At 38.9% G+C, this 51,925-nt stretch carries 41 protein-coding genes and 2 pseudogenes (1 of these 43 cut by a window edge); 10 read left to right on the top strand and 33 right to left on the bottom strand.

Annotation, left to right across the window (positions count from 1 at the left end):
• Positions 1-276, bottom strand: partial view of a hypothetical protein gene (locus FZC41_RS06145; RefSeq protein WP_148566519.1) — the beginning only. The gene continues 783 nt to the left of window position 1, outside the view; only the first 276 of its 1,059 coding nucleotides appear in the window; its start codon is at positions 274-276; its stop codon lies beyond the left edge, outside the window.
• 408 nt (positions 277-684) lie between these two features.
• Positions 685-1,584, bottom strand: coding sequence for a PHP domain-containing protein (locus FZC41_RS06150; protein ID WP_148566520.1), 900 nt, complete (start codon positions 1,582-1,584; stop codon positions 685-687).
• Between the two features lie 312 nt (positions 1,585-1,896).
• On the opposite strand from FZC41_RS06150, the gene FZC41_RS06155 reads away from it, so the two are divergent.
• On the top strand, positions 1,897-2,148 hold the full coding sequence (locus FZC41_RS06155; protein ID WP_148566521.1) for a hypothetical protein: 252 nt from the start codon (positions 1,897-1,899) through the stop codon (positions 2,146-2,148).
• 71 nt (positions 2,149-2,219) lie between these two features.
• Positions 2,220-2,441 (top strand): hypothetical protein, encoded by a 222-nt coding sequence (locus FZC41_RS06160; protein WP_148566522.1) that lies wholly within the window; start codon positions 2,220-2,222, stop codon positions 2,439-2,441.
• A 649-nt stretch (positions 2,442-3,090) separates the two neighbouring features.
• Here FZC41_RS06160 and FZC41_RS06165 read toward each other — a convergent pair.
• Positions 3,091-6,186, bottom strand: a complete 3,096-nt coding sequence (locus FZC41_RS06165; protein ID WP_148566523.1) for an EAL domain-containing protein — start codon at positions 6,184-6,186, stop codon at positions 3,091-3,093.
• A gap of 77 nt (positions 6,187-6,263) precedes the next feature.
• Positions 6,264-8,330, bottom strand: a complete 2,067-nt coding sequence (locus FZC41_RS06170; protein ID WP_148566524.1) for a diguanylate cyclase — start codon at positions 8,328-8,330, stop codon at positions 6,264-6,266.
• A gap of 416 nt (positions 8,331-8,746) precedes the next feature.
• Here FZC41_RS06170 and FZC41_RS06175 point away from each other — a divergent pair, with 416 nt between their 5' ends.
• Positions 8,747-9,472: a LytR/AlgR family response regulator transcription factor gene (locus FZC41_RS06175; RefSeq protein WP_148566525.1), complete on the top strand. Its 726-nt coding sequence runs from the start codon at positions 8,747-8,749 to the stop codon at positions 9,470-9,472.
• Positions 9,473-9,500: 28 nt separating this feature from the next.
• Positions 9,501-10,838: a sensor histidine kinase gene (locus tag FZC41_RS06180; protein ID WP_148566526.1), complete on the top strand. Its 1,338-nt coding sequence runs from the start codon at positions 9,501-9,503 to the stop codon at positions 10,836-10,838.
• Positions 10,839-11,060: 222 nt separating this feature from the next.
• Here FZC41_RS06180 and FZC41_RS06185 read toward each other — a convergent pair whose 3' ends face one another.
• Positions 11,061-13,796, bottom strand: a complete 2,736-nt coding sequence (locus FZC41_RS06185) for a methyl-accepting chemotaxis protein (protein WP_148566527.1) — start codon at positions 13,794-13,796, stop codon at positions 11,061-11,063.
• Between the two features lie 342 nt (positions 13,797-14,138).
• Between FZC41_RS06185 and FZC41_RS06190 the strand changes: the two genes are divergently transcribed.
• Entirely contained in the window at positions 14,139-14,807 is a 669-nt protein-coding gene (locus FZC41_RS06190; protein ID WP_148566528.1) for an HD-GYP domain-containing protein, read from the top strand.
• A 183-nt stretch (positions 14,808-14,990) separates the two neighbouring features.
• Positions 14,991-15,740, top strand: coding sequence for a GGDEF domain-containing protein (locus tag FZC41_RS06195; protein ID WP_148566529.1), 750 nt, complete (start codon positions 14,991-14,993; stop codon positions 15,738-15,740).
• Positions 15,741-15,912: 172 nt separating this feature from the next.
• On the opposite strand, the gene FZC41_RS06200 is transcribed toward FZC41_RS06195, so the two are convergent.
• Positions 15,913-17,373, bottom strand: a complete 1,461-nt coding sequence (locus tag FZC41_RS06200; RefSeq protein ID WP_148566530.1) for an AcpB/EbpR/MafR family transcriptional regulator — start codon at positions 17,371-17,373, stop codon at positions 15,913-15,915.
• 660 nt (positions 17,374-18,033) lie between these two features.
• Here FZC41_RS06200 and FZC41_RS06205 point away from each other — a divergent pair.
• From FZC41_RS06205 to FZC41_RS06220, 4 genes are all read left to right on the top strand, one after another.
• The gene (locus tag FZC41_RS06205; RefSeq protein ID WP_148566531.1) at positions 18,034-22,293 is read left to right on the top strand and encodes a SpaA isopeptide-forming pilin-related protein; all 4,260 of its coding nucleotides are present in this window, start codon (positions 18,034-18,036) and stop codon (positions 22,291-22,293) included.
• 34 nt (positions 22,294-22,327) lie between these two features.
• Positions 22,328-22,987 carry a class D sortase gene (locus tag FZC41_RS06210; protein ID WP_186855123.1) on the top strand — a complete coding sequence of 220 codons (660 nt, stop codon included), beginning with the start codon at positions 22,328-22,330 and terminating at the stop codon, positions 22,985-22,987.
• A gap of 183 nt (positions 22,988-23,170) precedes the next feature.
• Positions 23,171-23,371 carry an IS3 family transposase gene (locus tag FZC41_RS17720; RefSeq protein ID WP_148566533.1) on the top strand — a complete coding sequence of 67 codons (201 nt, stop codon included), beginning with the start codon at positions 23,171-23,173 and terminating at the stop codon, positions 23,369-23,371.
• A 69-nt stretch (positions 23,372-23,440) separates the two neighbouring features.
• Positions 23,441-24,097 (top strand): CPBP family intramembrane glutamic endopeptidase, encoded by a 657-nt coding sequence (locus tag FZC41_RS06220; protein ID WP_170253874.1) that lies wholly within the window; start codon positions 23,441-23,443, stop codon positions 24,095-24,097.
• 564 nt (positions 24,098-24,661) lie between these two features.
• Here the strand turns inward: FZC41_RS06220 and FZC41_RS06225 are convergent.
• The 27 genes and pseudogenes from FZC41_RS06225 to FZC41_RS06360 all read right to left on the bottom strand — a co-directional run bounded on the left by FZC41_RS06225 (position 24,662) and on the right by FZC41_RS06360 (position 51,835).
• Entirely contained in the window at positions 24,662-25,606 is a 945-nt protein-coding gene (locus FZC41_RS06225; RefSeq protein ID WP_170253875.1) for a TRM11 family SAM-dependent methyltransferase, read from the bottom strand.
• 107 nt (positions 25,607-25,713) lie between these two features.
• A complete protein-coding gene (gene lplA / locus FZC41_RS06230) occupies positions 25,714-26,709 on the bottom strand; it encodes a lipoate--protein ligase (protein ID WP_207725021.1) in 996 nt (331 codons plus the stop codon).
• Complete coding sequence (gene lipA / locus FZC41_RS06235; protein ID WP_148566536.1) at positions 26,681-27,589, bottom strand: lipoyl synthase; 909 nt, start codon at positions 27,587-27,589, stop codon at positions 26,681-26,683. The genes lplA (FZC41_RS06230) and lipA overlap by 29 nt, the downstream gene beginning before the upstream one ends.
• 13 nt (positions 27,590-27,602) lie before the next feature.
• Positions 27,603-27,842, bottom strand: a complete 240-nt coding sequence (locus FZC41_RS06240; RefSeq protein WP_148566537.1) for a biotin/lipoyl-containing protein — start codon at positions 27,840-27,842, stop codon at positions 27,603-27,605.
• A gap of 74 nt (positions 27,843-27,916) precedes the next feature.
• Complete coding sequence (gene lplA, locus FZC41_RS06245) at positions 27,917-28,864, bottom strand: lipoate--protein ligase (RefSeq protein ID WP_148566538.1); 948 nt, start codon at positions 28,862-28,864, stop codon at positions 27,917-27,919.
• 86 nt (positions 28,865-28,950) lie between these two features.
• Positions 28,951-30,336 (bottom strand): dihydrolipoyl dehydrogenase, encoded by a 1,386-nt coding sequence (gene lpdA / locus FZC41_RS06250; RefSeq protein WP_148566539.1) that lies wholly within the window; start codon positions 30,334-30,336, stop codon positions 28,951-28,953.
• Positions 30,337-30,360: 24 nt separating this feature from the next.
• Positions 30,361-30,462, bottom strand: a pseudogene (locus FZC41_RS06255) (ABC transporter permease); the annotation flags it as partial.
• A gap of 63 nt (positions 30,463-30,525) precedes the next feature.
• Positions 30,526-30,930 carry a putative zinc-binding protein gene (locus tag FZC41_RS06260; RefSeq protein ID WP_148566540.1) on the bottom strand — a complete coding sequence of 135 codons (405 nt, stop codon included), beginning with the start codon at positions 30,928-30,930 and terminating at the stop codon, positions 30,526-30,528.
• A complete protein-coding gene (locus tag FZC41_RS06265) occupies positions 30,923-31,333 on the bottom strand; it encodes a putative zinc-binding protein (protein WP_148566541.1) in 411 nt (136 codons plus the stop codon). Before FZC41_RS06265 ends, FZC41_RS06260 begins: the two co-directional genes overlap by 8 nt.
• Positions 31,326-32,174, bottom strand: a complete 849-nt coding sequence (gene gcvH, locus FZC41_RS06270; RefSeq protein WP_148566542.1) for a glycine cleavage system protein GcvH — start codon at positions 32,172-32,174, stop codon at positions 31,326-31,328. The genes FZC41_RS06265 and gcvH overlap by 8 nt, the downstream gene beginning before the upstream one ends.
• On the bottom strand, positions 32,167-32,469 hold the full coding sequence (locus FZC41_RS06275) for a 4Fe-4S dicluster domain-containing protein (protein WP_148566543.1): 303 nt from the start codon (positions 32,467-32,469) through the stop codon (positions 32,167-32,169). Before FZC41_RS06275 ends, gcvH begins: the two co-directional genes overlap by 8 nt.
• Before the next feature lie 2 nt (positions 32,470-32,471).
• Positions 32,472-32,843 carry a hypothetical protein gene (locus FZC41_RS06280; protein WP_148566544.1) on the bottom strand — a complete coding sequence of 124 codons (372 nt, stop codon included), beginning with the start codon at positions 32,841-32,843 and terminating at the stop codon, positions 32,472-32,474.
• A 219-nt stretch (positions 32,844-33,062) separates the two neighbouring features.
• Positions 33,063-33,425: pseudogene (locus FZC41_RS06285) on the bottom strand (nucleotidyl transferase AbiEii/AbiGii toxin family protein); the annotation flags it as partial.
• The gene (locus FZC41_RS06290; RefSeq protein ID WP_148566545.1) at positions 33,422-34,015 is read right to left on the bottom strand and encodes a type IV toxin-antitoxin system AbiEi family antitoxin domain-containing protein; all 594 of its coding nucleotides are present in this window, start codon (positions 34,013-34,015) and stop codon (positions 33,422-33,424) included. The pseudogene FZC41_RS06285 and the gene FZC41_RS06290, both read right to left, overlap by 4 nt.
• Positions 34,016-34,418: 403 nt before the next feature.
• Positions 34,419-35,615: a molybdopterin molybdotransferase MoeA gene (locus FZC41_RS06295; protein WP_243136660.1), complete on the bottom strand. Its 1,197-nt coding sequence runs from the start codon at positions 35,613-35,615 to the stop codon at positions 34,419-34,421.
• Positions 35,616-35,674: 59 nt separating this feature from the next.
• Complete coding sequence (locus tag FZC41_RS06300) at positions 35,675-36,448, bottom strand: DUF364 domain-containing protein (RefSeq protein ID WP_148566547.1); 774 nt, start codon at positions 36,446-36,448, stop codon at positions 35,675-35,677.
• A gap of 85 nt (positions 36,449-36,533) precedes the next feature.
• Positions 36,534-37,358, bottom strand: coding sequence for a nitrogenase iron protein (gene nifH / locus FZC41_RS06305; RefSeq protein ID WP_148566548.1), 825 nt, complete (start codon positions 37,356-37,358; stop codon positions 36,534-36,536).
• A gap of 84 nt (positions 37,359-37,442) precedes the next feature.
• Complete coding sequence (locus FZC41_RS06310) at positions 37,443-38,795, bottom strand: nitrogenase component 1 (RefSeq protein WP_148566549.1); 1,353 nt, start codon at positions 38,793-38,795, stop codon at positions 37,443-37,445.
• The gene (locus tag FZC41_RS06315) at positions 38,792-40,222 is read right to left on the bottom strand and encodes a nitrogenase component 1 (RefSeq protein ID WP_148566550.1); all 1,431 of its coding nucleotides are present in this window, start codon (positions 40,220-40,222) and stop codon (positions 38,792-38,794) included. The genes FZC41_RS06310 and FZC41_RS06315 overlap by 4 nt, the downstream gene beginning before the upstream one ends.
• An 87-nt stretch (positions 40,223-40,309) precedes the next feature.
• A complete protein-coding gene (locus FZC41_RS06320) occupies positions 40,310-40,942 on the bottom strand; it encodes a class I SAM-dependent methyltransferase (protein WP_170253876.1) in 633 nt (210 codons plus the stop codon).
• A gap of 11 nt (positions 40,943-40,953) precedes the next feature.
• Positions 40,954-42,051: an ABC transporter substrate-binding protein gene (locus tag FZC41_RS06325; RefSeq protein ID WP_148566552.1), complete on the bottom strand. Its 1,098-nt coding sequence runs from the start codon at positions 42,049-42,051 to the stop codon at positions 40,954-40,956.
• A gap of 55 nt (positions 42,052-42,106) precedes the next feature.
• Positions 42,107-42,889, bottom strand: coding sequence for an ABC transporter ATP-binding protein (locus FZC41_RS06330; RefSeq protein WP_148566553.1), 783 nt, complete (start codon positions 42,887-42,889; stop codon positions 42,107-42,109).
• Positions 42,886-43,926, bottom strand: a complete 1,041-nt coding sequence (locus FZC41_RS06335; RefSeq protein WP_148566554.1) for a FecCD family ABC transporter permease — start codon at positions 43,924-43,926, stop codon at positions 42,886-42,888. The genes FZC41_RS06330 and FZC41_RS06335 overlap by 4 nt, the downstream gene beginning before the upstream one ends.
• Before the next feature lie 997 nt (positions 43,927-44,923).
• Positions 44,924-45,682 (bottom strand): TOTE conflict system archaeo-eukaryotic primase domain-containing protein, encoded by a 759-nt coding sequence (locus FZC41_RS06340; protein ID WP_148566555.1) that lies wholly within the window; start codon positions 45,680-45,682, stop codon positions 44,924-44,926.
• A gap of 240 nt (positions 45,683-45,922) precedes the next feature.
• Complete coding sequence (locus FZC41_RS06345) at positions 45,923-47,224, bottom strand: ATP-binding protein (RefSeq protein WP_148566556.1); 1,302 nt, start codon at positions 47,222-47,224, stop codon at positions 45,923-45,925.
• Between the two features lie 1,044 nt (positions 47,225-48,268).
• The gene (locus FZC41_RS06355; protein ID WP_148566557.1) at positions 48,269-51,394 is read right to left on the bottom strand and encodes a tetratricopeptide repeat protein; all 3,126 of its coding nucleotides are present in this window, start codon (positions 51,392-51,394) and stop codon (positions 48,269-48,271) included.
• 198 nt (positions 51,395-51,592) lie between these two features.
• A complete protein-coding gene (locus tag FZC41_RS06360; RefSeq protein ID WP_148566558.1) occupies positions 51,593-51,835 on the bottom strand; it encodes a metallophosphoesterase in 243 nt (80 codons plus the stop codon).
• Positions 51,836-51,925 lie beyond the last annotated feature (90 nt).

The raw sequence follows: 51,925 nt of genomic DNA on the forward strand, positions 1-51,925 counted from the left end.
TCTCTCTTGAATTTTTCTTGCTTCTTCTGTTTTTTCTATCAGTTCCCGTTCTTCTTTTTCTTTTAGTTCTTGTTCTTCCTTAATTTTTATGACCTTATTAACTTTTATGGAAATAACAGAATCCTGGAGATTTAAGAAATCTCTAAATGCCTCTGGATAGACAAATTTCTTTTCAAAAGTGTCAAATGAAACAGTAATATAACCATTGGTCAAATCCGTAATCGTACCATCACCAAAAATTTTATGTGAAACTGCTGCATTTAATAGTTCAGTCATATTTTCACTCCTTGCTATTTTTATTTTCTAAATCATCTTCTTAATCACCCGGTACAAATCAGTTAATAGAAGTATTTTGAGCAATCTTAAAGAGCTTCTTTATTAATAATTCTGATTGAGCGTTGACTTAAAGTGTTTATAATCTTAATTATACGCCAAAAAAGAATAAATTTCAAATAAACTTCTTTTCTTTTCTTTGATATTGGAGTATTATAGAAAGTTACAATTGTTTATCGAATTAAGCCGTGCAATCTTTATTAACCGCAAGACCTACGTTTTTCGTGTTTTTCTGTGGTTTACAGGCAATCCTGACTCATTGACTTCCTACACAAAAAAAAACACATGGCGGTATTAAAACCTGCATATGTTTCTTTGAAAAAATAGTAAACATTTAAGATTTGCACAAAATCATCCCTGCTCTCGGATCTTATCACTTTCTTTTTTTAAATTTTCAACAATTTTATAATCAGTCATATTTAATTGTCCTAATATAATAGATGGTTTGAATTTTCCATGGAAATCACTCCCCGAAGTTACAATTAAATTGTGTTTATTACAATACTCTACGTACTTTTTTGTTTCCTCTTCAGTATGCGTTGTATAGTAAGCTTCTACCCCTGAAATTCCCTGTTTTACCAAATCATCAATAAATTCGGTATTATTAAAATCCACTTCCATTTGCTTGTATCCGGGATGCGCCAAAATCGCAACTCCGCCGCTCTGATGAACAGCATCAATAAACTCTTTGGTTTCTGGTATATAATTAGGCGAAAAGAATGGTTTTCCACAAACTAATAATTGGCTGACAAATTCAAGCACCGGATTTTCACATTTTTCTTTATACTCAATCACAAAAGGGTTTCTACTATTTCGGTCATCTTTAAAAATCGCGTATGACACAGCAGATGGCAAAGGCGGATTATCTTTGCAAAATTCATAAGCATTTTTTTCGTCAATATAGAATCCATGCTCTTCCAATAATTCAATTTGAGCTTTCAACCACCTTTTCCGGTCTCCTTGAACTTTGCCGATAATTTTTGACACGGCAGAATTGTCCAGCTCTATATAGTACGCCAGCATATGTACCGGTTTATCTTTATTTCTACAAAAAACCTCTGTTCCAGAAATTACTTCCACACCCAGCCGTTTTCCCCAGAACATTGCATTTTTCACTTCTCCGATTGAATCGTGATCCGTAATTGCCAACGTCGTAACATTTTCTTTGACTGCAAGCCTGATTATTTCTTCTCCAGACAGCTCTCCGTCACCACTTGCCCGTGAATGAACATGCAGATCTAACTTTCCCATAATTCCCTCCTCTTTCGATTTTTTCTTTATTATCCAGAATGGCACTTCTCAAAATTTATTTATTATTATTTTAAACATATTATTGTTTTAATATCATGTCAATACTGAAATTTTTTTCATTGGATATAAAATAAGAATACCTTCAATTCATTCTTATGGTATTTCTTACAGAAACAACTTATTATTTTATAGATGTCTCTCAATAAAAATAAATTCTCTTTTTAAAAATAAAATTAATTTTGGAAAGCCTTGACATATACCGATATGATATAATAGATATAGTTAAGAAATAAATGTTAGGAGGTTTTAAAAATGGCCTTAAGATACTCTAGTAAAGTGATTGATGGGAAACTGAATATACGACATGATTATATTCAAACTGAAGGTGGAGATTTTCAAAAGCTGACCAAAAATTGGGTGATAAAAGCTTATGAAAAAGCTCAAGAATTAAACGATACTGAGTCAATGGAAAAACTGAAGAATTTGGAACTCGACGTTTGGATTCCTGGGGAAAATCATCAACCGGGAAAACACGTAAACTGGAGTTTGAAAGAAGAACTGTAAAATAGCAAACTTCATCAATCCGTAACTCAACCATGACGCCTGGTTGAAATAACTCGAAAGGAGCTAAAATAATGACTAAAGAAGAATTAATAACTATATTCAATACTGTTCAAAAAAAATTTGAAGATGAAATCAATGAAGACTATTTTCTTCAGCGACTAAAGCCTTATACAGATAGTGACGGATTTATTGAATACCATAAATTGGCAATGTTTGCCTACAATGAATCTTTGGCATCTTCAAAAGGTTTTCTCTTTGAAGTTCTGTCCGAAGTATTGGTCGATAAAGAATAAAACAGTGCCGCGATATTTTTAAATTTTGCATCCATTATATGCACTCTTTGTCGGCTAATAAACTAATTTCTGAATATTCTTACGGTACTTCTTTTCATCTATAACACCTCAATTCGACTTAATAATAAAATGCTTAAAAAAAAGCGGCGAACCCTTCACTGGCTCGCCGCCTTTTCACATTAGGAATGAAAAGAAAAAGAGATTTTTTTGTTGTGTACTGGTTGTGTACATCTACTATGATAATCATTGAAACTTTATGAAACCTTTTAATTATGTTAACAGTGGGTTAATTAAGGAACTGCTAAGATTGCCCAAAAGCGCTCTGCTACTAATCTAGATAGGTGTATATCATCACTTTCACCTGTATGTATTTACCTGAATATCAGCAATAATTCAACATCAGTATTGGGTTATGCAATTTTCTACGAGAAAGCGTCTCAAGTCAATTTTTTCTTCAAAATGAACATCACCATCACCGTCATTCTTGCCTCAGGCCTCTACGCAGTGATCTGGTTCTTGTCGGATCAGAGAGCCCGGGCGATGGCAAACCACAATAAATATGGCCGTGATGGTCAAACATTCAAATAATAATAATATCATGAAAACCTTTTTCATTAACTGTAACTACATATTAAATAGTATAGCAGTCTTATTTTATCAGCAGATCTAAAATACCCCTGTTAATCTCATTTGCAGACAGAGGTTTATAGTAATAATATCCCTGGATTTCATCACAGCCCTCATCCTTCAGAAAGGCAAGCTGGACTTCTGTCTCAACGCCTTCTGCAATAATTTTAAGTCCCAGTCTTTTGGCCAGATAAATCATTACTGCAATAACGGCTTCATCTTTAGAATTCACAGCGATTTCCTGAATAAACTTCATATCAATCTTAATTCGATCCACAGGCAAATCTTTTAACCGGCTCAGGGATGAAAACTCGGTTCCGAAATCATCGATGCTGATGGATACCCCCAGGTCTTTTAAGGCATGGAGAGATTTAATCACATATTTGGATTCTTTCATGACAATGCCTTCCGTGATTTCCAGTTCCAGATATCGGGGTGTCAGTCCGGTTTTTTCCAGAGCTGACTTAACGATGCTGTCAAGATAACCGCTTTGAAATTGTTTCACTGACAGATTAACCGCCATTTGCACCGGTTTGAACCCTCGATCCTGCCATTCTTTATTCTGGGCACAAGCGGTCAAAAGTACCCATTCTCCGATGCGGTTAATCAGTCCGCTTTCTTCAGCAATGGGGATGAACACTGCCGGGGAAATGATTCCAAATTCCGGGTGCTTCCACCGGATCAGGGCTTCAAAACCAATAATCTCCTGGCTGGAGACACGGACCTGGGGTTGATATTGAAGAAACAACTCGTTTCTTTCCAGAGCCTGATGCAGAGCGTTTGAAAGCAGCATTCGCTTCTGAACATCTTCTTTCATATCCTCTGAACAGAAAATAGCCTGATTTTTTCCATTTTTCTTGGCATCATACATGGCCAGATCTGCATTTTTAATGAGCTCCTGCACCGTTTCTCCATCTTCCGGATAAACCGCTATCCCGGCACTGGCAGTGATATAAAAATCCTGCTCTTCCATGGTAACCGGTTGATGAAAAACTTCCATCATTATATTGGCCACATCCACCAGATCTTTCCGCTGGGATATCCGGGGAACCATGATCAGAAATTCATCTCCGCCAAACCGAGCTACTGTGTCGCATTTTCGTTTACAGACTGACAGACGATTTCCGATTTTGTTCAACAAATGATCCCCCCAATCATGACCCAGTGAATCATTGATTTCCTTAAATCCGTCAATATCAATAAAGACTACCCCCAGCGATTCCTCACTCCGTTTTGCCATGAGAATTGCCTGTTCCAGAAGCTTAACAAACAGAACACGATTGGGTAAATCAGTGAGGGGATCGTAATAAGCCAGCATCGACATTTTCTTCTCCGTTTCCACCTTAAATATTGCACTTGCCAGAATGTTGGCCAGTACTCTCAATGATTCAGAGTCATTGATATTCCAGTTCTTTTTCTGGCTGATCTGGTCAAATCTAAGAAATCCGATGACTCGGTCCTTACTCTGGATAGGAATACAAATCATAGCCTCCATGTTTTGTTTCCGAAATATTTCCTTTGCTGATGGCGGTAATGTATCCTTACTTCCTACATAAACGATGTTATTACTGATCAGCTGTTTTGTACTCCATGGAACAGTTGAAGTCTCATAGCTTTTTTCTTTGCCAACTATTGACCAACTCGGTTGACTGATGTCTCCCAGCCACTCATGGGTGTATCGTACGATTTTAAAATCACTTGTATACATACCCACAAAGGCGCGATCAGCTTTGATACATATTCCACTTCGCTTTAATAGATCGTCAACATATTTATTAAAATCTAAAGCAGTCACTAACAAAAACTTTGTTGATACTCCCGAAACTATTTTTTGAAATTCTTCCTGACTTTTGGTTTCTTCGAGTCGACTATCATAGATTTTAGTAACAAATAATGTTAAAATAATTCCGATAAAGTAACATACCAACCTCAGGATCTGAAAGTCCATTCCTATCTGAACCTTAAAAACAGGAATGCTTATCCAGTAAACAATCCCCATTAACAGACTTGTCACCGAAATACCAACAAATATTTTTTTACTATTTAAAACAATCGTTAATAAAATAATGAATATGGGTGCCGTCCAACTGATATTACTGTACCGACTATTGATATAAGTGAGCATCATACATGGTAATAAAATCATCATCAAAACTGCCAGTAGGGTGTCCTGAGTTGATAAAGACTTAACCAAATACGGGATTAAATAAATACCAGCTGATATCATTACCATTAGAAAGCTTAAACTAATTCCGACTGTTTGTATCGTTGAATCGTTGATCTGAACTATAAAGTTAATAATACTGATTATTGCAATTAACATGCTGAAATGCTTAAAAAAATCAATTCGTGTTTGTACACTGAGAACGACCCCTTTATAATATTCATTCAAATTTTCTTTTGAATGCATTAATCCAAGTTTGTAAATGCTATAAAAAATAGTTCCTACTGGGATCGCACTTGCAATTGGTGCCAGAGAGGGAATTTGAAAAGGAAAGAAGCAATTTGCTATAGCATCCGTAAAGGACCCCAAAAGCAATGCTGCACTAAAGGAAACTAATAAATTCCGCGCCATTTTTTTATTTGTCAGACTCCTTGTATTTCGATACCAGCGGATGAGTAAACTACATGTTGCCAATGAAAAACTCAGGTAGTAGATATAAAAAAAGATATCCAGTCCATTATTGACCGTAGTTATTGTCCAGCCTACTACTTCCGAATGAATCCATTGAATTCGCAACATTTCTGTTGGCGTGCAAAAACCAAAGAAAATCACATTTAGAACTGCTGGCATATAAAGGACAAGTATCAGGAGCGGTTGTTTCTTTTTTTGACTCCAACTTGATTCGGTTAAAACAATGATAAAATGCAAAACCAGACTATAAGCCACACCCCAACCCAATACCGATATTTTACGAAAGAGCAATGCTTCTTCATAGAACCTGGCTGAATTGCTTGCCGCATATGCAAATCCCCACCAGGCTAAACTAAGACAAAGCAACGCAAACACATGATTGAGCCTCGTCTTCTTGTTTATGGCAAGCGTATGCGCCCCAACCATAAAATTGAAAACAAATGAGACATAAAGTAATACTGAAATCAAATTTTTTAGTATCATTTTTGCTCCTTTAAAGATGTAGATTCATCAGCAGAATTCTTTCTCATCAATTGGCATGCTATGTCTTGAAAATGTTTTTATAGATATTTATAATAGCTGATATCTTCAGATATCATATGTCCCATGATCACTTTACCAATTAGAAACTCAATAATTTCTGACATATGTTTACCTCGTGTTATCAGTAAATTTTTAGCTTCAATCGCTTCATTCACAATTGATTCATGGATATGTTTATGATTTCCCAAATCTGGATATTCAATTCTCGATAGTATCTTTTCCTCATTTGAAAAGTGTGATACTGTATGTTCCAATATTTGATCATATAAAATAATAAACTCTTTCTCATTATTACTCATAAAGTATTCTTCGATAAGTCTATTCATCAGAAGAATCAGTTCCCTATGTTCGCTGTTTATTTGGGGATTTCTAGATTCAAAAACATTGCTCCATTCAATCTTGATTGGTGACAGGTTCAAAAATGAAACAACGACTCTGTTCCTTCCGTCTCTTTTTGCTTTGTATAAAGCATCATCGGCATTTTTAATCCAGCACTCAATATTTTCATTTGTATTTTTTTCAGCAACACCAATACTTACGGTGATTTTTTTGACATTTTCAAACTCATGTGTTTCAATAATTTTTCTGACTTTTTCAGCAATGACTATCGCTGTATTTAAATCCGCATCGAATAGTACAACTAAAAATTCTTCGCCGCCCCATCTGATTACTTTGTCTTGTTGCCTGACACTATTGGAAATTACTTGTGCTAGTTCAACCAGCAATACATCTCCAATGTTATGGCCGAACGTATCATTCACATGCTTAAAATGATCAATATCAACCATTAATATAGATATCTTTCCCTTTTTCTGTTCAGTTTCAACTATTTTTGGAATCACTACCTTTTCAAAATAACATCTGTTGAACAATTTTGTTAATCTGTCGGTTGAGGCTTCAATTTCAAGACTCTTTACTTTCATCTTATCCGACTTAATCAGACTCATAATTCCAACTGTGAATAATGATGCTTCAATTGATGATGCTAGAAATAAAACATCTGGCAAAAAGTCACGCCAATCCCATACTCCAAAAATAGATAGTGTGAAAATCCCAGCACTAATTATAAACAGTAACAGCCCAATAACATAAAGCCTGGATAACTGTTTATAATACAGGTATGTAGAAATCGAAACAGACCCTCCCAATCCACAAATTAATACAACAAAAAGCAACACCACTGTTGTGAATGCCAACAATTTAAAAATCAAAATCAATGATAAGCATAAAACAATACTTATTAATAAAAACTGGTACCATCTGCTGAGTTTTGGTGTTACTTTCCTGATCTCGAAATAATGATAACTAAAGTATGTTGCCGTCATACTCGTGATAAAAACCCAAATATAGGCTAGACTTATGTCATTAAATCCAAGTGCTATTTTGGGAATTCCAGAAATTTGAAACAACGTATTCACCAGCGAAAATAAAAAAAGAAAATGCAATATATATTTTTTTTCCTTCACAATTACATACAGTATAAGGTTAATAATTGACAGGAAAAATATCACTCCAATATTTAATAAGCGAAATATCAGTTTTTGATTTTGCGACAGATAAAAACAGTTTTCTGTATCCAATCGTAAATTGAAATTTAAATTCGTGTTCAAATTTTCAAGTTTCATATAAATATATTGGTTTGCATCAAAACCATCTGGTAATTTTATGTATGAATAAATAAAATTTTGACTGTCCTTCAATTTCACCCACTTTCCATCAACACTGACATAAGCAGAATCAATATTTATAAAGGGATAATCTAAAAATATAATATTCTCATCATCATCACTTCGACTTAATTTTAATTTTATCCATGTATTCTCGTTTAGCGTTTGTATTTGATTTTTTTCATATGAAAAATCATTATCTGTCGTTTCGATAATCTGGTCTAAATCGACTTCTTTAGAATTTTTCGTATAATACATAATGTCATTTAATTTGGAACTGTTAAATTCGGCAATTGTTGATAAGTCTTTACTTTGAATATAACGAAAATAATTCAAGCTTTGAAACAAAAATACTGTTATAATCATGGTTACACTCAAGAATAAAATAAATTTATTGAAATTGATCGTTCGTTTCATCGCAGTAACACCGCCTTTTTAAATTCTGTTTCTTTATTACCCTTCCTCTCCATATCACCACAATATCTTGGGGTAAGGAACACTAATTCAAGTCATTCCGTTCTACATAAAAGTTTACAGTACATGTTCACTTAATAATCTGACTTTCACACATTCTTGTAAATATCACTTATCACAGCTAAGATTTTTCATAAAATGGTGTTTGTCTTTATTCAATCAAGATTGAAAATATTTCTTAATTTGGCTTAATATTATACTATTTTTCGTATTAAGTATTAATTTTTGTTCTAAATTGCCGATAAATAGTATCGAATTCATTTTTTTATAATAAATCAATGATTTAATTATATAAATATGGATAAATATATAAATATGATTGAATACAATCAAAAAAATAGAATTCCTCGGGTGAAACAATGATAACTATATTTATTTGTGATGATAATAATAAGGCTTTATTAGCTTATTCAAAAACAATTTTGCAAATAGCAAAAAAGCATCGTCTTATTATAAAAATATTTGAATTTATGAGCGGAGAAGAGCTTTTATTTAAAATGGAGGATTTGAAAATCGTACCGGATATTATCTATTTAGATATTATTATGTATTCAGTAAATGGAATAGAAACTGCAAATAAATTAAGAGAGCTCGATTGTTATGCCGAGATTATTTTTCTTACTGATAGTGAAGACTATGTCTTTGAATCATTTGATGTTAATCCAACACAATATCTTTTGAAAAATGATACTTCAAATGAAAAATTTGAACGGGTTTTCCTACAAACCGTCCAATTAATCCAGAGAAAATCCACTGGGAAATTTCTTGTTGAATCAAATACCGGCCTAATTGCCATACCAATTAAGAATATTCTTTATTTTGAAATTTTCAAAAGAAAAGTAACAGTTCATCATGACCGAGACAAAACCATCGACTATTATACAACAATGAAAAAGATCGAAAATCAGCTGATTGATAAACATTTTATTCGTGTGCATCGCTCATATGTAGTAAATCTTCAATACATCGCTAAATTTCGACCGAATGGTCTGACCCTGATTGATGATACATTCATTCCAATTGGGATTACCTATTCAGAAAAAATAAAAAAATCTTTTATGGAGTACATATATTACTCCTCATAATCAAATTCAAGAGGAGACTAAATGTTCTATGACAACTTATTCAATATCACTTATATTAGCAGTATTAGCAGCAAGTATCTTTATTTTTATATCGTTTTTTTATTTTCAGAAGCTTTTTCTAATAAATACACGTTTTTTTTTATTTATTAGTCTTTGTTCAATTTGTAATATCACTATTTTCGCAATTTTCACATATCTAAAGCTCTCTCAAGCCGGTACTTTAGTTCTCTTGATCTCTATTTTTATTTGGCTTAAGTTGCTTTACCGTATCAACACACTCACATCCCTTTTATGTGCAACCTTGATTATTTTATTGGTTTATATTTCTAAGGGAATTGGTTTGTTCGTTCTTTCCTTAATTTTTAATGTTTCAATATCAGCAGTTTTTGAAAATTCTATTTTGTTTAATGTATCCAGTATTATTTCTATATGTTTTGCTTTATTCCTTGCCTATTTTTCGACAATTTCATATGCAAAGCCAGATAAAGTCAAATTGTTTTTCAATAACAGACTGCAAGAGAAATTTGTGCTGTTACTTAGTTTTGCTTTGCTCATCTACTTAATGTTAGTACATGACGGTCAAAATTTACAACTACCTCAATTATGGTTTGAGATCCTATATATCGAGTCTTATTTTGGAAGCTTATTATTATTGTTTTTAATAACTAATAATGCACTGGAAGTTAGTTATCTAATTGAAAGTGATCTAAAAGCCTTTTTTCTCCAAAATCAACTTGAACGACAACTTCATCACTATCGATCTCACCAGAAATGTAATGAAAATTTCAAAATCTTTAGACATGACTATAACAATATAATGAATTCAATCAGACTGCTCTTAGATACTAATGAAATAGAACGTGCCAAGCTATTGTTCGATGATGTTCAAAATTTATTTCAAAATACCGTAAAAACAAACAAAGATTATTCAAACAATTTATTAGTTGATGCAATACTATTTGATACTGCTAATATTTGCGAATATAAATCCATCAATTTTTCCGCTAATGTATATTTGAGCAAATCTGTTCGACTTGAAGATTTAGATTTGGTACGTATTTTTTCCAACTTAATTGATAACGCTATTGACTCCACTTCAAAGATAAATAATCCCAGCAATCGATTTATTAATATCATGAGTAGCTCTTCCTCAAATAATTGGCTATTAATTGAATTTTTGAATTCATATGAAGGTGATTTGAAATCAAATAATAACAATCGATTACTTACAACAAAAGAAAATGTCAATTTACATGGTCTTGGTATCAATATTGTTACAAATATCATCGAAAAAAATGGAGGAATAATTGAAATTCTCTCTAAAGAAAGCGTTTTCTCAGTAAAAGTCCTTTTTCCGCTAGAATAAATCCATTTTAAAATGTGTAGATAGTGTAGATTTCTTCCCTCTCTATATGTACGATCTTGATATGGGAAATACTATCTTTTTACTTCCTTTTTTTCAATAAGAATTAAGTCAATCGGTTAATGTGAAACAGGTGCCTTTGGCGGATTTATTTTCCAGAAGCACCTGTCACAATCCCTTTCGTTGGATGGTGTGGGTTTATAATTGATTGCTTTTTTTAATTTACTAATACTTATCCAACTCCGTATTATCTAACAGGATTTTTAGTTCAGTAGCAGGAATGCTGTCATTTTTTTTCTTGATTTCATGAATGTTTTTCTGTATTGATCCATCTGTCTTTAGTTTAAAAGCGCCCACCATTTGTTTAAGTATTTCTGCCTGACCGGAAAGTTCTTCGCTGGCTGCGGCACTTTCTTCTGCAGTGGCGGAATTGGTTTGTACGACCTGGGAAACCTGTTCAATCCCTTGGTTAATTTGGGCGATTTCTGAGGCTTGATCATTAGACGCTCGTGCAATGTCCTCAACCAGACTGGTTACTTTTTCAATTTCATCAAGAATCGCTTTCAGACTTTCTGCAGTTTGATCAACAATTTTTGTTCCAACTTCTACTTTATCAATAGACCCTTCAATGAGGCCGGTTGTTTCTTTTGCGGCTTCAGCACTTCTGGCTGCCAGGCTTCGAACTTCCTCTGCAACCACAGCAAAGCCTTTTCCCTGTTGTCCAGCTCTTGCTGCTTCAACAGCGGCATTCAGGGCCAAAATATTGGTTTGGAAGGCAATATCGTCAATGACTTTTATAATCTTGGAAATGCTCTTTGATGAGTCATTAATTTCAAGCATGGCTGTCACCATTTCCTTCATTTGATCATTTCCAATAACCGCATTGGTTCGCACAGCAGTTGCCAGCTCACTCGTTTCATTAGCATGGACAGCATTTTGTTTCGTTTCTTGTGCGACTTCTTGAATCGAAGCGGTTAGTTCCTGAATGGAACTGGCCTGTTCGGTGGTACCCTGTGATAATGCCTGGCCCCCATCGGAAATTTGTGTCGCCCCAGCCTCCACCTGACCCGCAGCTTCATTGATATCACCCATGATAGTGCTTAAGGTTGCAGTAATACCATTAAGGGCATTTTTAATGGCCAAGAAGTCGCCAAGATACTCAGTTGTGATATGCTGATCCAGATTTCCCTGCCCCAGTTCTTCCAATGAGAAGGTAATTTCATCAACATAGCGTTTCAGGAATGCAACGGTTTGGTTCATATTGTCTTTGATGAGGGTATAATCCCCATTATAATTGCCAACCATTGCAGTGTTCAGGTTTCCCTGAGCAAGTTCTTTTAAAGTGGCTGAGGCTTCCTGGACTGGTGCTACCACTGCATCCAGGGTAGCATTGACCCCATCTACGATACGGGCGAAATCTCCTTGGTGTTTGCTGACATCCGCCCGAGTATTTAGGTTTCCATCAATTCCAGCTTGTGCCAATATGGTGGCGTCTTCAACTAGAGCATTTACTGCATCAATACAGATATTAAGGTTGTTTTTAATTGTGTTAAATTCCCCATTATAATTATCTGTAATCTTTGTCGGGATTTCACCTTTACTAATGTGAGCCACGTATTCTGCAGCAACATTTAATGGTCCGACCACTGCATCCAGAGTATTGTTCACACCATCCACGATTTTTGCAAAATCTCCGCCATGTTTACTTGCGTCAGCTCTGGTATTCAATCGGCCTTCAACCCCTGCTTTTTCCAACATTCCAGCATCGGCAACCAAAGCATTCACTGCATCGATGCAGGTATTGAGGTTATTTTTGATTGAATTAAAATCGCCGTTATAGGAATCGGTAATTTTTGCTGGAATATCACCTTTGCTGATACGTTCCATATATTCAGCAGCTACATTAAGTGGTCCTACTACAGCATCCAGTGTCTGGTTCACCCCCTGCACAATCTCTTTATATCCACCATTAAAGGCTTCAGCATTTCCTCGGGTATCCAATCGTCCTTCTATAGCTGCCTGGGACAGCATGGTAGCTTCAATAATAAGCGTCCGAATCGTTTCAATGGTTTTTTTCAGAGCAGGTGAGATTTCATCCTGAGCGTCCTTTATTTCTACATAAGCAGAAACATCCCCTTCAGAAATCTGGTTCATCGTACCAATGACCACATTTTGAAGATCATCTGCGAAATAGTCCATAGCCACAGCCATCAGACCGATTTCGTCCTTAGTGTCCATATTCAAACGCTCTCCCAGATGACCCTTGCTCATTTCCTGTAACATATGTGATGCTCTTATGAGCGGTTTGCTGATGACAGTACCAATAAAAATTTCTAATGCAATTGCCAAAAGCACACCCAGAAGAATAAATATAATCATTGTGGTTATCACATTATTAGCCAGAAGAGCATTTGCATCAGCTTTTGCTTTACCACCTTCTAATTTCATTGTCTGTAACTTATCAATAGCATTTTGTTCTGCGACAGCTGCTTTAACAGCAAGTCCATCAGCACTTGCTAACGCATTTGCTTCCTCATCCTGATTCTGTATTGCAAGAGCCATTATTGGATCAACTTGATATATATATTCTTTTTGCGAATCAACAAATTCTTGAGAAGCTGCTTTTTCTTCATCAGATTGGAGCGATTTTTTTAATTCCTCTGAAACTGTATCAATTTCTTTTCTCATTTCAGCAATTTTGTCTGCTTTTTCTTTTATCACTTGAGAATCATTGGAAAGAATCATCTCCCTTAAACTGATCCGCATTTGCATAAAATCAATTTCTATCTGACTTACTTGTTCAACTGGAACCATCATGTTTTCATAAAGTTCAAAATCTGATTGCTGTAATTTTTCAATACTGGTTACCCCAATAATTCCAACAATTACGATCACAAATGCAACTATACTAAATCCTACTAAAAGCTTTCTTCTGATTTTCATGTTATAAAACCATTTCATAAATAAAACCTCTTTTCTTTTATATTTAGTTTTGCTCAATCTGAACCTTTCTCTAATATTAAATAATTTATACACTAAATTCTAATTTTTGCTCTGAATTGCTTGAATTAGGTATCGAATTTATCATTCTGCCTTACAACAAAGTCATTTTTCATGCATTAGAGTAAAATAAAACTTTAATGCTCTTTTTTATTTGTGAATAAGTATTACTTAATAATATGCCTTATTAACGAATAAGTCATAAATTGAATACAAAAATTACTCAATTCATGACAAATTTTCCCAAAGTATTAAAAAACACTTATAATAAAAAGTAATGCTAATCGAGAAAAGGAGATCAATTTGTCAATTTATTTATCTAATATGGAAAGAACCATATTAGCAATTCTAAATAATGTTTTCATAAATTTACCAGTTGAAATACAAAAGCATAGTATTCTGGTCTCTCACTATTCAATGGAGCTATATCGCAAGGCTTTATTTCTTAATTATACAGATGGAATAGCACCTTTGAAAGCTGAAAGGATCCCATATATCGGATGGGCTACACTTTATCATGACATTGGGAAACTGACATCTTCTTATCAATTATCCAATAGAACATTTTCATTTTATAATGCAAACTTTTCTATTCATGATAACCACCAGATAAAAGGTTTCCATCTTCTTTTAGAAATTTTAATCAATCAAAATTTAGAGTTTGAAACAACGCCTCTTTTTATATTTTTAAAAGATGTGATACTAAATCATCACGAATGGTGGGATGGTTCAGGTCAACCACAAGCAAAAAAAAGGAATGAAATACCGTTAATCGCAAGAATATGTTCCATTGCTGATGTCTATGAATATATAAATAATATGCAAACGAATGATTTTAACATATCATGCAATAAATCTTGCGATATCATAGAAAATGAATCTGGCAAGCGTTTTGATCCAGCGCTGGTTGATATTTTTTTAGATTTTTCGATAAATCCTGATGCTTTGAATGCACTAACAAAAGAAGAGTAATTCATTTCTTAGTACATCTTACCAAGCATCTAAAATGATTTAATATTAACTGCGTATTGGCATAGACTAAAAAATAATTATTGCGTATTCTTTTCATATTGGTTGCGAATAATGACAGTTTTAGTTGACTAAACGTATTATAAGAAGGTTCACATTTATAAATTCGCATTTAAGGAGAGCTTTATGAGACAGTTAATTGATAAATTAGGTTTGAAAAAAACTACTTTAGCTGTCATGACAATTTCAATTATATTTTCCTTAGCAGTAACACTTATGATTTGGCTATTATTTTCTCTTTTAGGAATTAATCTAAACTTGTTCATTACTTTGCTAATGGGAATAATTGTACCATTATTTGCAGCCCCATTTATATTGATTCCGATCATTTACCTAATCATGCAAATCAACCAATTGGAGATGGAGATGCGTTTATTGGCCACCTATGATGAACTGACGGGATGCCTAAACCGTCGCGCATTTTTTGAGCAATCAGAATCTCTAATTAATCTAGGAGATAGAAATTCAATCGACTCATGTTTGATGATGATCGATATTGACAAATTCAAACTGATTAACGATCGCTATGGTCATTCCAGTGGCGACAAAGTCATAGCATCCTTAGGATCAATATTTATAGATGTTATGAGAAAAAGTGATATCGTTGGAAGAATTGGGGGCGAAGAATTTGCCTTATTTCTACATCAGACTTCAATTGAAGGTGCATCTAGATTCGCAGAACGATTACATGAATCTATTTCTCTTTCAGTCATAAAAGACAATGGTCATAGTATTAACTATACAATCAGTATTGGTTTAACACAACTGAGGTCTGGGACTTCGTTGGAAGATGCTTTGAAACAAGCTGACAAAGCACTTTATTGTGCGAAAAACAATGGTCGTAATCAGACAATATTTTACAATCAAAGTATGTAATTCAGATTGTAAATAGTGTTAGGATTTTTAGCGAATGACTGTTACCTTCATTATTGATTTTACCAGAAATCGATATACCGTTAGAGAATCAACCATGGGGTAATAACTACTTTTGACAACACTCTAATCCTTTTTAAAATGATAAAATTTTTTGGTTATAAAAAGGACGGTTCTATCGCACACTATGGCTGGCTCGATATAAGTCAAACATATTTGCTTCAGTGGGATAATCATTGATGAGAACAATATTATTATGATCAATGGACAAATGTGAAATGGTTGTAACTATGATGTGATAATGATCGAAACTTCCTTCTCTCAATACTTCCGGATAATCACCCACATCCACAGTCAAGTCGGAAACATCATTCTTAAAATAGTTCTCCATGTACCTTGCAATAAAATGAGCGTGATTGACACCAAAATCGCTGATAACCAGTAGGCGCATTGGCTTTCTGTTATGATTGATTTCGGGTAAAATGAGACTGCTCCAATATAACAAATCATAGATTCTGCCTGACATATCCATTTCAGTTTTTTTCGAGAAAATATTTAGATTTGTTTCAAACAATTGATATAGTGAAAAATTATATTGTTTAAGGGTCATTGAAAAATAGTAAATCCGATCAAATAAAGTTGAGTTACTAAAGGGTCTAAATTTTTGTGCCAAATACAAAGAACGTAACATGAATTCAAGTTTTTCATGCATTTCTTCATTGAGCAACAAACGCATGCCGTTAAATATACGTTGATAAAACAAACCTGTTTCATTCTCTACCAACCATTTTTCGTCTATGTTATCCCATCCGATGTATTGGCTCAGAATAAATCCAGAAATCGGTTGAATGCTATCTGACGTAATGTTAGGGAAAAACACCTTTAAGCGTCCCAATTCATCATCCTCAATTACAGTGTCGGCGTAGCTGCTGCTATTATTGTAACGCAAATCGCTAAAGCCCTGATTTTCCCTAACCAGCGAAACGAGGTAATACATACTATAGTAAACCACAAAGAGCTCATTGTTGAAAATAAAGCTTGTTTCTTCCGGCTCAAGGTTTTTCATTAGGGTTTGATGCAAGATTTTTTTTAATAAACTTAAATCCACATCGAGCTCTCGTTTTTTCAGGTTAAGTCCATGAAGTTCCAGCAAAAATCCGGAAAATAACTGTCTTAGATGCATTTCGCTGTTTCCAATCACATTGTACTGGTTATTGATGCGCTTAATTTCCATTCCAATGGTATTGAGATACTTGTTCAGATCCGGTAAGGTTCGAATAAGGGTTGACCGACTTACAAAAAGTCGGTCTTCATAAAATTCAATTCTTTTACCAGGGAAAAAGAAGATTTCTTCTAACCATTTCAATGCAATTGACTCATTAAAGATCTGCTTAAAAACATTACCGATCGTCGCAACATTCTGGTTGTGCAACTTAATTCCCCATTTTGTGGACACCTCTATGTTGAGTTCTGCTCCCCACCTTTTTTTGATTATTCCAACATCATTGCTGATGGTTCTTACCCCGGCATCAACTAATTCTGACAATTCTCCAATTGTTATCCAACCTTCCTGAGTAACAAAAACATCCAAAATATTTATGATCCGTTGAGAAGAACGTTCTAATAATTTACGCATGACAAACCTCCCTAAATATCAATGTTTGCGAATAATTCGAGTTTAGCTTAATACTATATTATTTTTTGTATTAAATATTCGATTATGTTCTGAATTGCCAATCTATAGTATCGAATTCATTTTTTATTAATTAACTAATCGAATTAGCCCGTATTATTCATAAAAATAATACGGGTTGACGATTTTTTTTTAATTTTTTGAGTATGTTTCAAACCGTAATTTAGAATCCTTAATTGCTTATCAAATATTGCATATGTCCCAGCAAAACAAGAACGGATTTTTTACTTCCTTACGTAGTAAAATAGCATAATTATATTCATGTTTGTTTGTTATTATTTATTTGTTCGTTTCAATTCTATTTTAAAAGAGAATTGCCTACGTTTGCTTAGTGGTAGCTGTGTCTGTCTAATTTACCTAAATTAATTTATAACAACATTTTTATATTACATCACGCTTTGTGTAAACGACCACAATCAAATGCGAAAGAAATCTAGACGCTCTCAAAAATTCTTATGTTCCATCCGTTTCTATAATACAGTTCTGTACAATGCGGTGAACATCGTACCAAACTGTTTAATATATGCAAAAAAATAACTTATTAAGCATAACTTAACAAGCTGGCAAAATATAAAATTTTTTTATACTGAAGTGAGGTAACTTATGAAAATTTACACAAATAAAATTATTGGATTATTATATTTCGTGGTTTTTTTGTTGGCGGCTTCAGCCGCATTAACCGCGTTAGCTGAAGGAGTAACTACTATTCCCAACGATCTCACTGGTCAAAGCCAGTATTTGGTCATCCATGAAGCAACTGGTGATTACACAAATACCGGAGGTAATTCTTCCATAACAGTGACGAAACCTGATGGAACTGCTGAAATCGCACCAACCGTAACGAATGGCAATCTTACCTATTCAAATATCCCGGCAGGTGACAAAATCGCAATTAATTACGCCTTTCATTTAGTGGATGGCGATGAGAGTAGTGGTAATGCCTATACTTATAGCGGTTCAAACTTTTTCACTGTTACCCTGCCGGAAGGCATTACTTTTATCGATCCTGGTACAGACAATAAAATCATGGCTAGCGATAATACCGATCCCAATAATCCTGTCGTGTGGCAGATGGGAACCTGGTCCATATCAGGTAATATCGTAAGAGTGGATTTTGACGAAACCGTCGCTAACCACAACAATATGTGGTTAGCAATACGCATTGATGGAACCTTTGATGCCCTTTCTGATGGTGACACTGGTACAACCAGTATGAACCTGGGTGATCAGACCATTACCTTTACAAGAGAACAACCGTCGACAGCAACCTTCACTCTGGAAAAATCCGGTGTTTATGATGCTGCTACCAACCAAATCACCTGGACGGTTACAGCCGGTCCTGACACAATTGATTTAAGCGGCTATACCTTGTTGGACACTTTCAGTAACAATCAGACCTATGTGTCCAATTCTTTTACAGCTGGAAACATAGGAAACCAGGGTCATGGAAACAATGGAAACAGTGGAAGCAACAATGTGAATGACAATGCTTTGATCATTGATTCTACTGCTCCCTCAATAAGCTATACTTTCCCCAATAGTACCACCGGCACCCAGACCATTACCTATAAAACGTCGCCAACCTCCTTTGCCAATGAAGATGGAACTGATGATGGCAATGAATCTTCAACCTTTACGAATACTGCCAATCTAACAAAAGATGGAAACAAGGTAACTGAACCAGCCCATGCAGCGGTGGAGGTTAACTGGATTGATAAATCAGCTGACAATTCGGCACCGTATGGTGCTACGGATGGTACTATCAGAAAGTGGACGGTCACGGTTACTGTTCCCGAAAATGGCACCATAACCGGAGCTCAAATTGTCGATACGCTTCCGGATGGGTTAACATTGTTTGCTGACGACACTACCTATCCAGTTCAAATTCAATTCAATGACGATACTGTTGCCACTGTATCGCAAGGCACAGACCCCGGAACCTATACATACAGTGACAGCAACAGGAAACTCACTTATCGGTTCCCGACTGAGCAACTAAACGGAACCGCAACCCTGACCTACTACACCAGGCTCCCTGTCCGCGATGGATACCTAAACAGTAATGATCCCATTCTCTTTACCAACAATGCCCAGTTGATCTGGAACGAGAATCCCAATAAGTCGACGCCTCCATCAGATAAGGCCGCCGTTGGTGCCGGTGTCGGCGGACTGATCTTTAAATATTCTGATGGCGAACCAACCTATGACCACACCAAAACCAACTTTATCCACTGGATAATTAGGGTCAATACAAATAATGTGACCATGCCTGCTGAAAGCTCTGTCACTGACACCATTCCTGTTGGACAGAAGCTGGTCATTGATGGCACTCATCCCTTCACCGTGAAAAAAGGTTATAGCCAGAATTTTCAAGCAACAAGTACTTTAAGCGGAAGCGGAAGCTCATCCGATACTGGTTTTACCTATACTTTAAGTGCTAATGAATTCACCGATACCTATACCATTGACTATTACACACAAATCACCGATCCCAATTCACTCTATCAAAACGCATTCGTAGCCTTTGAAAACAGCGTAGCGTTGAATCGAGGTGAAACTTCCACTGCAATAACCGGGAATAAAATCTTTGACAGCCAGCTTTTAGCAAAAACACCGCTTGGCGACTATAACTATGCAGACCACACTGCCAAATGGCAAATTGTGGTTAATCGCAATCAACTGCCGCTGACCAATACTTTATTAACAGACACCCTTCCTGAAGGTATGGAACTGCAGATTGATGACGCTCATCCCTTCCAGATTCTAAAATTGAGAGATACAACTCCAACTACTGGTATTCCAACAATCAGTTCGGACAAAAAAACATTTACCTATGACTTTGCTGGCATTAAAGATGCAGACGGAAAAATTGACACCCAGTACACCATTACCTTCTATACAAAGCTTTTGGACTCAGCATTAATTAGTCAATGGACAACTGCTAAGCCTTTCCAAAATAACGCCAAACTTGAAGCTAACGAAATATTAACTCCAGTGTCGGCTTCTGCCAATGTGATGATTAATAATCCTATTCTGACAAAGTCCCATTCCTACGATGTGAACAACCCTTCAAACCATATTGATTGGACAGCGGTTCTAAACAAAGCTGGTCTCGATCTGAAAGATGCGGTGGTCACCGATGTGCTCGACCCCGGTCTCCAGCTTGATACCAATTCGCTCAAGCTTTATGAGGCAACCATCAATTCAGATGGAACGGTGACGAAGTCTGACCAACTCGTTGACAGCCAAAGTTATACGGTTGACTGGCCAACAGCTGATAACAATAATACCCTTAAGGTTAATTTGCCAGCCGGTAAACATGCCTACTATTTAGATTTTACCACCAATATTCTAACCGATGATCTCAGCTTTGCGAACAAAATCACCTTGACTGGTGCTGCAAATAGTCCAACCGGGGACGCCACTGCTGGTAAAATTGTGATTACAGATCTATTCTCCAAAGGCGGCAGCAACAGCAACAAACTCACGGTCTATAAAGATGATGGCAACGGAAAAGCGGTGGCAGGTGCCACCTACCAGCTGTTGAATGTGAACCAACAGCCAATTATGAAGTCCGGTAACATCGTCACCACTGTCACCGATAAAGATGGTAACGCAGTTTTTGATCAATTACCATCCTGGGTATTTTATATAAAAGAAATTGCAGCTCCCGTTGGCTACCTGTTAAATCCCGACATCATTGGCGGCGGTGCTCCGCTAATTGGTCAAAAAACCGTGAAAACTTCGGACAAACTGGCCAATGTTCCCATTCCACCGGTTGTGGAGCCTCATGGTTCCATCGAACTATTGAAGACAGATACCAACGGAGCACCGCTTTCCGGTGCTGAATTCGGACTCTATGATGCCGCTGGCACCCTGGTTAAAACGGCTGTGTCCAATGATGAAGGGCTCGTTCATTTCGCTGAGGTTCCTTATGGCAGTTACACCATTAAAGAAGTAACAGCCCCTACTGGCTATACCCTTTCCGACGCCGCAGCAACGGCCAGTGTAACCGCAGATAATTTAAATGTAAAAGGGAATCCCTACACAGTGGTCAATACCCGTAGTACAAGTCCTATTTTGTCTGGCTCCATTGAACTGAAGAAAACTGATGTTAATTTCAATCCGCTTTTCGGTGCTGAATTCGGACTCTATGATGCCGCTGGCACCCTGGTTAAAACGGCTGTGTCCAATGATGAAGGACTGGTTCATTTCGCTGAGGTTCCTTATGGCAGTTACACCATTAAAGAAGTGACAGCCCCAAGCGGTTATATGCTTTCTGATACCGAATCGAAAGCTACCGTATCGGCTGAACGAACTGAGGTAAAGGCAAGCCCCTATACGATTGTTAATTACGACGATATAAATTCGCTTCAGCATGGGATTATCCAGGTCATCAAAGTTGATGCGCAGTCAAAAGTGCAACTACCTGGCGCAGTGTTCACATTGTACAATGAGTCCGGTGCTGTAGTACAAACTTCCACCTCTGACAGTTCGGGATTTGCTACTTTCGCTACTGTCACTCCTGGATCATATTCCATCAGGGAGACAACCCCCCCAGCAGGCTATCTCCTCAGCAATGAAGTGATCAGCCTATCGACTGAAGTGAACAAGACCTATGAATATACCTATGCAAATACAGCTGCAACGGTAATACCAGCTGGAAATTCCACCGGTAATGACAGTCCAAACGATAAGACCTCTGGTTCCAGTCAAACTGGCATTCAAAAAAATGCACTTCCCCAAACTGGCGGGTTTTGGGATGCGACAACACTGGGTTTGGTGGGTGCAGCCCTGGTTGTCTTGGGTATTGTGCTGAATTATCTCAACAGAAAGAAACAAAAAAATGAAAAAAAAGCATAACATAAAACCTTCTCAGATGGAGTCGTGCAAAAGCATGCCTCCATCTAATTTTAATAAACCCAAAGAGCCCCTTCGCTGGATCAAGAAATATTTTCCGCTCTTACTAATATCGGCAGGATTCCTGCTGATATTTTTTGTGTTCATGATTCGTTTATACACAGACTATCAGGAAAAGCTGCTGCTTGAGGCGTATAAAAATACTCTAAGCGATCTCTCGTCAATGGAAAATAGTGTTAACACCAATAATACTGCCCAAAAACAGAACGAACTTTCAGACTCAGGAATACCCGATGGCATCAAAATTATTGGACTTCTCACCATACCCAAAATTGATTTAGTTGTTCCCATTGGTGAAGGTGTCTCTGACCTTACCATGCAATACACGGTTGCTCATTTTGAAAACACGGCTTTGCCGGGACAAACTGGTAATTGTTCAATCGCTGGTCACCGGAATTACCTCTGGGGTGAACATTTTAACCGACTGGATGAACTGGAAGTCAATGATGCCATTATTCTGTCTTATAATCAAAAAACATATACCTATACGGTAACCGATAAACAGGTCGTCAATCCTGAAGACGTCTGGGTGCTTGATCAGACTTCAGATTCTCAGATTACTTTAATTACCTGTACCCCGATTCGCATTGCGACACATCGTTTAATCGTCAAAGGAACCTTGGCCCAGATTCAATAAATAAATTTTTTATTGAACCATAGTCCATTGGCGTCCCATCTGTTTAGAGAGAAAGAATGGATAGACAACCCCTTTTCGGACAAAAGTAGCGCGGACATCATACATTATAATCGACTGGCGAACAATAGTCCGATGAGATAAGAAAGCATCAACAACTAAATCTTCTATTATAATAAAAAGAGTATGTTTCCTCCGTTATCGTTGGGAACACCTTTTACTCTATTTTCGATCCCTCACAAACACAGATCAGCGAAATCTCTGGATTACTTGAAACTGATGCTTTCCGATTATGTCAATTGGTACAACAACATTCGGATTCATTCGTCACTTGGCTATTTAACACCTATGTCATTTCGGGAACTAGCCTACAAAAAAGTTGTCTAAAAAAGTGTTGACAATCCATGAACAGTAATTTGTTTGTTCATTAAGATTTTATAAGAAATGAGGGATAGAATGAAAACAAAATCTAAAATCGAAGTGTCAGTGGTTATGTTTTTTACATTTGCTATTGTTATTGTAGCCCCAATGGTATTTAAACATATTGGAAATGATATTTTAAAAATGAGTATTAAACCCTTGTTGTATATTTTGCTTGTAGGTACGCCGTTTATTGTGTGCAAGATAATGAAAAGTTCTATTGGCACATTAGGATTTAGAAAAGGTGAATTACTAAAACAGCTGTTGATAGGTGTAGAGATTTTCATGGTACTGGCATTTTTTCTTACTATTGCTGTTTTTATATTAGGGAATAATAAAGGCATGTTGTTGAGTACAAAAGAAAATAGAATTGGTATCATTGTATATTACATAATTTTTGATATGCTATTTGTTGGAATGGGTGAAGAAATGCTATTTAGGGGTTATTTTATGGAACGTTTTCATACTATGACTAATTCGGGGACATGGGCTGTAGCAATCTCTGCTCTTATGTTTGGTATTTGGCATTTTCCAAATGGACAAGACTTCTTACAAGTGATTTTGACAGCATTAATTGGAGTAATACTTGGATTAGCAAAGTTGAAAATTAAAAACTGTTCAACCCTATCATTGGGCATTGCTCATGGTCTTCATGATGTATACATATTAATATTGAGTTGTATTTTATTATAGATTTCAAGCATAATCTTTATTAATAATTAATCAGCAATCATTATAAAATGTGAATTAAGGGAAGCCAAGAATGGCTTCCCTTAAAAATTGTCACATTATGGACGGCGAGTTCTATTTACCGACAATACTTACTTTTACCTTTTTGATATTCTTCATTAAAAGTATTGTCATTGTATTCTTTTCTAAAATCTAAATACAGATTTTTCAGTAGCTTATTGCATTTGTTTTTTATCTCATCTATTACACGACCAATATCGCTATCACTAATGTGGAATGATATCATAAAAGTGCAGTCCCAAATTGAAAGATAAAGCGGTACATTGAAAGAAAAGACGTATGAATTATGAAAAAAGATTACATTCCTTGTTAACCCCTTCATCCTATTCACACAACAGGATGTTTTTTCTCGATAAACGTTATTGCTATATTTTCTTCCTTATTCAAACTCGATATATGAGTCACTTAATATGCTAATTGAATTATCTTATATTCGAAAACTCTATTTATAACCATACTGCGTATGGTCATCTTATTTTCCAAGTCCTTGTTTTCCTCTAAATTCATCTATCCTACTTCGCATACCCAGATATAACGCAAAAAATCACCATTTTTATTTTTCCCAATTTTACAATGATCTATGATTTTGAGATTTTCCTGTACGAGTTCATCACTTATATCTTCTGATGAAGCCAATACGATTTTTTTTGAAATTCTTATCGCATTCCTAATGATTTTTAATTGATTTTCATCATTTTTAAAGCTGAAATTACCATATGGAAGATCTACAATGGCAGCATCAAAACTATCATCTATATCCTGAATATCTCCAGTAATAACCTTTGCTTCATAGTTAAAATATCTCAAGTTTTTTCGTGCATTTTCAGCAGTTTTACTATTTATTTCACACCCTATAATATCATATCCTGCCCAAATACCTTCTAATAATACCGTCCCGACACCACAACATGGATCTATTAATCGTTTGGATGTATCGCCATTCCCCGCAATATTCACAAGAACTTTTGCAGTACTTAGACCGATAGAACTAGAATACGAATTCGGTTTCTTATTATGCTTTTTCCAATAAAGACTTCGCTCTGTTAATTTTCCAAAGTACCAGTTCCCCTTATAAAAAGTAATTCCAAATATAATTTTTGGTGAAGTATAACAAGCAAGCCCCCCAATAGCAAGACCTATTGCTTTGCAATACGCTCGTCTTTTCTTGAAGTGCGGGTCATCTATTCCCAATTCCATATATTTAACCATGAACTCTGATGCTACTATCTTAGCTTTCGTTGTCAACTCTATAAGTTCTAAAAACGTGGAAGCCTTGTATATAATTTCCAACCTGCTTTTTAAAAATGGACTTATGGAAGGATGAACTTTTCTATTTTCAAAAAAGACTTTTTCTTTCAAATCGAACTTAAAAAGAGCGCGCACCTCAATTTCACAACTTTCTTTTTCATAAATAGGATAATTCAAATTATAAATGAACCGTCCTGTTTTCATTTGCATCACCTCATGGTTTATTTGATGTTTCCGATTCCGTGTTTTGTCCACACTTCTACCTCTGGTATACTTCAATCCTACCGGTTATTTTGTTCCAACTAATTAGTCTAACAGATAATATCTGCCAGTTCTTCTTCATTGATATTATAGAAGGCCTTCTTAATATCACATTGTTCGATTGCTTTTTTAATGCTTTCTCTTTCGTAATTGCAGCCGATGAGAGCATGACAAAGAACTAAAATATCGATGCTGCCAAAGAAATCCCCATAAATATGGCAATCCGTAATTTTTCCTTTGTTTACATCCATCTTGAATTCCATTTTTCCACCATCAAACCGACCGGTTCGGATGATGTTGAATTTTGGTGATTCGCCATAATTCCAATTCCAGCTTTCGAATTTCTCTTTAGCGATAGTATGGATCCGTTCCAGATCGTCATCGTTAAGCCGGTATTCTTTCTTTGATCCCTGCATGATACTCTCCACCATCAACTGTCTGAAGGTATCCATATCGATAAGTTCTTTAAGATATTCGGAAATATTTGTTACCCGTTCCTTAGCGGATTTGATGCCCTTTGATATGATTTTATTATCATCCACTGTCAGACATTTGACCATCTGCTCAAAATCCGTATTGAACAAAAGTGATCCGTGATGGAGGGTATAACCGTTTAACAGGCACTGGGCATTGCCGGAGAACTTTTTGCCATGAATGACCAAATCATTCCGGCTGTTGAATTCGGTAGGCACATCCAGTTTTTCCAGTCCTGCTATCACCGGCCCGATGTATTTATTGAAGTCGATGGTTTCGGCTTGACCCCGGGTGATAAAACTGAACTGCCAACCACCCATATCGGTGTAAATGGTACCGCCTCCCGTGATGCGTCTCACCACCTTGACCCCATGGTTTCTGGCAAAAATCTCATTGATCTCTTCAATGGTATTCTGATATTTACCGATCATCAAGGTCGGTTCGGTTCGCCAGAAAATAAAAACTTGGTCCTCGTTCAGATTTTTTTCAGTCATCAGATAATATTCCAGAGCAAAATTAAAAAAGGGATCCGTGACATTGTTTTCAATATAAATCACAGTTGTTTCCTCCATTGGCTTCATTTCCTAATGCCTCTCTTCGATGAGAGTCACTTCTTAACGCTTCTTCCGCCCGGTAGGAGCTGCGAACCAGAGGGCTGCTGGCGATGTAGTAAAAGCCCTTTGCTTCTCCAATTTTTTTATAGGCCGCAAATTTCTCCGGGGTCACATATTCCTTAACCTCGAAGTGCTTTGAGGATGGCCGCAGATACTGACCAATGGTGAAGATATCACAGCCGGCTTCTAAACTATCGTCCATGACCTGATAAATCTGTTCATCCGTTTCACCCAGTCCGACCATGATCCCGGTTTTTGTTTTGATATGGGGTGCCCGCGTTTTTACATAATTGAGCACGTGCATTGACTGTTCGTAATTTGCTTCCGGCCGGACCTGAGGATACAGCGCCTTCACCGTTTCCACATTGTGGTTGATTACATCTGGATTGGCCTCAATAATAATGTCCAGATGGTCATTCACGCCCTTGAGATCGGGAATCAGCACCTCAATGGAAACCTCCGGGTTTAATTTTCGGACCGCCCGGATAGTATTGGCAAAGTGTCTGGCTCCGCCATCCTGTAGATCATCTCGGGTGACGCTGGTAATAACGACGTGTTTTAGCTCCAACTCTTTAACAGCCTCTGCCAGATGCATGGGCTCATTGGGATCAACTGGCTCCACCACGCCACTGGATACATTACAGAATCGGCAGTGCCGGGTGCAGATATTCCCCATGATCATAAAGGTGGCGGTTCGTTTCTTGTAGCATTCTCCCAAATTGGGGCAATTGGCCTCCTTGCAAACGGTATTGAGCTTCAGCCTGGTCATGATTCCATTAATTTCATCCACGGCTGCCTTGTTATAACTGACCTTTAACCATTCTGGTTTTTTTTTCATCTTAACCTCTCAATTAGTCACAGTTGATGACTGCGATGATATCATCAACCTTTATCTCGTCACCAGCTTCAAAATAAATCGCTTCCAAAACCCCAGATTCCAAGCTTTCGACCTCACTGACCACCTTTTCGGTTTCAATTTCGAAAAGCACCTCACCCTTTTCAACATTCTCACCGACTTCCTTATTCCAGGCCGCCAGTACCCCGGATTCCATTTTCTCACTCAGTTTTGGCATTTGAATATTTTTTTTCATTTTCTTCCCCTTAAAATGTCCCTATTTTTGATTTAATTATTGTGATAAGTCCGTTAAATTAGAAGGCTCATAAATTAAAATAAGCAGTCTGCGAAATCTTCTAAATCTTTTATTCCACTAAATAAATCTGTTAAAACAAAATAGTCATACCGATGCCCTGATAAAAGCGATTCGATTTTTTCAACAGGCAAAGTTATGCTTTTAAATTTACTTTCTTTTATCTTTCCTTTTTCAACGACAAGATACAAATCAAATTGATGGTCTTTGAAGTCACCCCGTTTTTTAAATATAAATGTCGGTGAAAAACCGTAAATCCAATTCCAAGTGACATATTTTGATTTCTCCAGTGCCCGAATTTTCTCGATATCTGCTGCTGAAAGCTTGACCTCATCAATCTCATTTGAGCATAACGAATTAAGAATTACCTCTTTAAAGCCCTCGAAATCCAAGTTTTTGTCAGCCAGATGATCGATGATGTTGGTGACACTGCTCCTGATGGATTTAACAGCTTTAGATTTAAATTCCCCATTGACAGGTTTGAGTTGCGTGCGTAATGCATCTAAATCAGCATCAAAAAGCAACGTGCCATGATGAAGCACTCGGTTCTTTTTAATCGATTGTGCATTTCCCGATATTTTTTTATCGCCTATGGCAATATCGCAAACATTACGTTTTTCAGCCGGTATCCCCATTTCGTTTAGAATCTTAATGATTGGGCTGAGAAATTCATCATACCCTGAAAAATTATCAGGATTATAATCTGTGATCAATGTAAAGTTCAAGTTTCCTTTGTCCTGAAAAACGGTTCCTCCACCAGAGTTTCGCCGCGCAACCGTCACTCCATTTTTTTGGATTTCTTTGCAGTTGACTTCTTCAAAAATATTCTGATGCTTTCCAATCACAACACAGGGATCATTCACCCATAAAAGCAGGAAATCATCATCCATCATGTTACTGAAAATATACTCTTCAACGGCAAGATTGTAATTAACATTATTATTTTTACTATTAACATACTTCATCGTTTAATGCCCTCTCTTTTATGAGTGCTAATGTTTTATCTTTTTCGGGACATTTTCAAAAATGCTTGACAATTTTTTTTGTAATTTTATAATCGTAACGAAACTTTATTAATTGATTTTCCATGAACATCATGAAGTGCTTCCATGATGGCTTCGGACAGTGTTGGGTGTGGGTGGATCACATCCCCTAGTACTTCTGCCGTTAACCCAAAGTGTACTGCCATGGTTAACTCTGCGAGAAGATCAGTCGCCTCAGGCCCAACAATAGAAGCTCCGATAACCACATCTTTTTCATCCACAATAATTTTAACCTGCCCTTGGATTTTACCGATGATTTGGGCTTTCCCCAGTGCTCTAAAATCAAAACTACCCGTTTTATAAGGAATTCCTCTTTTCTGTGCTTCTTTTTCTGTTAACCCTACCGCTGCAACCTGTGGGTCGGTATACACACATCTGGGGATTGCCTTATGAAGGCCAGTTTTAGCTTTCCCCATCATATTTTCTGCAGCAATGATCCCTTCTTTAGAAGCGACGTGTGCCAAAAATGGTGTGTTGATAAGATCACCCACGGCATAAATCCCTTTGACACTGGTTTCCAGATTACCATCAACTTCGATATGACCCTGCGGATCTATTTTAATTCCTACTTCTTCCAGGTTGAGTCCTTTTGAATAGCTACATCGTCCAATGGAAAGCAGTATCATTTCTGCTTCTAGAATTTCACCATTTTTCAATGTCACCACGACATTGGAGTCCTGAATATTTACGTCAGAAACGCCATTGGCTGTTAATATTTTTATTTTTTCCCGTTTAAACTGTCGCACAAGTTGTTTAGCCACATCCTCGTCCTCGGAACTCAAAATCTGGTCGGCCATTTCCACAATCGTTATCTTCGTCCCCATACGATTAAAAAATTGTCCCAGTTCACACCCGATAACGCCACCGCCAATAACAATCATGGATTTTGGCGGTGTTTTTAAAGCAAGTGCTTCGGTGCTGGTAATGACTCTTTTCCCATCATAATGAAACATTTCCGGACATATGGGAATTGAACCGGTCGCTAATAGAATTTTATCACTAACCAGTTTTTCAACACTGCCATCACCACGCTTCACTTCAACCGTTTTTGAATCGATCAATTTGCCAATACCGCGAACCAAATTAACACAGTTCGATTCGAAAAGAAATTTAATTCCCTTAACTAAACCGGATACCACTTTGTCTTTTCGTTCAATAATTTGCTTTAGATCTGCATAAGTATTATCATTGAAGACTCCAAACTTTTCTGCCTCCAATGACGTTGTCAAAACATCTGACGATGCAAGCAAAGCCTTTGTCGGAATACAACCAATATTAAGGCATGTTCCGCCAACCTCATTTTTCTCTACTATTTTCACATCTGCACCCAATTTAGCTGCCATAATGGCTGCCTCATAGCCACCCGGGCCAGCACCAATAACGGTAATTTTCATTTTTTCTCCCTTTTTATGAGCTAATTAATTTAAAAAGCCCTCAATAATTTTAGCTTCTGCTTCTCCCTCGGTTAGTCCCAGTGTCATAAGCTTAGTCATCCAATCTCCGGCAATTTTACCTATGGCAGGTTTACTTTAGATAAGAATAGAGGCAGCAATTCAAAAGAATTGCAGCCTCTATTCTTATCCTTATTTTACTAAAATTGCATCGAATATTTCACTGGTTTTATCAGCAACTTCTTTAACATATGCCAAGTGTTCTTCAGTAAGATTTCGGGTGGATAACGGTTTCCCCAGAGCCGCTTCCTGGCCAATAATCTCTGCAACATCAATACTGCCAGCAACGGCACTGCTGTATTTTTCAATGGCACGCTTGGCGCAACATTTAGAACACCCGTCCACTGCAATGGTGGGATATTTTTCTGCAAATTCACGTTCGCCGCCATCTCCGGCAATAAAGAGAGGTAAGCATAAGGTCGACACGATGCCAGGTCTTAATTCTTCCATCATTTTTCGTACCGCCAGGCGGGAAATGGTTCCACCCACACACTCTTCTCCGCTGCATGAAATCACGCCAATTCGTTTATCAGACATTGACCTTCACCCCTTCCATTACTTCCTTGACGTCTTTAACCAAAATATCAGCCAATTCTTCTGCATATTTCCATCCGTCTTCGGTGAGATAGGTTCCGGTACCATGTTCTTCTCCCCGATGGGCTTTCATAAAGTCTGGCACCTTATGGCTTTTAACAACGATACCACCGGTTTCTTCCACACTTTTTTTTGAACAGTATTTGGCACAACCATCCATGGTGATACAGGTTTCACCTTTAATCTTATCCACTATTTCATCATCCCCTGTAACCACATGTGCCAAACAAAATGTTTCCGTTTCGTTGGGACATTTCTCCTGAGTTACCATTAAAACGGACTCCCGTGCTAATAAACCAAATACTTTTCCAATACCACTGCAGGGAATTACTTTTATTTTAGACATTTGTTTCTGCTACCTTTCGTTTTAAAAATTCAAAATAGGCTTCAAAATCAAGCAGCAATTCTTTATCTTCTTCAAAATTACTCAGCCTAAGTTCAACCAGCCAACCCTTTTCATAGGGACTTTCATTGACCAGCTCAGGAGCATCCTGAAGCTTATCATTGACAGCAACCACCGTTCCCGAGACCGGTGAGATGATTTCAAAAACGGTCTTGCTGGATTCAATACTTCCCAACTCATCAAACTGCTCTATTTCCTGACCAATTTCCGGGGGATCCACATAAAGAATATCGGATAGATTCTGTTGTACATAATCGGTGACTCCGACTCTCGCAATATCACCTGAAATGGAAACCCAGCAATCATTTTCATTGAAAAAATAATTGTTTTTTGGTACTTTAAATATAAATTTACCATGGGAAAAGGATTCATACTCCACTGTTTCGGTTTCAATAAACTGTGAATCAGCCTGTTTTTCTTCTGAAATGCTCATTTTTTCCAGTAAAACTTGAACTAGAGCATCGGTTTCTTCATCATCCCGGATGTCCACCCCCAGTTTAATGTTTTGAGCCTTTGCCACTTCGCTTACATTGACTTTTTCTTTAATGGCAATTTCCAGGCTTCCAGCTAATTTACTGGCACATCGGGTGTTACAGCCATCAATAACACTTAATGACCCATCCTCTAAAACCTTGTCATAACGGGTTTTATTCTGGTTAAGCAGCACTGGACAGATGAGTTCAACCCCTTCAGATTCGGTGAGCTTTAATGCAACCCGGCGAGATATATCGCCAGCACATTTGTCTAAACCGTTACACGGCAAAACACATACTGTATTACTCATCGGAGGCCGCCTCTTTTTCCGCTTTGCGTATAGCCTTGATCATTTTCGTCGTTTCCGGCTTGTCTGGAAAGGTTATGGCATCCAATCCACAGGTCTTTCCACAGGCCCTGCAAAACACAACACAGTTATTTGGATTCTTAACCTTGAGTTTGGGTTTTTCATTTTCGTTGACTTCAAAAACCTGATGAGGACAAAACTCAACACAATCCATGCAATCATTGCATTTTGAAAAATCGATTCTGGGAGACCAATCAATGCGATCCCGTTCTACTCCCATAAAAGTTGATTCACTCATTGTTACACCTCATATCCCATTTCTTCTAATTTCTTTTCCACTTTTTCAAAAGCTTGCTCATTGGTCATATCCCGAATATCTAACATCACTGCATCCTTTTCGATATCAAGCCCTGCTTCTTTAAAAGCTTCCTTGAACATTTTTCGTTGCATATTAGGAGCGCAGGCTCCAATAATTACTTTTCTCTTCGATTTCAAGAAATCTGCCAGAAACCGATCCCCATCTTCCTCGCATAACTGAGGATGAATAAACGCGTATTCAACGGGTAACTCAATCCGAACCTGATTAATGAAATCCCAAATGTCCATGGCTTGAAACCCTGGACATTTTCCAGTACACACACACATAATAAAACCTGGTAATTCTTGACTCATTTTCTCACCTCTTAATTTAGCATATAACTATTTCCTTATGAATAACTTTATTATACGCCTATGATAAAATGCTGTCAAGAATAAAAAGAAGATTGCAATTTCATAAAAGCACCTCAATATATGTCTTCAAAGCATTTATACTTCTAATTTTCTCTCATAGAAGCCATGTTTTAACAAATTGTTTCATCGAATTCAAAATAGAGTTGCAGTACACAATTAAATAACTGCTGGATTCAGGTTTTCGCCATACAATTGAAGCATACTATGGATGTCATAAAATCTCTCATGCGTGTATTGGTGGTGCTACGGGAAATAATGGTTTCCAACTTTTCTGCCAGAATCGTCTCGAGGTTGTAAGCCCATATATCAATCCCGCGTTCTTCCAACATCAGCTTTAGTTGATAATGCACTTCTTTGGGAGTAATGATATCTCCTAATGAATTTATCTTTATATTCAGAAAGAGAAATTCGCTCCAGAAAGCGTTCCATCATATAATGACGCAGCAGCCTCTGAGCATCAGCTGCTTTCTATTTTGAAAGATTTCGGATCAAATCCTTCAATTGTTTTGATGTCTTAATCATAACAGTACCTCCAGATATTGTCTCAAGATTTTTTCAACACGAAACAGGGATGCATACTGCATCAGTGTTCGCAGATTTTTATCTTTACGCCCGACATATTGCTTTATTGCATCTTGAAAGGTTTGGATTTCAATTCCTTTTCGACTGCGGATCAAATCACAGATGGTTCTCTCCATATCATAAACCGGGACCATATGCCCAAAAGGCGTTTGTGCGGATGTGCAGCCCACCTGATGAAGCTCCGGCTTAACGGTATAAACCTGGATTCCATCGTCTTTTAAGCGGGTGGGATTATAACCAGTCTTGACCGTAATCGAATACGGTGCTGGCTCCCGAACCGTCAAATCGTGTAGAAATAAAGCGGTTTCATGGGAAAAGATAGCTTGCTTACTTCGAATATGGATCAGATAAAGCGAATCGGTCCATGTATCCGCTGAAGCATAGACGCCATGTGCCACCTGCTCCATTTTTTTCGCTTTGACATAATCATAAAAAACAGGTTTAGAAATTCCTTCGGCAATAACCTGCGAAGTTTGAACGATTCCGCCATGATCAGCAATCAATTTGTCCAGCTGTTCGTATCGTTTCATAATTTCACTTCCTTTTGCACTAATATTATAATCATTATTAGCATAAAAGTAAATACATTGTACTATTTTAAGTTCATGAATACATCCCCCACGACAAATAGTAAATTTTTTACTGTAACAATCCTTGTTGAACCAAATTAAAAAAATCACCATGCGATCGGTGATCATTTAAAAAATCATATTATTATGTACTGAAATGATGTCTGATTCATGATATTATTGACCATAAAGACTTTCAAATCAAATTTCCCCTGTAAATTCGTGCACCATGTAAATACATAAGCAGTACAAATGTACATGTGGCCCGCTGCAAAACTCGAAATATGCAAAAATAAATAAGCCACCTTTTATTCGACGTCTGTAAAGCTGATTCTTCCTTCAATCTTTGTTTACTTTAAGCAGATCAGCGAATAAACTCCTTACCTCTCAGCAATTCCACCTCGATTTTTTCGCCTGCCTTCTTTCTGCTTTCTCCTATCGGTGAGACGTACATTGCATTTGATGTAAGGCATGTGGGCATCGTTCCGGAGCGAAATGAGCGCGGCTCGGCCACATATCCGTCATCTCCCTTTTTGACCTCCATACGGCAAAGTATCGCCATCGTCGGACTTGAAGTAATGTCCTCGGTAAGTGTACATAACACGGACTCTTTCTGCGGTACGGGTATATGTAGTGCTTGGCAGACGATAGCAGCAAGACACCAGTCTGCACCGAAAAAGGCAGCAATTGTCGGTCCGGGCAGATTGATAACTGGCTTATCATTAATTATCCCAACAGCCAATGGCCTGCCGGGAGCCGCAGCCACATAATGATGCAGGAGCTGACCCTTGCGTTCAAGTAGCGAGACGTTAAAATCTTCGCTGCCCTTTGCAGACCCTCCATTGATCACGACAACGTCTGCCGCCAGGAGCGCGTCATCAAGAGTTTTTTCAAGAAGTTCGTTATCATCAAGTATTATGGGGAAAATGATCGGATCGGCCCCCAACGCACGCAGGGTTTCTCTTATCAGAAGACTGTTGGTATCAATGTTCTGGCCGCGTTTCGGTCTCATCTGCGGTGGTATCAGTTCAGTTCCAGTGGGAATAAAAGCAATTCGCGGCTTCTTCCGCACCGGAACCATACAGCATCCACCCATTGCGAGCGCCGCTATGTCGGATGGTCTTATTGGCATATTTGCTTCAATAATAAGATCACCCGATACTATAGTTGATCCTATTGCAACTATATTCGTCCTTTGAGCAACATTAACATCTTCACTGATAAACTTGACCAATCCATCAGATGTCAAATCCACTTCCTCGATCATAATAACAGCATCGTATTGGTCGTCAAAATCGTCCCCAGTATCCGCTCTCGCAAATTCTACACCTTCACGCCATATACTATAGTCGGGGATACCATTTTTGAAAAGCTCCGATTTTACAGCAATTCCATCGCATGCTGAGGTCCTGTGTACTGGAAGCGTATTGACTGAAAACAGCGCTCTCTCAGTAATTCGCCCAATTGATTCGTCAATTGGAACTAATTCCGTTTCATTGCCGGGTGTCCACCTTGAAAACAAATCCGCAAGAAGTTGCTCTCTCTTGATGAAACCATCCATTTTTTTTCCTCTCATGTCCTTACCTTTCAAATCATCATTAATCTTAACGCTAGCTATGTTTAAACTACTTTACTAACCGTGATTTTTTTTCCGCACTTAAAAATACCCGTCTTGTCGCCTCGCCTTACAAACATGTCTATTTTCTGAGCATCTGTGACGCAGAAGCCGTCCAGGTCCGTGACACCGTATCGATATAAAACAGGCGATATCGGAACGGATGGGCCAACCATGATGACTCTGGTGCCGGGCTTGACAAGTTGCAGCAGTCGCGGAAGCGTTTTGTTTGTCAGCGTCATGCCAGTGATAAAAACCATGTCTTGTTCGGCTATTATAAATTCACAAGCACTATCTGGGTAATCCCCATGTTCGGGATTACGCTCGAGAACCGAGAGGCAACAGATCGGTGACAGTTTCTTCTCCAGATGCGGAAACCGGCCGACGACCGCGACATTTTTCCCGGCAGCTGATGATGCGAGTGCATTGAAAGCGTCCTGATTATCGTTATCCGAATTTTCATCGAGACCTTCAATATTAGATCTGCTATTAAACGCGGCAATTTTCACCAAGTCATTATAATAACAATTTATTGCCGCCACACCAATAGACGCTTCGGTGAAATTCCATGATTTCACGCATTCGGCCACGTCCTTTATCCTATCTCCAATAATATTGCCCTGATAGATCGGGTTTTGGCATCGCCCCTTAACGGTCAAAGCCAGACCAACCTTATTCTCAGTTGATCGAACTTGAGACCAAGCGCTGCCAATCATGAATTCCTCTACGAACAGATCTTCCGGTATCCCTGCAATGAGCTCATCATAAATCTCCCACATAATATCTCCGCATCAGCGGCCTCCTTAGTCAAATTCATTTTCTTTAATCATTAATCTTTTTACTATACCATTTGCTCATCATTGTCTAACCTTTCACGATTATACTATGAAAAAGTTCTTCAAGGCGATCATTTTCCAGTGGTGTTGGAATTGTAAAGTTTCTGTTGTTCTCCACCTTCTCTGCAAGCTGCCGGTAGTTTTCCGCTTGCGCGCTATCGGGCTCAAAAGTGATGACCGTCTGTCTGTCAATTTCAGCGTATTGCACAACATTATCGCGAGGTATAAACGCGATCATTTGCGTCCCAAGTTCACGAGCAAACGTATCGACCAGTTCATACTCCTCATCAACATTTCTGCTGTTGCAGATAATACCGCCGACACGAACACCGCCTGAGACGGCAAATTTTTCAATGCCCTTGGCAATATTGTTTGCCGCATACAGTGACATCATTTCGCCACTGGCAACAATATAAATTTCCTTGGCTTTGCCTTCTCGGATTGGCATAGCGAAGCCCCCGCAGACCACGTCACCCAGCACATCATAAAAAACGTAATCAAGCTTGTCGTGATATGCACCCATCTTCTCTAAAAGATTGATAGCAGTAATAATTCCTCTTCCAGCGCAGCCAACACCTGGCTCCGGCCCGCCAGCCTCCACACATTGGATACCAAAGATTCCCTCGTGCAAAATATCTTTAAGTTTTATTTTAGCAGGGTCCTGCATACCGCGCATCTCATCAAGTACGGTGTTTTTTGCTTTGCCACCCAGAATCAGACGCGTACAGTCGGCTTTTGGATCGCAGCCAATCAGCAGCAACTGACGGCCCTTCATCGCGAGTGCTGCTGCAAGATTCTGCACGGTGGTTGATTTTCCGATTCCGCCTTTGCCATAAATGGCGATTTGTCTCATTATAACCACTCACTCTTTCTTATTTAAATTCAATTGCTTGCCACTGTTTGCCATAGAGGGCGATTGTTTTCATTAATAACCCTCTCAGAACGATTCTGCAAAAATAAGGTCCTGTGCCCGCGTGTTCCGCTCAGAATTCTCCTGCATGGCGAAGAGCATTTTCTGCAAAAGATGTAAGCAACCTCGGTATCCGGTGATCGGCGTCAGATATTCGAGCGGGCGATCAATCACCGGGAACCCCACGCGAACAAGTGGCGTATCAAATTTCCGCGCCAGTATTTTTCCGCGTGTACCGCCGAGAAGCAGATCCACCTTGTTTTTTTCAAGGTAACGTTCTAAATTATAGCGGTCTGCCCGCCTGTTGACAGTGCCGTCAATATGATAACGCTTAAAAATTCCATTTATCTCGTTTTCAAAAGCTTCCTCCGCATATCCAGTACACACATAAACAGGCTTCATACCAATTTCAGCCAAAAAGGCTGTCAAGCAGACAGCCAGGTCGGCATCGCAGAAAATCGCAGCTTTTTTCCCATACAGGCGCGGATGTAGATTCATTACCGCGTCGACGGTACGTGCCCGTTCTGTTTTTAACTCCACCGGAACAGGTGTCCCAGAGCGCGTACACAAGTCGCCAATCAGTTTATCTGTGGCTTCTATACCAACCGGCAGCATACGCTTTGACGTGTTGACGCCAAAATCTGCCAACACATCAGCCGCAGCGAATGCAGCTTCAGCACCGAAGGCTATCGCATCGGAGCAGACCGCAGCTTCCTCAATTTCATCTAGCGGTGTACCGCCAGGTAAATATTCTCTCTGGTCTCTGGGGGTTTTACAATCAAATATACCACGCACATCAGGATATATCGTATGTTCACTAAAAAACATAGCTGTGTATCGAGAAATTTCTTCGATGTCTACCGGATTAAGCAGTCCCGGAACCAAAAATATCCTCTTTCTGCGCACACCGGCAGGTTTTATCAGCTGGCTCAGCATTGCCGCTGTCATAGCAGAATAGCCCGACAGCTGCGAACCAGTATAACCCGGTGTCGATGCCCATACAACGCGTTTACCATCCGGCACCTCCAGTTGAGTGGCAATCCCATTCAAATCATCGCCAATTGTTTCACTGAGACACGTGGTATGGATGGCGATGAGCTCGGGGTCATACGCCTGGAACGCATTTTTGACTGCGTTTTGCAGGTTCTCTTCACCACCGAAAACAGCAGCTGATTCATAAAGCATGCTGGAGGTCACCCGGATAATTTTCTGAAAGTGCTTACTGATCTCCATCCGTTGAAAACGGCAGCAGCCCGATGCTCCATGACTATGAGGCAAACAACCGTGGACACCAAAAGCGGCGTACATTGCACCAACTGGCGGACACATGTTCAGTGCGTCAATCTGTAGGCTTCTTGTTGCTTCACTCTCTTCATTCATAGTACACCTCCTATCTGAACAAACCACTCCGGCAGATCCGTTATCCAATGCGACATAAAAAAGGCCATGTCAAGATCCTGCGCGTACTGAATCAGTCCGAAAAATCCACCGTATTGCACACCTCTCTCATCAGAAGTAAACAGTTCCGATTTAATCGGTGCATCGGAATAATAAAACTGCTCTTCGACACCGGCAAAGCAGATGTCTGGCTGAAGCAGCGCAATAAAATCGTGTATCTGATGCCTGTTGAACTTAAAGTACACCCTGCCGTCGATCTCACGCTCCGGCTGAAACGGCAACATCTTATCCGTACAAATCTCGCCAAGTTTTTTAGCAGATAGATGGAGCGAAAAATTTTCGTCTGTCAACTCCATTTTATTATAATCTTGTGCGATCATAACAATCTCAATGCCAAGGTCAGACGATAATGCACTGTAGCTGTCACTTCGGAAGACATCCTCAAATAATACCGCCGTCACGTCTGAAAATTTTTGCCGATACTTCAGCCATTGTGGCTCGATAGCCGCCAATTCTTCGGAAATCACCTGTTCAGTCTGTTGAACCAGCTCCTCGGAATCAAAATATGCTGCCATCTTTCTCAATGAAGCGATGATGTTCGATACACCTGTAAAGCAGACTCGAAAAAATCCGCCACCGTAGCGCTTTTGAATCGTCAGCGGTACCTCATCGATGGCCTTATTGCTGTCGAGCACGATGAGCTCGGCCTGATGTCCCGAACGCATCCGCTCATAAGAATTCGACCCCATCATGGAGCAGACAACATCATATCCGATCCTTTTAAACAGATTCTTGTAAATCTCTTTGTTGACACCGTTATACGATTCGCTCATGAAATGAATCGGATACTTACCGTGTGACCTCTCCGTTTCTCCCATCCAATTGTCCACCAACATTTTACCGCCAAGCAGCCAGCCGCCATTTTTACGGAACCCTTCACAGGAAAGCGGCAGAATGCGAACGTCATAACGTTCCTCCGCTGTTTTGGCAATCTGCTCAATATCATCGCCGATAAGTCCGACTGGACACGTTGCACATACCGCAATAGCTTTCGGATGAAACAGCTCAACCGCCTCACCGATTGCCGACAACAGCTTTTTCTCTCCGCCAAAAATGATATCCGATTCAGTCATATTCGTTGAAAAGCACCGGCCTCTGAACAGCTCTTCACCACCTTCATTAACATCATTTCGGCTATTAATACCGGAAAAAAAGCCACAGCCGGTCGGGCCGTGAGTGATCAGCAGCACATCATCCATCGGGCTCATCATGAGTCCGCGACAAGCCATATATGAGCAACCACCGCCGTAATATATACCCGGAATTTCCATCAGTTTTTTTTCACTATTAAGTGGCAGCTGCTGAAGAAGCTTTTCAAGCTGCACTTGCTTTTTTTCTTCCAATTTCATGCCGATACATCCTTTTCTTTTAACCGGAAATTTTACAATTCAAGCGAACCTTCCCAGCTTACTTATTTTGAGTGGGCAACAGTCAAACTACTTCATCATCGCAATCCACGAACCGCTATCGTCTTCCTCCAACCGATGTGGTATGGCTAAAGACTTCAGCATATCGCTCCGTTCCTGCATCGTAAAGCGGATACCATTATGCCCGTGTTTTTTTCCCCATCCTGGGTTATATATTTTCATTTTCTCAGTGATAGCCGCCTCCATTTCAGGTGGCCCGAGGCTGTTTCCTATCAGTGTGATCCCGCCAGGTTTGAGCACCCGATATATTTCACTCAGTGCCTGTTTAAGCTCATCAGCGTTCCCCCAGAATTTAATAGAACCGCGGCTAACGATCAGCGGATATGTGTTGGATGGAAGCGGTATTGCGTGCACATCACCGACAGCATAGCTGCAGCGTGATGACAGCCCCCATTCCCGACCTCTCTTCATGCAGATATCAATAGCCTCGGGCTGGATATCCAAGAAATGAACCTCCAACCTTGACTGCAGTGCGATATTATAGCCAAACATCCCACCACCGGCTCCTATATCAAGGCACGCCCCATCATTTCGTCCATAGATCTCCAGTGCTTTTCGGGCAATCAATGGAAAAAGCGGGAGAAAAACCTCTCGAGCAATACGATCATACCCCTCTGAATTTAATGTTGTCTGATTTTTCATTATTTCGTCCATTAGCTGATTGAAGGCGTCGCCAACAGCGCTTTTACCTCATCATCCGTCAGTTTAACATTATAAAACAAGTCGAAATATTCCTTGATCTCACTATTGATGTCGTAACTGATATAGTTGGGATACATAACACTGGCAAGCCACTGGATGCCGAGCACACGCATGGTATTGGGCGGGCGGTCAAACCAGTTAAAGGGCACCGAGGGAGTGACATATATGCGTCCATCCTGGACAGCCTTGATGTCCTTCCATATGGCATTGGTCATAACATTTTTGTATGTATCAGCAGAGGAGGAAGACACAAGAATCACATCGGGATTCCAGTTAATAATCTGCTCGATGGACACCGTCGTCATACCCATACCGGTGAGCATCTCCACATCAGCAATATTTTTAACACCGACAAAGTCCAGCACCTCGGTATGCCCGGATCCGGCGGGATCGGTTGCCAGGCCGTCGGGGTTTTCAGCATAATAAATACTCAGTTTCTCGGCCTCCGGGACTTTTGCCATAGCGTCCTTGATTTGAGTCATCTTGTCCTCGCAATAAGACGCCAACTTCTCGCCGCGGTCAGTCTGACTGAGACAATCGCCTAGGAAACGATAAACCTTAGCTGTGTACTGCAAATCTGAGGGAACAACGATAACAGGTTTTCCTGTTTGAGTCTCGATCTGCTTCGGTGTTTCATCGTTAGCAAAAGCGGATTCGTTTGTCATATAGATGATAACATCTGGGTTGAGCTTAATAATATCTTCCATATTTGCTGTGACCTTCTGGCCCATCCAACCGCCAATAACCGGCAGCGTCGCAAATCGTTCGGGTAAATACTTCAGAGAAGCTTCTGTCGGTTGGTTTACCCAGCCAATTAACTTATCCGGGCACAGGGAGCTGACCATCGCTTCAGCCGTCGGGACAGCGCAGTAAACGGACTTTACATCTGAGGGAATAGTAACCTGTCGACCTGCCATGTCGGTGATGACACGCGTTGCACTGCCAGCATCTGACGCGGAGGAAGACGTACTGCTACTCTGAGTGCTGCAACCGCAGAACAACCCCAGGATCATAATAATTACCATTGAAATCGCCAATCTTTTTTTCATGTGTATTCTCCTTATGATTATTTAACATAACGGTGCATCTACACCGGTTTGTTCGTTATGATAATACGGGCACACAGCTCTTCAGCCAGTCGTTTCCCCCAATGCACTCACGGATGATACGAATGTCAACCCCATAAGCGGCTTTCAAGTTTTCTTCAGTAACGACGTTCTCTGCTATCCCGACAATAAGTGAAGAATCTCTTTTCAGAAGTGCCACCTCTGTTGAACACAAAAAAGCATGATCCGGAAAATGCGACGTCATAATAATAGCCATACCGTCGGCGGCAAGCGCTTTGATTTGAGTAAGCACACGAATTTGGTTCCCAAAGTCGAGGTTCGCTGTCGGTTCGTCCATAATGAGAATTTTCGGGTTCTGTGCAAGGGCTCTAGCAATGAGGACCATCTGCCGCTCGCCACCGCTTATTTCAGTATAAATCCGATCTCTGAAGTCACTTATACCTAACCGCTCCAACGCGTTCTCCGCCACATTGATATCTTTCTGGCTCGGTGTCCCGAAAAGTCCCATATGTGCAACACGACCCATGGTCACCACATCCAGAACAGTAAATGGAAAGGGCGGAGTATGCACCTGTGGCACATATCCAATGGTTCTGGCGATCTTTTTAATTGACCAGGCATCGATATTCTCACCATTAACAAAGACATTGCCCGCTTTTAATTTTAAAAAGCCAAGCATACTTTTAAATAATGTTGTCTTTCCGACACCATTTGGGCCCAACAGACATAATATCCCGCCTGACTCAATACTCAACGAGATGTCGCGTAGTATTCGCGTTGAACCATATCCACAATCAACGTTTTTGACTTCAAATATCATACCCACCCCTTCTTTCCCTTCATCAGGAGGCTCAGGAAGAACGGCGCACCAAAGAGCGCTGTCAATACGCTCAGTGGTATTTCCACAGAAAACAAGCATCTCGACACATTATCGATCAGTAACAGGAAAATCGCACCCAGCAGCACCGATACCGGGAGCAGTGTTTTATAATTAGGACCCACAATCATGCGCGCCAGATGCGGAATCACCAGTCCGACCCAGCCGATCATACCACAGGCAGCAACCGAAGCAGATGTAACAAGGGTTGCAGTAATAACAAAGATCAACCGAAGCTTCTTGGTGTCTACCCCGATGGCTTTAGCCTCCTCATCACCAAAAGCCAGCAGATTTAGCTTGTAACGCAACAGCAGCATCGGTATCAATCCAATGAGTATCGGGATAACAAGTAGTGGCAAATCTTCAAGACCGATCGAATTCAAACCGCCCATCAACCAGTATGTAATCGTGGGCAATTTGCTATTGGGATCAGCCACGTATTTAATGATGGTGATGAACGCCTGAAAAAGCGATGATACGACAATCCCCGTCAACACCAGCGACATGGTGCTATTGTCCCCACGACTGACCTTACTGCCAACAGCATATGTAATTGCCACTGCTGTAAGACCAAAGAGAAATGAAACAATCTGAACCTCTATCATACTCCGTCCAAGTAACAGGGATATCGCCGCACCAAAACCGGCTCCCGCCGATGCGCCCAGCAGATCTGGCGAGACCATCGGATTACGGAACAACCCCTGATAGGCTGCGCCTGCGACCGAAAGTGCGGCGCCGACGAATATAGCCGCCAGCAACCGCGGTGTTCGGACGTTGATCAGAACCGTTGCGGACGCCTCCGAATAACTGCTTGGCACCCCAAAAAGGCGATTGGAAATGATCGCGAAAATCTCATCGAGTTTAAGTGCATATCGGCCGACAGCAAGCGATCCGATCGCTATCACGAGCAATGCCACCGCCATTATTAGTATGATGAAGCCCGTCATATTTCTGCTTTTTGATGTAATCTTTCGTGGCATACTCTATCTCCTTTTCTAAATTAATACGTAATTTGCAGGCTTCTTTCCTTGTCGTATTCTAAACTTGCACCATGTGATACCGTGGCGTTTCCCCACTAACCTATGACCACAAGAAATATTTTATTTGCTTATAATTAGGTTTGACCGACATAGGCTCCCTATAGCCGGGAAATCTCAAGACTGTTATTTTCTTTTCAACTTTAACAGTTCATATAGCACATTGTCAATACAAATTGTCTTTTTTGGTCATTTTTTTATATGTTTTTACTTGTTTTGTTATATTTGGTTCTGTCAAAGAGAATAATTTACTCAACTTTCCCGTGTGTACTGAATCAACGATTCGACGAAAGAAGGAATGACGCTGCCTATAGCCGGTTCGCGACCCTACCTAGATGGAAAGTTTTATTGTCACCCTGAAATTTTTAAGTGGGAAAATATGTTAAGACGGAATTTGACTATAGAAAAGCTCCCTTTCTGCAAAAAGCACTTACAAAAAACAAAATAAAAAAAAGAACCGCTAATTAAAGCCGTTCTTTTAACGAAATATTATTTTTTTACTGGAGCTAGCGGGCGGAATCGAACCGCCGACCTACTGATTACGAATCAACAGGTAAATGGCACTATGAAAACATTTTATCATCCTTGTAGGACACATTTAGGACATCATTTTTGATTTCCTAATTGTTTTGCTTTCATTATTCTGTAAAACTAGTTGATATAATTTCTCAACTCCATCATCGAAAGTGTATTTTTTGAGATAATTGTGTTTTATATTTTGATACCCAAAGATCTTCACATTGTCTTTGGTGGAGGCGATCCGTACCGGTTTGAGGTGACAATTTGTTTTGGTAATCGTCATTAATTGATCTAAGTAAATCGTTCATATATATGGCGTGCCCTGAGGGATACGAACCCACGACCTCTCGGGTCGTAGTTATATTGAGCAGTCATTTTCTCAGATCGAAACAGATTCATCTGAAACATCCGCCTATTTCTTTCAGTTAGTGAATGATGCCAATAAATCCCAAATCGTTTCAATGATCTGATCGAATTCAATATTTTCTGCATATGGATATTTCTTGCTGTAGTCATTCCAGATTTTTCGGAGTTCTTGACTTTCAGAAATACTATCGATATAAACAACATAATCATCTAAATACTTAATCTCATTCTCAAAGAAAAACCATAAATGCGCACCCTCACCTGATCGTGAACGTTCCACATACATCGGAATATCATGTTTCCTGCAAACCCTTCTGATAACAGCGATATCTTCCCGCCACGTGCTTTTGTCAAAATCAATTGCCAATAAACAACATGTATCCTTGATTGTCAATGGATACAGCCCAATCACTTCATTCCCTAATAAGTGTTTTTCCAGTTGTTTTCTGTCCAGTGGAGCAAAATTACTTTGCTTACATTCCGTACACTTTGTCCGGGGTTTATTACAGATGCCTGGTTTGAAATCATTAAAGCAATATGGAGAATAGCCTGGCTTATTTCGCCATCGTTTGGCACAAACGTCAGTTCTGCCTCTGAAAATCGATAAAAATATATCAAGCTTTTCCTGCGTTGAACTCTTTTTTGTAATACTTGTTTTATCTTTATCATTAATTAAATTTACCGTTTCTTTAACAATACATTTAACTGTGGATTCTTCAGTGATCTTTGAATTAAGTTCCTCTATTGTTTCTTTTAGATTTTTATTCTCTCTTAATAAAGCCTCATATTTTTTCAATAATTCAGCATACTTCACTTATCTCACCTCAATGACTTCCTCTACCCATACTCATTAAAAACAGTCACTTTCATTATTAGTATGAAAGGAGATACGAACGATTCACCAGTATTAATATTTAAGTACAAAGACTGTTTTCAGGTTGATGCACCCTAAAATTCTCAAAGCGACTAATCATTTTTTTTTCGATATTTTTGTTTACTGCTATTTGACTTTTCAGGTATTGTCTGTTCAATTAAACCAGCATATTTTTATTTATTATAGATTTATTTGCAATGTATTGATTGCCCACAAAGGTAAATTAATTAACCAATCTTCCTGTTTATAATCCGTCATTGCTGTCCGAATTGATATTTTGGGATTAAATTTTTCATAATATGTTTTCAGACTTTTGGCTTTTAAATTGGTCTCCGCCTTAACCTCAATGGGAAATATATTGCTTTCATTATCAACGAGGAAATCAATCTCTGCGCCGCCACGCTCATTTGTCCAATAATAGGTTTCAATGCCATGCAGCGTCTTTAATTGCTGGAGCACATACTGCTCGGTCAAAGCGCCTTTAAACTCTTTAAACAGCTCGTTACCATCAAGGAGAACGGTTTGATTCAGCCTGACCATGCAGGATAGTAAACCAACGTCCAATAAGAACAATTTGAATGCCTTTAAGTCTTCATATGCCTTTAATGGCAGGCCCGGTTTTGTTACCCGTTGTACTTTGTGAATAAGACCGCAATCCGTCAGCCAGAGCATGGCCATTTCATAGTCTTTAGCTCGTGACCCTTCCTTGATCAGACCGTAGATAAACTTCTTGTTTTCTTTGGTGAGCTGAGAAGGGATACTGTTCCATAGCATCCGAATACGTGGGATCACTTCATTTGGCGCATGTTTCGAAAAATCCTGTTCATAGGCGATAAGAATCCGCTGCTGGATCTCTCTTGCCTCATTAAAATCCTGATGAGCTGCGAAGCTGACAACGACTTCCGGCATCCCACCTACAAAATAGTAGTATTTGAGCAAGTCAATAAATTCCTGTTTAAATGTGTTCGCCAGTTCATAATCGCCTTTTTCGATGAGTTCAACAAATTGCTCTTTCCCCATTGCTTTCATAAATTCAATAAATGACAGGGGATACAGGTCCAGAAATTCCACCTTACCAACCGGAAATGACGTACCCTGATGCAAGGCAACACCCAGTAATGACCCCGCACAAATAATTTGATATTCCGGTGCATTTTCGTTGAAATACTTGAGAGCCGTCAATGCTTTAGGCACTTCCTGTATTTCGTCAAAAATGAGCAGCGTATTTTCCGGGCTGATTTTGTGTCCTGCATAAAGTTCCAAGCCTGTGATAATCCGTTCAATTTTCATATTCGCTTCAAAAAGATCCTTCATCTGCCTATTATTGTCAAAACTGATATAAACAACTTGACGATAAGCTTGCTGTCCAAAGTTTTTCATCAGCCAGGTCTTGCCAACCTGCCGGGCGCCTCGAATAATCAGTGGCTTTTTATTTTCCTTCTGCTTCCATTTATGGAGCTGTCCCATTGCTTGTCGATCCATTTTCATCACCTCATAATGATATTTTAGTTTACAGCAACATAAATTACAACGATTATTTGCTTTTCAACCACATTTTTTACGGCGTATATATATTTGTGTTGTATAATACATATAAAATCTATCATAGGTATCTCAGCAATGTACAGTATTGTCATAGTTAGTACAACAGTGTTAATACCGGAATTAAAGCAACCTGCCATTGCAAGCCTAGAGAATCTAAAGGCAACACCTAGAATTAATACAATCTTTAAGCTCTTGAATCCTTTAGGTTATATGTTTTAGGGATGGAAAACATGGATGGCTACAACAGTTATACTTTGGTCATTGTTCCCAAGAAAAAAAACACATAATTAAAGCACAAATAATATCAACAAACATCAACGTTGAAAATTCGGCTATGAGATTCCCCCAATTTTGGGTACATCTATAACTACGGTTATAGATGTATTTTATTTTGCATCCAGTCCCCAAATAGTCCCCAAATCATGGTTTTTTCACTAATATTCAAATTTTATGCAATAAAAAAAGAGAACCACAACGGTTCTCTTATGCGATTTTTACTGGAGCTAGCGGGCGGAATCGAACCGCCGACCTACTGATTACGAATCAGTAGGTAAATGGCATATTACAGACAATAATATATGATTCACGACACTATTACGACACGTTTCACTCTTTTTTTCAATTGCTAACACATCGGGGCCGTCATCCTTTATGTAAGACACTTATTGCCAAAAGAAATATACAAATAATAATAATCACTATAACTTCATTGTCACTTTATTTGATAGTGGCTTCTATTCCGGTTGTTCTAAATTTCCGTTTCTTTCAGGAACGCCATATTCATGTAACGTTTAATACCCTATTCGATACCAGCAACATGCCCAAGTCCCGCGCGAATAGTATCAATGCACACTGGTCATCCGGAAAAGCACCAATGGCTTTGGTACATCGTTTTTTAAGCCATTCAATGGTATTATTTTTTCGAATTCGCTTCATGTGTTGAGTCAAGAATACATTTAGGTAAGGGGCTCATCAATGTGATTAAAGATGAGGAGTCAGTCTAGCAAGACTTTCAGCCAGCAAAGTTTTGATTTTTTCAATTCCTGGATTCTCGCTGCTCAAGTTTTCCAGTCGCTCCACTGTTTCCATTGCTGCTACCGGGTCCTGATGACGGGTCAGTCTAGCAAGACTTTCGGCCAGATAAATTTTGATTTCCTCAATTCCCGGATTCTCACTGCTCAAGTTTTCCAGTCGCTCCACCGTTTCCATTGCTGCTGCCGGGTCCTGATTAATGGTCAGTCCAACAAGACCTAATGTCAGAAAAATTTTCATATCCTCAATTCCCGGATTCTCGCTGTTCAAGTTTTCCAGTCGCTCCACCGTTTCCATTGCTGCTACCGGGTCCTGATGATGGGTCAGACCAGCAAGACTTTCGGCTAGATAAATTTTGATTTTCTCAATTCCCGGATTCTCACTGCTCAAGTTTTCCAGTCGCTCCACCGTTTCCATTGCTGCTGCCGGGTCCTGATTAATGGTCAGTCCAACAAGACCTAATGTCAGAAAAATTTTCATATCCTCAATTCCCGGATTCTCGTTGCTCAAGTTTTCCAGTCGCTCCACCGCTTCCACGGCTGCTGGCAGTTCCTGATCAAGCGCCAGTTTAACAAGACAATTGGCCAGTGTCAATTTGATTTCCTGAACTTCCGGATTCTCGCTGCTCAAGTTTCCCAGACGCTCTACTGTTTCCATTGCTGCTGCCAAGTCCTGATGACGGGTCAGACCAGCTAGACCTTCAGCCAGTGCCCTTTTGATACTCTCATTTTCCGGATTCTCGCTGTTCAAGTTTTCCAGTCGCTCCACCGTTTCCATTGCTGCTACCGGGTCCTGATGACGGGTCAGTCTAGCAAGACCTTCAAACAGTGCCATTTTGATTCTCTCATTTTCCGGATTCTCGTTGCTCAAGTTTTCCAGTCGCTTCACCGTTTCCGCGGTTGCTGCCAGATCCTGATGACGGGTCAGTTTAGCAAGACCTTCAGCCAGTACCATTTTGATTCTCTCATTTTCCGGATTCTCGCTGCTCAAGTTTTCCAGTCGCTTCACCGTTTCCGCGGTTACTCCCAAGTCCTGCTGAAGCCTCTGTAATACAAGAATTTCAGCCAGACAAGCCTTGATTTCCTCTATTCCCGGATTCTTGCTGCTCAAGTTTTCCAATCGCTCCACCACTTCCGCGGCTGCTACCGGGTCCTGATTACGGATCAGTCCAGCAAGACCTTCGGCTAGACAAATTTTGATTTTCTCAATTCCCGGATTCTCGCTGCTCAAGTTTTCCAGTCGCTTCACCGTTTCCATTGCTGCTGCCGGGTCCTGATCAAGCGCCTGAACTGCAAGACTTTCAGCCAGATAAATTTTGATTTCCTCAATTCCCCGATTCTCGCTGCTCAAGTTTTCCAGTCGCTTCACCGTTTCCATTGCTGCTGCCGGATCCTGATCAAAGATCAGAATATACAAACAGACACTCAATAATATTTTGTTTTCATTGGAATCTGGTGTTATAAAAAACCATTTCTCATTGAATAACTTTTTAAAATTTTCAGCACAATTCATTCCATCATTAAAACATCTTCCCAAAAAAATGTAATAATTTTGCCCTCCAATCTTTTGTGCGGCTTCGATTACGGCTTCTTTTTCACTTTGAGATCTGAACACCTCTTGAAACAGTACCAAGGACAAATATTCTCCCAGAATGTCAGGTGTGTAAGGTCTTATAACCAGCTCATTTTCCTGTAGCAGTGCCATTAACTCCGAATTAAATGCGAATGCGTTGCTTAACCTTTCACAATCTTTTTGTAAAAATACCGGTAAATCTACAGGTGGATCTTCCAAATTGAGCATTTCTGTCATGGTTGCAAAACAAAGCAACCGATTATAGGCTTTGTAGATGTCTTCGGTCAACCCGGCAAACCGATTCTTAATATTCTGAAGTTCCCTTTTGACAATGTAGTCAGATAATTGGTTTTTATCCCAATTTCGCCATTTTTCTGTATTTTCGTTTCTGGCATCTAAAATCATCATTAAGAATAAAATTCGTTTTTCTGGATCCACTTCAGCCAATTGTGTTAATACGCTGTTTAATTCATTTTCATTAATTTGTTTTGAATAGTTCTCAAGCAAATAATTACTGGCGAGCTTCTTCAATTTTTCATCATTGATTGTTTTTAGCTTGTAAAATTCTTTATATCGTGTGCCTTTAATAACCGTTGTATCAAAGTTGTTTTTATACCATAAAGCACTCTCATCTGCTTCTCTTTCAATTAGTAGGATGCGTATTTTTTTTGAGAGTGTACAGCTGCTAGCCAATCCTGTGATAAACTCGGCGATAATTTGTGATCTTATCTGAACATAGTCGACAACAAGTAACAGATTATCTGGATAACTCCAATCAAACCAGTTTGATTTATTATAGGAGATGAAGAAGGCATCCTGTAGAAATAACATTTTCCAGGATACCATCATCATGTTTGATTCAATAAATTCTAAAACCAGTCTACTTTTACCGGTTCCTCCTGAAGCAATGATTGCCCACCATAAAAACTGACGGTCGTCGTTCAGAAAATCCATTAGTACTTTCATTTCACCTTCGCGACCGGTAAAAGGCATTTTCTTTGATCGATAATCCAGATCACTGATTCCTTCTAGCGAAGGTTTTTTTAAACTGTCAATGCAAATTTCAAACTCGCTTTTTTTTCGCCCGAAAGGGCTTTTGTTTTCAGGCATACCCATAAAAATCGATCTTTTCCAAATCTTTTCATCTGGTTCAAATCCTATGCCACTTTTCCACTTCCACCCATTTAAAACCGCTTTATCGCTATCCCCTTCCCATTCACCGACAATCACTCCAAATTCTGAATAGGTATCCCGTGGATTCGGAGTTGAGCAGTAACACGTTATACACGGAATCTGTTTATTTTGATCGTCTTCGTATGTGATCTGTGTTACTCCACTGAGATGTGTGTCGCCACAAAAGTACGCATGAACATTGTTAATTCTGATGTAATCTTTGATTCTACTCTGCTGCTCTTCATTTATATTCCCAAACGGATTGTGTGCCAGCAAAAAAGTTGGTCGGTTTACTGTCTCAATACTGGAAAGTCCATCAATATCAATCATTTGATTTTTTTTTTCAATTCCATCTGCGATAAGAGCCGAGTTGCAGTGAATAAAATCAATAGTGTCATTCCATGTTCTTTTATGTACTAACGCAGCATTATCAACATAATCAGGAATCAAAACTTTCAGAAATTTGTTATAACCATCAAATCTCCCATATAAATCTTTTAAGGTATTGTTAATGTCAAGTGGCTTCTTTCATACACTTGATATCACTTCTTCAAGTTCTTCAATCGGTGTACAGCAATCATGGTTTCCCGGAACAATAAACAAGTCTTTTGTGATTTCCAATTCTAAAGTTTCCATCAACCTTTTTAGAAAATCAGCGGACTTTTCAAACGTTTTCGTTTTAGAATAGTTATCAAAATCTCCGGTCACTATCACAAAATTGATTCCTTTATTTCCCCCCTGTGTTAGGATAGTTGTCAGGTAGAGAAAAATACTTTATTATAGTAATTAACAAAGATGAAGGAGCCACCTGATGACACGATACAGTAAGGAATTCAAAGACAACATTATCAAACAGATGAT

This window comes from Acetobacterium paludosum (assembly GCF_008086595.1).
Classification (GTDB): Bacteria; Bacillota; Clostridia; order Eubacteriales; family Eubacteriaceae; genus Acetobacterium; species Acetobacterium paludosum.

Coding starts and splice junctions, on each gene's coding strand:
- FZC41_RS06210 (WP_186855123.1), top strand. CDS start 22,328: ATGCCTCCATCTAATTTTAATAAACCCAAAGAGCCCCTTCGCTGGATC.
- FZC41_RS17720 (WP_148566533.1), top strand. CDS start 23,171: ATGTTTCCTCCGTTATCGTTGGGAACACCTTTTACTCTATTTTCGATC.
- lpdA (WP_148566539.1), bottom strand. CDS start 30,336: ATGAAAATTACCGTTATTGGTGCTGGCCCGGGTGGCTATGAGGCAGCC.
- FZC41_RS06320 (WP_170253876.1), bottom strand. CDS start 40,942: ATGAAAAATCAGACAACATTAAATTCAGAGGGGTATGATCGTATTGCT.
- gcvH (WP_148566542.1), bottom strand. CDS start 32,174: ATGAGTAATACAGTATGTGTTTTGCCGTGTAACGGTTTAGACAAATGT.
- FZC41_RS06205 (WP_148566531.1), top strand. CDS start 18,034: ATGAAAATTTACACAAATAAAATTATTGGATTATTATATTTCGTGGTT.
- FZC41_RS06325 (WP_148566552.1), bottom strand. CDS start 42,051: ATGAAAAAAAGATTGGCGATTTCAATGGTAATTATTATGATCCTGGGG.
- FZC41_RS06200 (WP_148566530.1), bottom strand. CDS start 17,373: ATGCGTAAATTATTAGAACGTTCTTCTCAACGGATCATAAATATTTTG.
- FZC41_RS06240 (WP_148566537.1), bottom strand. CDS start 27,842: ATGAAAAAAAATATTCAAATGCCAAAACTGAGTGAGAAAATGGAATCC.
- FZC41_RS06150 (WP_148566520.1), bottom strand. CDS start 1,584: ATGGGAAAGTTAGATCTGCATGTTCATTCACGGGCAAGTGGTGACGGA.
- FZC41_RS06165 (WP_148566523.1), bottom strand. CDS start 6,186: ATGATACTAAAAAATTTGATTTCAGTATTACTTTATGTCTCATTTGTT.
- FZC41_RS06290 (WP_148566545.1), bottom strand. CDS start 34,015: ATGAAACGATACGAACAGCTGGACAAATTGATTGCTGATCATGGCGGA.
- FZC41_RS06310 (WP_148566549.1), bottom strand. CDS start 38,795: ATGAATGAAGAGAGTGAAGCAACAAGAAGCCTACAGATTGACGCACTG.
- FZC41_RS06175 (WP_148566525.1), top strand. CDS start 8,747: ATGATAACTATATTTATTTGTGATGATAATAATAAGGCTTTATTAGCT.
- FZC41_RS06345 (WP_148566556.1), bottom strand. CDS start 47,224: ATGGATCGACAAGCAATGGGACAGCTCCATAAATGGAAGCAGAAGGAA.
- FZC41_RS06195 (WP_148566529.1), top strand. CDS start 14,991: ATGAGACAGTTAATTGATAAATTAGGTTTGAAAAAAACTACTTTAGCT.
- FZC41_RS06275 (WP_148566543.1), bottom strand. CDS start 32,469: ATGAGTGAATCAACTTTTATGGGAGTAGAACGGGATCGCATTGATTGG.
- FZC41_RS06180 (WP_148566526.1), top strand. CDS start 9,501: ATGACAACTTATTCAATATCACTTATATTAGCAGTATTAGCAGCAAGT.
- lplA (WP_148566538.1), bottom strand. CDS start 28,864: ATGAAGTATGTTAATAGTAAAAATAATAATGTTAATTACAATCTTGCC.
- FZC41_RS06355 (WP_148566557.1), bottom strand. CDS start 51,394: ATGATTGATATTGATGGACTTTCCAGTATTGAGACAGTAAACCGACCA.
- FZC41_RS06160 (WP_148566522.1), top strand. CDS start 2,220: ATGACTAAAGAAGAATTAATAACTATATTCAATACTGTTCAAAAAAAA.
- FZC41_RS06335 (WP_148566554.1), bottom strand. CDS start 43,926: ATGCCACGAAAGATTACATCAAAAAGCAGAAATATGACGGGCTTCATC.
- FZC41_RS06225 (WP_170253875.1), bottom strand. CDS start 25,606: ATGAAAACAGGACGGTTCATTTATAATTTGAATTATCCTATTTATGAA.
- lplA (WP_207725021.1), bottom strand. CDS start 26,709: ATGGAGGAAACAACTGTGATTTATATTGAAAACAATGTCACGGATCCC.
- FZC41_RS06315 (WP_148566550.1), bottom strand. CDS start 40,222: ATGAAATTGGAAGAAAAAAAGCAAGTGCAGCTTGAAAAGCTTCTTCAG.
- FZC41_RS06185 (WP_148566527.1), bottom strand. CDS start 13,796: ATGAAATGGTTTTATAACATGAAAATCAGAAGAAAGCTTTTAGTAGGA.
- FZC41_RS06280 (WP_148566544.1), bottom strand. CDS start 32,843: ATGAGTCAAGAATTACCAGGTTTTATTATGTGTGTGTGTACTGGAAAA.
- nifH (WP_148566548.1), bottom strand. CDS start 37,358: ATGAGACAAATCGCCATTTATGGCAAAGGCGGAATCGGAAAATCAACC.
- lipA (WP_148566536.1), bottom strand. CDS start 27,589: ATGAAAAAAAAACCAGAATGGTTAAAGGTCAGTTATAACAAGGCAGCC.
- FZC41_RS06220 (WP_170253874.1), top strand. CDS start 23,441: ATGAAAACAAAATCTAAAATCGAAGTGTCAGTGGTTATGTTTTTTACA.
- FZC41_RS06330 (WP_148566553.1), bottom strand. CDS start 42,889: ATGATATTTGAAGTCAAAAACGTTGATTGTGGATATGGTTCAACGCGA.
- FZC41_RS06300 (WP_148566547.1), bottom strand. CDS start 36,448: ATGTGGGAGATTTATGATGAGCTCATTGCAGGGATACCGGAAGATCTG.
- FZC41_RS06295 (WP_243136660.1), bottom strand. CDS start 35,615: ATGGATGGTTTCATCAAGAGAGAGCAACTTCTTGCGGATTTGTTTTCA.
- FZC41_RS06265 (WP_148566541.1), bottom strand. CDS start 31,333: ATGTCTAAAATAAAAGTAATTCCCTGCAGTGGTATTGGAAAAGTATTT.
- FZC41_RS06155 (WP_148566521.1), top strand. CDS start 1,897: ATGGCCTTAAGATACTCTAGTAAAGTGATTGATGGGAAACTGAATATA.
- FZC41_RS06170 (WP_148566524.1), bottom strand. CDS start 8,330: ATGAAACGAACGATCAATTTCAATAAATTTATTTTATTCTTGAGTGTA.
- FZC41_RS06260 (WP_148566540.1), bottom strand. CDS start 30,930: ATGTCTGATAAACGAATTGGCGTGATTTCATGCAGCGGAGAAGAGTGT.